The organism is Fusibacter tunisiensis (assembly GCF_016908355.1).
Lineage (GTDB): Bacteria > Bacillota > Clostridia > Peptostreptococcales > Acidaminobacteraceae > Fusibacter_D > Fusibacter_D tunisiensis.
This window is the reverse complement of sequence record NZ_JAFBDT010000001.1, coordinates 115,344-173,014: the sequence shown is the minus strand read 5'-3', so window position 1 is coordinate 173,014 and position 57,671 is coordinate 115,344. Positions and strand designations below refer to the sequence as shown.

General features: G+C 36.3%; 53 protein-coding genes and 1 pseudogene (2 of these 54 cut by a window edge). 17 read left to right on the top strand and 37 right to left on the bottom strand.

What is annotated here, in order from left to right; all coding sequences use genetic code 11:
* The 16 genes and pseudogenes from JOC49_RS00885 to JOC49_RS00810 all read left to right on the top strand — a co-directional run.
* Positions 1-532: the end of an oxaloacetate decarboxylase subunit alpha gene (locus JOC49_RS00885; protein ID WP_204661232.1), read on the top strand. 866 nt of this gene lie to the left of the window's left edge; 532 of the gene's 1,398 nt are visible here — the last part of the coding sequence; its start codon lies beyond the left edge, outside the window; its stop codon occupies positions 530-532.
* Positions 533-540: 8 nt separating this feature from the next.
* On the top strand, positions 541-858 hold the full coding sequence (locus JOC49_RS00880; RefSeq protein WP_204661231.1) for a hypothetical protein: 318 nt from the start codon (positions 541-543) through the stop codon (positions 856-858).
* A 99-nt stretch (positions 859-957) separates the two neighbouring features.
* Positions 958-1,728: a hypothetical protein gene (locus tag JOC49_RS00875; RefSeq protein ID WP_204661229.1), complete on the top strand. Its 771-nt coding sequence runs from the start codon at positions 958-960 to the stop codon at positions 1,726-1,728.
* Positions 1,677-2,843, top strand: a complete 1,167-nt coding sequence (locus JOC49_RS00870) for a CpaF family protein (protein WP_204661227.1) — start codon at positions 1,677-1,679, stop codon at positions 2,841-2,843. The genes JOC49_RS00875 and JOC49_RS00870 overlap by 52 nt, the downstream gene beginning before the upstream one ends.
* Complete coding sequence (locus tag JOC49_RS00865; RefSeq protein WP_204661224.1) at positions 2,833-3,543, top strand: type II secretion system F family protein; 711 nt, start codon at positions 2,833-2,835, stop codon at positions 3,541-3,543. The genes JOC49_RS00870 and JOC49_RS00865 overlap by 11 nt, the downstream gene beginning before the upstream one ends.
* Before the next feature lie 2 nt (positions 3,544-3,545).
* Positions 3,546-4,037, top strand: coding sequence for a hypothetical protein (locus tag JOC49_RS00860; RefSeq protein ID WP_204661222.1), 492 nt, complete (start codon positions 3,546-3,548; stop codon positions 4,035-4,037).
* 10 nt (positions 4,038-4,047) lie between these two features.
* Positions 4,048-4,236 (top strand): Flp1 family type IVb pilin, encoded by a 189-nt coding sequence (locus tag JOC49_RS00855; RefSeq protein WP_204661221.1) that lies wholly within the window; start codon positions 4,048-4,050, stop codon positions 4,234-4,236.
* Positions 4,233-5,084, top strand: a complete 852-nt coding sequence (locus JOC49_RS00850) for an FHA domain-containing protein (protein WP_204661219.1) — start codon at positions 4,233-4,235, stop codon at positions 5,082-5,084. The genes JOC49_RS00855 and JOC49_RS00850 overlap by 4 nt, the downstream gene beginning before the upstream one ends.
* A 54-nt stretch (positions 5,085-5,138) precedes the next feature.
* Entirely contained in the window at positions 5,139-5,678 is a 540-nt protein-coding gene (gene hpt / locus JOC49_RS00845) for a hypoxanthine phosphoribosyltransferase (RefSeq protein WP_204661217.1), read from the top strand.
* Between the two features lie 86 nt (positions 5,679-5,764).
* Complete coding sequence (gene deoC / locus JOC49_RS00840) at positions 5,765-6,433, top strand: deoxyribose-phosphate aldolase (protein ID WP_204661215.1); 669 nt, start codon at positions 5,765-5,767, stop codon at positions 6,431-6,433.
* Between the two features lie 104 nt (positions 6,434-6,537).
* Positions 6,538-7,668: an AI-2E family transporter gene (locus tag JOC49_RS00835; protein WP_204661213.1), complete on the top strand. Its 1,131-nt coding sequence runs from the start codon at positions 6,538-6,540 to the stop codon at positions 7,666-7,668.
* 14 nt (positions 7,669-7,682) lie between these two features.
* The gene (locus JOC49_RS00830; protein ID WP_204661211.1) at positions 7,683-8,501 is read left to right on the top strand and encodes a response regulator; all 819 of its coding nucleotides are present in this window, start codon (positions 7,683-7,685) and stop codon (positions 8,499-8,501) included.
* Positions 8,502-8,607: 106 nt separating this feature from the next.
* A pseudogene (locus JOC49_RS00825) lies at positions 8,608-12,827 on the top strand (acyl-CoA dehydratase activase-related protein).
* Positions 12,828-12,926: 99 nt separating this feature from the next.
* Positions 12,927-14,552 carry a putative manganese-dependent inorganic diphosphatase gene (locus JOC49_RS00820; RefSeq protein ID WP_204661209.1) on the top strand — a complete coding sequence of 542 codons (1,626 nt, stop codon included), beginning with the start codon at positions 12,927-12,929 and terminating at the stop codon, positions 14,550-14,552.
* 8 nt (positions 14,553-14,560) lie between these two features.
* Positions 14,561-15,862, top strand: coding sequence for a methionine gamma-lyase family protein (locus JOC49_RS00815; RefSeq protein ID WP_204661207.1), 1,302 nt, complete (start codon positions 14,561-14,563; stop codon positions 15,860-15,862).
* A complete protein-coding gene (locus tag JOC49_RS00810; RefSeq protein WP_204661205.1) occupies positions 15,852-17,024 on the top strand; it encodes an NAD(P)-dependent malic enzyme in 1,173 nt (390 codons plus the stop codon). Before JOC49_RS00815 ends, JOC49_RS00810 begins: the two co-directional genes overlap by 11 nt.
* Positions 17,025-17,073: 49 nt before the next feature.
* On the opposite strand, the gene gdhA is transcribed toward JOC49_RS00810, so the two are convergent.
* The gene (gene gdhA, locus JOC49_RS00805; protein ID WP_204661203.1) at positions 17,074-18,411 is read right to left on the bottom strand and encodes an NADP-specific glutamate dehydrogenase; all 1,338 of its coding nucleotides are present in this window, start codon (positions 18,409-18,411) and stop codon (positions 17,074-17,076) included.
* Between the two features lie 117 nt (positions 18,412-18,528).
* Positions 18,529-19,158: a transcriptional repressor LexA gene (gene lexA / locus JOC49_RS00800; RefSeq protein WP_204661200.1), complete on the bottom strand. Its 630-nt coding sequence runs from the start codon at positions 19,156-19,158 to the stop codon at positions 18,529-18,531.
* Positions 19,159-19,304: 146 nt separating this feature from the next.
* Between lexA and yneA the strand changes: the two genes are divergently transcribed.
* The gene (gene yneA / locus JOC49_RS00795; protein ID WP_204661198.1) at positions 19,305-19,634 is read left to right on the top strand and encodes a cell division suppressor protein YneA; all 330 of its coding nucleotides are present in this window, start codon (positions 19,305-19,307) and stop codon (positions 19,632-19,634) included.
* On the opposite strand, the gene JOC49_RS00790 is transcribed toward yneA, so the two are convergent.
* The 35 genes from JOC49_RS00790 to rpsB all read right to left on the bottom strand — a co-directional run.
* Positions 19,635-20,786 carry a tyrosine-type recombinase/integrase gene (locus JOC49_RS00790; protein ID WP_341534635.1) on the bottom strand — a complete coding sequence of 384 codons (1,152 nt, stop codon included), beginning with the start codon at positions 20,784-20,786 and terminating at the stop codon, positions 19,635-19,637.
* 158 nt (positions 20,787-20,944) lie between these two features.
* Positions 20,945-21,421 carry a QueT transporter family protein gene (locus JOC49_RS00785; protein ID WP_204661197.1) on the bottom strand — a complete coding sequence of 159 codons (477 nt, stop codon included), beginning with the start codon at positions 21,419-21,421 and terminating at the stop codon, positions 20,945-20,947.
* Positions 21,422-21,607: 186 nt separating this feature from the next.
* Positions 21,608-22,510 (bottom strand): hypothetical protein, encoded by a 903-nt coding sequence (locus JOC49_RS00780; protein WP_204661195.1) that lies wholly within the window; start codon positions 22,508-22,510, stop codon positions 21,608-21,610.
* Between the two features lie 94 nt (positions 22,511-22,604).
* Positions 22,605-24,032 (bottom strand): adenylosuccinate lyase, encoded by a 1,428-nt coding sequence (gene purB / locus JOC49_RS00775; RefSeq protein WP_204661193.1) that lies wholly within the window; start codon positions 24,030-24,032, stop codon positions 22,605-22,607.
* A 133-nt stretch (positions 24,033-24,165) separates the two neighbouring features.
* Entirely contained in the window at positions 24,166-24,426 is a 261-nt protein-coding gene (locus JOC49_RS00770) for a stage V sporulation protein S (RefSeq protein ID WP_204661191.1), read from the bottom strand.
* A gap of 11 nt (positions 24,427-24,437) precedes the next feature.
* Positions 24,438-24,707, bottom strand: coding sequence for a stage V sporulation protein S (locus tag JOC49_RS00765; RefSeq protein ID WP_204661189.1), 270 nt, complete (start codon positions 24,705-24,707; stop codon positions 24,438-24,440).
* A 153-nt stretch (positions 24,708-24,860) separates the two neighbouring features.
* Positions 24,861-26,417 (bottom strand): ribonuclease Y, encoded by a 1,557-nt coding sequence (rny, locus tag JOC49_RS00760; protein WP_423875041.1) that lies wholly within the window; start codon positions 26,415-26,417, stop codon positions 24,861-24,863.
* A 141-nt stretch (positions 26,418-26,558) separates the two neighbouring features.
* Complete coding sequence (gene recA, locus JOC49_RS00755) at positions 26,559-27,587, bottom strand: recombinase RecA (protein WP_204661187.1); 1,029 nt, start codon at positions 27,585-27,587, stop codon at positions 26,559-26,561.
* A 105-nt stretch (positions 27,588-27,692) separates the two neighbouring features.
* Positions 27,693-28,928 (bottom strand): competence/damage-inducible protein A, encoded by a 1,236-nt coding sequence (locus JOC49_RS00750; RefSeq protein ID WP_204661186.1) that lies wholly within the window; start codon positions 28,926-28,928, stop codon positions 27,693-27,695.
* 50 nt (positions 28,929-28,978) lie between these two features.
* Complete coding sequence (gene pgsA, locus JOC49_RS00745) at positions 28,979-29,506, bottom strand: CDP-diacylglycerol--glycerol-3-phosphate 3-phosphatidyltransferase (protein ID WP_204661524.1); 528 nt, start codon at positions 29,504-29,506, stop codon at positions 28,979-28,981.
* 2 nt (positions 29,507-29,508) lie between these two features.
* Positions 29,509-30,837 carry a 30S ribosomal protein S12 methylthiotransferase RimO gene (gene rimO / locus JOC49_RS00740; protein WP_204661185.1) on the bottom strand — a complete coding sequence of 443 codons (1,329 nt, stop codon included), beginning with the start codon at positions 30,835-30,837 and terminating at the stop codon, positions 29,509-29,511.
* An 11-nt stretch (positions 30,838-30,848) separates the two neighbouring features.
* Entirely contained in the window at positions 30,849-33,287 is a 2,439-nt protein-coding gene (locus JOC49_RS13320; RefSeq protein ID WP_279381178.1) for an FtsK/SpoIIIE family DNA translocase, read from the bottom strand.
* 15 nt (positions 33,288-33,302) lie between these two features.
* Positions 33,303-33,734, bottom strand: coding sequence for a dUTP diphosphatase (gene dut, locus JOC49_RS00730; RefSeq protein WP_204661184.1), 432 nt, complete (start codon positions 33,732-33,734; stop codon positions 33,303-33,305).
* 13 nt (positions 33,735-33,747) lie between these two features.
* On the bottom strand, positions 33,748-35,025 hold the full coding sequence (locus JOC49_RS00725; RefSeq protein WP_204661183.1) for a M16 family metallopeptidase: 1,278 nt from the start codon (positions 35,023-35,025) through the stop codon (positions 33,748-33,750).
* Positions 35,026-35,115: 90 nt separating this feature from the next.
* Complete coding sequence (gene pnp / locus JOC49_RS00720) at positions 35,116-37,251, bottom strand: polyribonucleotide nucleotidyltransferase (protein ID WP_204661182.1); 2,136 nt, start codon at positions 37,249-37,251, stop codon at positions 35,116-35,118.
* A 233-nt stretch (positions 37,252-37,484) separates the two neighbouring features.
* Positions 37,485-37,751: a 30S ribosomal protein S15 gene (rpsO, locus tag JOC49_RS00715; RefSeq protein WP_204661181.1), complete on the bottom strand. Its 267-nt coding sequence runs from the start codon at positions 37,749-37,751 to the stop codon at positions 37,485-37,487.
* 108 nt (positions 37,752-37,859) lie between these two features.
* On the bottom strand, positions 37,860-38,789 hold the full coding sequence (locus tag JOC49_RS00710) for a bifunctional riboflavin kinase/FAD synthetase (protein ID WP_204661180.1): 930 nt from the start codon (positions 38,787-38,789) through the stop codon (positions 37,860-37,862).
* Between the two features lie 4 nt (positions 38,790-38,793).
* Entirely contained in the window at positions 38,794-39,681 is an 888-nt protein-coding gene (truB, locus tag JOC49_RS00705; protein ID WP_204661179.1) for a tRNA pseudouridine(55) synthase TruB, read from the bottom strand.
* The gene (locus JOC49_RS00700) at positions 39,668-40,651 is read right to left on the bottom strand and encodes a DHH family phosphoesterase (protein WP_204661178.1); all 984 of its coding nucleotides are present in this window, start codon (positions 40,649-40,651) and stop codon (positions 39,668-39,670) included. Before JOC49_RS00700 ends, truB begins: the two co-directional genes overlap by 14 nt.
* 1 nt (position 40,652) lies before the next feature.
* Entirely contained in the window at positions 40,653-41,036 is a 384-nt protein-coding gene (rbfA, locus tag JOC49_RS00695; protein WP_204661177.1) for a 30S ribosome-binding factor RbfA, read from the bottom strand.
* Between the two features lie 30 nt (positions 41,037-41,066).
* Positions 41,067-43,754 (bottom strand): translation initiation factor IF-2, encoded by a 2,688-nt coding sequence (gene infB / locus JOC49_RS00690; RefSeq protein ID WP_204661176.1) that lies wholly within the window; start codon positions 43,752-43,754, stop codon positions 41,067-41,069.
* A 15-nt stretch (positions 43,755-43,769) separates the two neighbouring features.
* Positions 43,770-44,081: a ribosomal L7Ae/L30e/S12e/Gadd45 family protein gene (locus JOC49_RS00685; protein WP_204661175.1), complete on the bottom strand. Its 312-nt coding sequence runs from the start codon at positions 44,079-44,081 to the stop codon at positions 43,770-43,772.
* A complete protein-coding gene (gene rnpM, locus JOC49_RS00680; RefSeq protein WP_341534639.1) occupies positions 44,074-44,343 on the bottom strand; it encodes an RNase P modulator RnpM in 270 nt (89 codons plus the stop codon). The genes JOC49_RS00685 and rnpM overlap by 8 nt, the downstream gene beginning before the upstream one ends.
* The gene (gene nusA, locus JOC49_RS00675; protein WP_204661173.1) at positions 44,343-45,422 is read right to left on the bottom strand and encodes a transcription termination factor NusA; all 1,080 of its coding nucleotides are present in this window, start codon (positions 45,420-45,422) and stop codon (positions 44,343-44,345) included. The genes rnpM and nusA overlap by 1 nt, the downstream gene beginning before the upstream one ends.
* 1 nt (position 45,423) lies before the next feature.
* A complete protein-coding gene (locus JOC49_RS00670; RefSeq protein WP_204661172.1) occupies positions 45,424-45,915 on the bottom strand; it encodes a ribosome maturation factor RimP in 492 nt (163 codons plus the stop codon).
* 115 nt (positions 45,916-46,030) lie between these two features.
* The gene (locus JOC49_RS00665) at positions 46,031-50,284 is read right to left on the bottom strand and encodes a PolC-type DNA polymerase III (RefSeq protein WP_204661171.1); all 4,254 of its coding nucleotides are present in this window, start codon (positions 50,282-50,284) and stop codon (positions 46,031-46,033) included.
* A 13-nt stretch (positions 50,285-50,297) separates the two neighbouring features.
* Positions 50,298-51,341 (bottom strand): flavodoxin-dependent (E)-4-hydroxy-3-methylbut-2-enyl-diphosphate synthase, encoded by a 1,044-nt coding sequence (ispG, locus tag JOC49_RS00660; RefSeq protein ID WP_204661169.1) that lies wholly within the window; start codon positions 51,339-51,341, stop codon positions 50,298-50,300.
* Between the two features lie 10 nt (positions 51,342-51,351).
* Complete coding sequence (rseP, locus tag JOC49_RS00655; RefSeq protein ID WP_204661168.1) at positions 51,352-52,350, bottom strand: RIP metalloprotease RseP; 999 nt, start codon at positions 52,348-52,350, stop codon at positions 51,352-51,354.
* 11 nt (positions 52,351-52,361) lie between these two features.
* Positions 52,362-53,519 carry a 1-deoxy-D-xylulose-5-phosphate reductoisomerase gene (gene dxr, locus JOC49_RS00650; RefSeq protein ID WP_204661167.1) on the bottom strand — a complete coding sequence of 386 codons (1,158 nt, stop codon included), beginning with the start codon at positions 53,517-53,519 and terminating at the stop codon, positions 52,362-52,364.
* A 12-nt stretch (positions 53,520-53,531) separates the two neighbouring features.
* On the bottom strand, positions 53,532-54,311 hold the full coding sequence (locus JOC49_RS00645; RefSeq protein WP_204661166.1) for a phosphatidate cytidylyltransferase: 780 nt from the start codon (positions 54,309-54,311) through the stop codon (positions 53,532-53,534).
* A 10-nt stretch (positions 54,312-54,321) separates the two neighbouring features.
* Entirely contained in the window at positions 54,322-55,053 is a 732-nt protein-coding gene (locus JOC49_RS00640; RefSeq protein WP_204661165.1) for an isoprenyl transferase, read from the bottom strand.
* A gap of 44 nt (positions 55,054-55,097) precedes the next feature.
* On the bottom strand, positions 55,098-55,655 hold the full coding sequence (gene frr, locus JOC49_RS00635; protein ID WP_204661164.1) for a ribosome recycling factor: 558 nt from the start codon (positions 55,653-55,655) through the stop codon (positions 55,098-55,100).
* Positions 55,636-56,367: a UMP kinase gene (pyrH, locus tag JOC49_RS00630; protein ID WP_423875034.1), complete on the bottom strand. Its 732-nt coding sequence runs from the start codon at positions 56,365-56,367 to the stop codon at positions 55,636-55,638. Before pyrH ends, frr begins: the two co-directional genes overlap by 20 nt.
* Before the next feature lie 111 nt (positions 56,368-56,478).
* The gene (tsf, locus tag JOC49_RS00625) at positions 56,479-57,126 is read right to left on the bottom strand and encodes a translation elongation factor Ts (protein ID WP_204661162.1); all 648 of its coding nucleotides are present in this window, start codon (positions 57,124-57,126) and stop codon (positions 56,479-56,481) included.
* An 81-nt stretch (positions 57,127-57,207) separates the two neighbouring features.
* Positions 57,208-57,671: the 3' portion of a 30S ribosomal protein S2 gene (rpsB, locus tag JOC49_RS00620; protein WP_204661160.1), read on the bottom strand. It continues 265 nt past the right edge of the window; the window shows 464 of its 729 coding nt (coding positions 266-729); the start codon falls outside the window, past its right edge; it ends in the stop codon at positions 57,208-57,210.

The window sequence follows — 57,671 nt, the reverse complement described above, 5'->3', positions numbered from 1 at the left end:
CGTGGACATTAACACACTTGTTTATCAAGTCCCTGGTGGCATGCTTTCTAATTTGGTGTCACAACTCAAAGCACAAAACGCGCTTGATAAATATGAAGAGGTTCTGAAAGAAGTTCCTCGCGTCAGAAAGGATCTTGGCTATCCGCCACTTGTAACGCCTACAAGTCAAATGGTTGGAACACAGGCTGTTTTAAATGTAGTCATGGGGGAACGCTATAAAATGGTTCCAAAAGAAATCAAAGAATACGTTAAAGGGATGTATGGTAAACCGACAGTTGATATCAGTCCAGAAATCATAAAAAAAATAATTGGGGATCAAGAAGTCATTACGTGTCGTCCTGCAGATTTGATTAAACCTCAATTGGCTATTGAAAAAGAAAAAATTAAAGAGTACATTGAAGAAGCAGAAGATGTTCTTTCTTATGTGCTGTTTCCAAGCGTTGCTATGGATTATTTTAAATTTAGACAGGCAGAAAAATATAAAATAGATAGTGATCTCGTAGATCTTGACGAAAAAACACATCCAGTTTAGGCGGTTATATGCGTAAAAAATCAGAACGTCAAAAAGAATACGAAACAGATATTTTTAACAACTGGCAAATTAAAAGAGACCGAGGTAAACGGCATTTTATTATCCGTTTTGGAATTTTCACATGGGGCGTAAGTACTTTTGCAGTTTATTGGGTTTTAATTCTAATTTTCGGAAAAATAACAGGAGATATGAACCTTGTAAATTGGGGACAAATGCTCTTTACGCTTTTGTTTTTCGCAGCATTTGGCGCAATATATGGCGCTTTACTCTGGAAACGTAATGAGAAAATTTTTAAGAAAAAATTTCCTTATGGTCGAAAAAAATAACATGAAATGGCATACGAATTCACGTATGTCATTTTTTATGTCTTGATTTTTCCATAATTTGGTATATAATTTAATTATATCCATATTTTAGGAGGTTTTGTGAACTATATTTACGCTTCTGAATACTGCTTCAAACTTTATGAAGCTGCAATTAAAGAGGGCTATACTGTCCGTTATCTCAATAAAAATCAAACCATTGTTTTTAATCCAGATGATCGCCTTCTAATTGAACAGGATTGTGGTCCAGAAATTAATACAAAGACGCTCAAACACATTTATTATCTAACTGAAATCGAACCCGATCCATTGGAAACACACATGATTTTTAAATACCAATCTATACAAGGGATTATCAATCGCATCTTTATAAAAACAAATCAAGTGGTTGTGTTTTTAGGACAGGAGGCTGCGCTTGAGAGTTTCTTGAGAACGCATGATTTTCCACTTATCATAGACATGCGTTATATGCCTGAGTCAGAAACGAATCTCAAAGCATTAACACTTCTTTTATCAACAAGCACCACCATTAAAGGGTGGTTTGCGCCTATGAATACGTTTATGGATTTTTTAAAACCGCCTGAAACAATTTTAAATGATTTTATAAATCTTTTAAAACATGCTTCAAACACATTGATTTATCTAGATTCAATAAAGGGAAATGGGGACGCATTACTCCTTGAAAAAGCAAATAAACTTATTTTATCCAACACAGTAACCTATATGAATGAAACAACCTTAGCTTTAAGTCAAATTTATCCAACACTTAAAATTGAAACCTATCAAAACCACACTTTAATCCAACAGGAGACTTCAAAAAAATGGCCTTATTTACGAACGAAGTTATTGAAAAAATTAAATCAGAAATTTTAAGCAATATGACTCATTTTGACTCAAAATCTGTTGAAAAAGCAATTCGGACTGCTGTCGATAGAAGACAAGACTTTAATTCAGAAGAAAAGATTCTGCTTGAAGAAAATTTAACCAATTCAATTCTGAAATATGACATTATTCAGCCACTTTTAAATCAAGAAAATATTTCGGAAATAATGATTAATGGTCTGGATTCAATTTTCATCGAAGAAAATGGACAAATTAAACAGACTGAAATCCAATTTAGTTCACAAAATCACTTAGATCAACTTATTCAAAAAATTGCAACTGAAGTTGGCCGGGAAGTCAATATAAACACGCCAATTATGGATGCGAGATTAAAAGATGGGTCACGTGTGAACGTCATCCTAAATCCAATTGCGCTAAATGGACCAATCATTACCATACGAAAGTTTAACCAACTCTTTAATGAACCACATGAGTTGATTCACATTGGTATGTTTCCAGATTTTGTTGGCTCTTTTTTACAAAAGTGCATCGAATCCAAATACAATCTTTTTATTTGTGGTGGTACGGGGAGTGGTAAAACAACACTTCTTAATTGTTTGACATCATACATCTCTGAAAATGAGCGAATTGTCATCATTGAAGATGCATCAGAAATAAAAACCCCACATATTTCAAACAGCATCAGCCTTGAAACCAGAACACATGCAAACATCACAACGCCAATCACCATGTCCACACTTATAAAGAATGCACTCAGAATGCGACCTGATCGAATTATAGTTGGCGAGGTGCGGGGGAGTGAAGTGATTGACATGCTACAGGCTATGAATACAGGACATGATGGCTCCATTTCAACAGGCCATAGCAATTCTGCTTATGATATGCTCACGCGTCTTGAAGTTATAGCAAGTACACACAGTGACGTCAACCATTTGCTATTGAGACGGCAAATCATTTCCGCAATTGATTTACTCGTTTTTGTTTCTCGTACTTCAAATGGCGCAAGACAAATTTCAGAAATATGTGAACTAAAAAAGCACAAAGATGATTATGATTTAAATACACTCTACAAATCCGGAGATACAAACACAAGGTTAACAGATCGACTCATTCATAAGGAGAAGCTGATTCAGCATGAAATTTAAAAATACAAATTATAAAAATGTGATTATAGATGCAATTTTTTATGGGTTTGGAAGTTATCTTTTTTTTGACAGTCTCTTATTAGGTGTACTTGTGTTGATTCCCATCGGTTTACTGATTTACTATAAAAAAGCTTACCAATCAGATTTGTATTACAAAAATTTTAGTGGTTTTATAGAATTTCTAAATCACATTAATGCACACTTATCTGTTGGATTAACCTTTAAAAATAGCATTATAAATTTCAATGCCTCTAAAGATCAATCTCGACAGTTAGCTGAAATTATGCATGCGCTTCACAGAATCATGAACGTAAATGGAACAACCGGTTCACTCATGAAAGAAATTGAAACCGCATACCCCATTGAAGAAGCAAAAATATTTACAAATTTAATGGGAACGGCAATCACTTCAAATGTACAATCAGCTTATATTGTAAATAAAACGTTAGACATCTTATATTTAAAAAAAGAGACTTACCAAGAAGTTGAACTTATTCTTTTTCAAAAGAAAATGGAGCAAGCCATACTGTGTATGGCACCACTTGCAATAATTGCTTTCATTAGAACAAGTGCATCCGAATATTTAGAGATACTTTATACAACCCTGCAAGGAAGAGGCATTATGACTTTTGCATTTGTGCTTTTAATCCTAATGAAACTTATATCTGACTATATTGTTAAAATCAAATTGGAGTCCTAAAAATGAAGCAACTTGAAAAATACAACCACTGGATTGATTCAAAGTTAATTCAATGGCATGTTAAAAAGCATCCAAAATCAGATTTCGAAAAAGAATTTATTGACTTCCTACAACTTCTGCTCATGAATATTAACGGTGGTATGATTCTTGAAGATGCCCTCATGTTATCCATCAAAACAATAAAATCAGCACATGAACTCAATCAGCAAGCGTTGCGGCATCAAAGTGCCATCAAAGGACTAAACTTTTATGCCAATACACTAAACAACGAGCATGTGTGGCGACTCACTCGATTGGTCAATCAAGCCCATAAAACAGGAAGTGACCATTTGGAACAAGCTCTAGAAAAAATGTACGCAAATCTTTGGACAGAGAAAACAGCCAATTTCAAAAAAAAATCTGAACAAGTCTCTGTTGGACTAACTTTTATATTAATGTTATCCCTTATAAGCGTTATCGTTGTTGTTATATCACCCATATTATTAATATTTTAAAGGAGTCATTATGAAAGCATTTATGAAGACATTTATTAAATCAGAAAAAGGGATGGGGACAATTGAAATTGTAATTATCATTGCTGTTCTAATTGGTTTGGCATTTTTATTTAAAACTTTCGCAACAGATTTTTTTACCAGTATTACTGAAGGCATTAAATCTAACAATCAAATTGACACCCTATTTAAACAGCCATGATTTATCATCAAGTTGAAGCCCAACATACCAATAAGACAGAAATAAATATGCTCAAATATGCTCAAATACCGAATCTATTAACGCCACATTCAATAAGCAAAACAACTGTCGACCATATTTGTGTTGAGTATTTTTCTCAAGATGCCTGCGTTTCGATATTTGATTATACCCAATCAAATAGAATTCAGATTAATTTTATAATGGATTTTTTGGACGCACTTTATGAGGTCAAAAGGCAAATGCAATTCCATTTATTAAATACAGAATCGCTTCATTTTAATTTAGAGATGATATTTTATGAAAAAAATCTCCATCGTTTTTATTTCACATACGGTTTTAAAGCAAACAAGACGATTATAGACGAACTCACATGTATGCGACACCTCATTAGTGAATCAAACTTAAGTGCAAAGCAAAAGCAATTTATAGGGGAGAACGCACTTACTTTATCCACTTATCATTTAGACTGTTTTTATGATTCTTTGAAAAAAATATATGAAGCAAAGAGGCCAAAACATTTTCCTGTATTCATAAAAAAAAGTAGGATGATGATACCACCTAATACTTCAGCTTGTTTAATTTCAAAAGTTTCGCCTTATACCGTTTACACGATACGTTCACAAAACACATCAATTGGAAGCTCTGAAAAAAATGACATTCAAATTTTATCAGATGGTATTGAGAGCATGCATGCAGAAATAAAATTTATTCACCAACAGTTTTGGATCAGCCGTAAATCTAAAAATAATAAACTCATGTTAAATCAGAAGATAATTTCTAAAAAATCCAAACTTCAAAATGGGGATCTTCTTTCATTTGGTAATAAAGATTACGTGTTTATCCTCTGATTTTTGTGATATCATATAGACGTAGATTGAAGCACAAAAAATAAGGAGATCAGAATGAAAAAAGACGTTAAAGATGTTTTGTTTAGTGAAGCAGATATTGAAAACCGTGTAAGAGAATTGGCAGAGAAAATTAATGATGACTATAAAGGACATGACCTTTTAATTATCGGTGTTTTAAAAGGGGCTAATGTTTTTATGTGTGATTTGATGCGAAAAATAACATTGCCAGTTCAAATTGATTTTATTGCCGCTTCAAGTTATGGTCATTCCACAGAAAGTTCAGGCGTCGTCAAAATACTCAAAGATTTAGATTACAGCATTGAAGACCGTCATGTTTTAATTGTTGAAGATATTATAGACACAGGATTAACACTGAAATATTTAATCGAAAATTTCAAATCAAGAAGCCCTAAAACCATTGAAATTTGCACATTATTAGATAAACCAGAGCGCCGAATTGCACCATTGGATGTTAAATATATTGGTTTTAAAATCCCCGATGAATTTATTGTTGGCTATGGAATTGATTATGCTGAACGGTATAGAAATCTGCCTTATATTGCAACGTTAAAGCCTGTTGTTTATATGGATTGATTGTATAATATTCATAAAAAAATAGTTTTTGATTTGACGGTAATAGACTTATCTTATATGATTTAATGAAAAAGGAGGTGTTCTATATGAACCTTGGAAAATATATTGATCATACGATCCTCAAACCGGATACACAGGAAGCTGATGTTATCAAAGTGTGCACTGAAGCTAAAGCGCATAATTTCTTTTCAGTCTGTGTAAATCCATACTTTGTCTCACTTGTAGCTGACCAGCTAAAGGGGACTGAAGTTAAAGTCACTTCAGTTATTGGCTTTCCTCTAGGTGCCAGCACATCAGAAATCAAAGCACTTGAAGCAAAGAAGGCAATTCAAGATGGTGCAAATGAAATTGACATGGTTATTAATGTTTCTGCACTAAAAGACGGTAAATATGACTATGTTCTCAATGACATCAAGGCAGTGGTCGATGCTATTGCTGGAAAAGCACTTTTGAAAGTTATTATTGAAACTTGTTTACTTACTGAAACAGAAAAAATCAAAGCTTGTGAATTATCAAAAGAGGCAGGTGCTCAGTTCGTCAAAACTTCTACTGGTTTCAGCACAGGTGGTGCTACTGAGGCTGATGTAAAACTCATGAAATCTGTCGTTGGTGATGCTCTTGAAGTAAAAGCGTCTGGTGCCGTTAGAGATCGTGAAACTGCTGAAAAAATGATTGCAGCAGGTGCAACACGAATTGGTGCGTCTTCATCCGTATCCATTGTAAAAGGTGAAAAATCAAATAACGACACCTACTAGAAGGTTAGAGTTTACATAATGTAATTATGTAAACTCTTTTTTTAGTTTTTTATTCTGATAGAATCATGTATAATATGAGTATATACGCATGAAAGAGGTCACCTATGAATTTAAAAGAAATTAAACTTGCTCCTTTTATTAAATTAATTTTTATAATCGCTATAATTGCATATGTGGTTTTAAACACAGATATAATGGGGTTTGTTTCAAAAGGTATATCACCAGTTCTTACAGCCTTTATCATTGCATATATTTTAGATTATGTCGTCCGATTTTTTGAGTTGAAAATGAAAGTGCCGAGATCTTTATCGATTTTAATTTCGATTTTATTGTTTCTTCTCATATTAACAACCATTGGGCTTTTTATTGTTCCAAGAGTGGTTGGCGCAGTTTCTTCGTTAATTAAGGCGATTGGAAATTTTGAATTCGATATCAATGCCCTGAGTCAATTGGATTTTGACAATTTTTATTTGAATGAAATTCAACAGGCAATTGTAGATACTGTAACGCCCTTAATTCAAAAACTTACAAACGCAACTGGGACGGCTGTCTTGATCGTTGTGAATGAAGTTCAAAAAATTACGTCTGGACTTATTTCTCTTGTGATCTCATTTGCAATTTCAATTTATATGCTGGGCGAAAAACGAGATTTACTTGCTCGAATTAAAAGAACACTTTTTGCTTATTTGAGTGATCAAACCGCAAATCAAGTTCTTTATGCGTCTCGCATGGCCAACAAAATATTTAAAGCTTTTTTCTTAGGAAAATTACTAGACTCAACAATAATCGGTGTTTTGGCTTATTTAGTCTTTACAATTTTTAATTTTGAATATGCGCTTTTGATTGCACTTATAATTGGACTTACCAATATGATCCCTTATTTTGGTCCATTTATAGGTGCCGTCCCAGCAGCTGTTATAACACTAATTGCAAATCCATCATCACCAATTGATGTGGTTTGGATTTTAATCTGTATATTGGCAATTCAACAGCTAGATAGTCTGGTTATTGGGCCTTTTATACTTGGCGATTCAGTTGGTGTGAGTGCATTTTGGATAATTGTAGCTGTTACAGTAGGAGGGGCCACTTTTGGAATTGTTGGCATGTTTATGGGCGTTCCAGTTTTGGTTTTATTGAAGACATTAATAGAAGAAGATGTGGAAAAAAGACTGGCCTTCCAAGGCTATGAAGGATTTCAAAGTAATGATATAAAAAATAAAAAAAGCAGAAAATAAGATAGGAGTTTAGGATGACCAATATACTTGTCGTTGATGTCAATGCCACAACCTCATATCGTATTCGAAAACTTTTAGAACCTCAACAGATTGAAATTCATTCGGCTACAACATTTAATGAAGGCATCAATCGCCTTACAAATCCAAGTTATGAAATAGATATGGTTCTAATTGATGTCAAATTGGGTCCTGAAAATGGATTTGATTTAATTCAAAAGTTTAGAGAAATCAATGAAAATGTTTTGGTTGTTATTGTAACCAGTTTGAACACACGTCAATCTTTTGTTCAAGGCATTAAAGTGGGGGCTGTAGATTATATTTTAAAACCTTATGATGAAGCGTATCTAAAATCAAAATTATTAGGGCATATATGTGCAATTGAAAAATCAAAATCATTACCGGAAGTTTCCCCTCAATTGGTTGACCAGATGATTTATTCCGCGATTCGTAAGGCCATTCGTGAAGAATATGAAGTTCTTATTGGCCTTATGATTATCTACCATAAAACTGAATCCGGCAATGAAGGTGTAAACATAAGGGATATGGCAATTCTAAAAACCCTATTAAATGAGGTCAAAGAGAGTGTAGGCACAGATGATGTCCTTCTGACACAAGGGGCAAATGGCATCATTGTGATCTTGCCTAGAAAAAATTTGCAACTTAAAGAAAGTATATCTTCATATTATCGAAAACTTTGTGATGATTTTCTTTTAAGTCGAAATTTATCAGAAACAAGTATTGCGCTGGATTTCATAAACCTTCCAAACGAAGTAGATCCTTCTCAGAACGCACTTTCAGTTCTAGCACACCGTATTGAAAAAATATTGCTGTAGCCTTCTTGTTGCAGCTTTTTAAATGTAAATTTATGATTAAATTTCTTCTATTTTTTTAAAAAAGGATTATAATAGATTATAGTTTAAAAAATCGAGGTAACGCTTTATGAATGCAGTAAAACTAAATGTAGGACTAGACGTAGGCTCTACGACAGTTAAGATGATTGTTTTAGATGAACAAGAAAATATTATTTTTAAAGATTACAGACGTCATTTTTCAGATATTAAAAATACTGTGACACAGTTGCTTGAGGAAGTAAAATCTGTTCTCGGTGATGCCAAATTAAAATTTATGGTTACAGGATCTGCTGGGTTAAGCCTTGCGGAAAGCTTAGGTGTTACTTTTATTCAAGAAGTAGTTGCCTGTACAAAAGCAATCAAAAAATACGCGCCAGAAACAGATGTTGCAATAGAACTCGGTGGAGAAGACGCTAAAATCATGTACTTTGGAACAACAGTAGAACAACGAATGAACGGTACCTGTGCCGGTGGTACAGGCTCTTTTATTGATCAAATGTCATCTCTTTTACGAACTGATGCTCTGGGGCTTAATCTATTGGCCCAATCCCACAAGGAAATCTACCCAATAGCGTCTCGATGTGGTGTTTTTGCCAAAACTGATGTTCAACCTTTATTAAATGAAGGTGCATCTAAGGCAGATATTGCAGCTTCAGTATTTCAAGCAGTTGTAAATCAAACCATCAGTGGACTTGCTGCTGGTAAACCTATAAGGGGTAAAGTGGCTTTTTTAGGTGCCCTTTGTCTTTTTTACCTGAACTTAAAAAACGTTTTGTTGTTACCCTAAATTTGTTGGACAAAGACATTGTTAACTTGGAGCATTCTCAGTATTTTGTTGCACTTGGGGCGGCGTTATCCTCTGTAGATCAAGAAGAATTAGAACCCAAATGTCTTTATGACAGAGTTCCATCTATCTATTGTGAAACGCGAAATTCAGAAGATAGCGTAGAACCTCTATTTAAATCGCAAGAGGATTATGATGCCTTTGTTTTGAGGCATAGTGCACATAAAGTAGAAAGAGGTATTCTGAGCGAAACACAGGGTCCTGTTTTTTTAGGAATTGATGCCGGTTCGACCACGACCAAAATTACTTTAACAGACATGGAAAATCGACTCTTATTTGAACATTACGGTTCCAATGAGGGCGATCCTTTACGAACCACAATTCTTGCTCTAAAAAAAATGTTTGCACAAATGAATTCTGAAACTTATATAGGCTATGCCACAGTAACAGGGTACGGTGAAAATTTAATTAAAGCTGCTTTGAATTTAGATCATGGTGAGATTGAAACTGTTGCACATTATAAAGCTGCCGATCATTTTTTGCCAGGTGTTGATTTTATACTCGACATAGGTGGCCAAGACATGAAAAGCTTAAAAGTCCATGATGGCATTATTGACTCAATTATGTTAAATGAGGCATGTTCATCAGGATGTGGTTCTTTTATAGAAACCTTTGCAAACTCGGTGAATCTTCCTGTACAGACTTTCGCAGAAAAGGGGTATTTTTCTGTAAATCCAGTGGATTTAGGAACACGTTGTACTGTTTTTATGAATTCAAGAGTGAAACAAGCCCAAAAAGAAGGGGCAACAGTTGGTGATATCGCAGCTGGAATCTCACTCTCTGTAATCAAAAATGCTTTGTTTAAAGTTATCCGCATGCGCTCAAAAGATGATTTAGGCGATAAAATTGTTGTACAAGGGGGCACTTTTTATAACAACGCTGTGTTAAGATCTTTGGAACAAATCGCTGAAAAAGAGGTTATCCGACCTGATATTGCAGGCTTAATGGGCGCGTATGGGTGTTCTATTATTTCAAGAGAGCGTTATGTACTTGGAGAAAAAAGTTCAATGATAGATCGAACTTTTATTGATGATTTTTCAACCAGTACATCTGCCAAACGGTGTGATCTTTGCGGAAACCATTGCCATTTAACTGTTAATACCTTCTCAGATGGTAGACAATACATTACAGGAAATCGTTGTGAACGTGGCGCTGGTCTTGAGAGAAAAACAGTCTCTCTCCCTAATCTTTATGACTATAAACTCAAACGCGTGTTCAGTTATCCCTCTTTACCAAAAAAAGAAGCAAAAGGGGTCATTGGTATTCCAAGAGTTTTAAACATATATGAAGATTATCCATTTTGGGCTGTATTTTTTCATCAATTGGGCTATCGCGTAGAACTTTCGGCACGGTCTTCAAAAAAAATATATGAAATGGGCATGGAAACCATTCCATCTGAAAGTGTCTGCTATCCTGCAAAACTTGTACATGGTCATATTGAGGAATTGTTAAAACGCAATGTGGATACTATTTTTTATCCAAGTATTCCATATAATATAAAAGAAGATGATGGTGCAAATAATCATTATAATTGTCCAGTTGTAACATCCTATCCTGAAACAATCCATGCAAATGTTGATACTATCAAATTGGCTTCCATAGAATACCTACATCCATTCTTGCCACTGGATCATCCAGAACGCATGAAAAAGAGGTTGTATGAAACGTTAAAGCATTGGAAAGTGTCAAAAAAAGAAATTGATGCTGCTACTGAAGCTGGCTATAAGGCTTTAGAAGCGTATAAAGAGGACATTAGACGAAAGGGAGAAGAGACCCTAGCGTACATGAAGGACAATAACAAAAAAGGAATTGTACTTTCTGGTAGACCCTATCATATTGACTCAGAAATTAATCATGGTATTCCCGAACTTATTGAATCCTACGGTTTTTGTGTTCTATCTGAAGATTCAATTGCGCATTTGGCAGATATTGATCGTCCCTTAAGAGTTGTTGACCAGTGGATGTACCACACACGTCTTTATGCAGCTGCAAAATTTGTCGCCCAGCACAAGGATTTGGAATTCGTACAATTGAACTCATTTGGTTGCGGCCTCGATGCGGTTACCTCTGATCAAGCAAAGGAAATTTTAGACCGCGCGGGTAAACTCAGTACCCTTATTAAAATTGATGAAATCAATAATTTAGGCGCCATTCGAATTCGAATAAGGTCTTTACTTGCAGCAATTAATGAACGTGATAAAAAATGTGTTTCAAGTGAACTTTTACCAGTGCTTGAAGAACGCGTTAAATTTACAGAAGAAATGCGAAAAACTTATAAAATACTTGTGCCGCAGATGTCACCTATACATTTTCAGTTTATTGAAGCTGCAGTTAAACCAGCAGGATATGATATGGAAGTTTTACCTTCAATAGACAAAGGCTCCATTGATGAAGGGCTTAAGTATGTCAATAATGATGCGTGTTATCCTTCTATATTAGTTGTGGGGCAAATGATGAAAGCCTTAAATTCAGGCAAATATGACCTTGATAAAACGGCACTTATCATCACTCAAACTGGAGGTGGCTGTAGAGCAACCAATTACATTGCCTTTATACGACAAGCTTTAAAAAGTGCTAATATGTCACACATCCCTGTTATTAGCTTGAATGCTTTGGGACTTGAAGACAATCCAGGATTTAAGTTGTCCAAATCATTATTGGAAAAATTGATACAAAGCATGCTCTATGGGGATCTTTTTATGCGTGTGCTTTACAAAACACGACCCTATGAAGCAATTCCAGGTAGTGCAAATGCCCTTTATGAAAAATGGGTAGAAAAATGCAAAGCGGATCTTCAAACTTCAGGTAGAAAAGTTTTTGTTCAAAATGTTAAGGCCATTGTTAATGATTTTGATGACCTCCCACTTAAAGACATAAAGAAACCTAGAGTTGGACTTGTTGGCGAAATTCTTGTGAAGTTTCATCCAACTGCGAACAACAACATCGTTGAGCTTTTAGAAAAAGAAGGCGCTGAGGCTGTAATGCCAGACTTAATTGATTTTTTTGCCTATACCGCCTACAACAGCGTCATTAAGCATAAATATCTGTCTGGATCACTTAAAAGGCGATGGACAAGTGAAGCGGTTATTGCTTTTCTAGAGTATTACAGAAAACCTATGGTTGAAGCACTTAAAAAGAGTAAGCGTTTCGATTCACCAAAGCATATTAAAGATCTAGGGGATCTCGCAAGCCCACATTTATCTCTTTGTAATCAAACTGGAGAAGGGTGGTTCTTGACTGCTGAAATGATTGAACTGATTCATACAGGCGTTGATAATATTGTCTGTATGCAACCTTTTGCGTGTCTGCCGAATCATATAACAGGTAAGGGCATGATAAAAGAACTTAAAACAGAGTATCCAAAATCCAATATTGTTGCAATTGACTATGATCCTGGGGCTAGCGAAGTCAATCAACTTAATCGGATTAAACTTATGTTGGCCTCAGCATTTGATAATTTATAAGAAACTTTTAATCCCAGTTTGTCTGGTACGGCGGCGAACTGGGATTTATCACGTTCTGTGTGATATAATAAATTGACTAAACTGAATTGGAGTGAAAATATGAATGATGAGCTATTAATTTTCGGACACAAAAATCCCGATACCGACAGTGTCACTTCAGCCATTTCACTGGCATATCTCAAAACAGAACTTGGTTATAAAGCGACACCGTATGTTTTAGGTGAATTGTCGAAAGAAACAGAATTTGCACTTTCTTATTTTGACATGGCCTCACCTAAACACCTGAAAAATGTAAAAATTCAGATGAAAGATCTAAACTATGACCGTGTGGAACCTGTAAGTCCTGAAAATTCAATCTTAACTGCCTATAATCACATGAATAAAAACAAGATCAGAACTTTACCTGTGGTTGATGATCACAATCACCTTATTGGGATTGTTACAATGAAAGACATTGCAATGAACGCAATTAATGGCAATATTAATACCATTAATACAACGTTTGATAACATTAGAAATGACTTAAATGCCATTTCACTCAGTTATGCAAATTCCAGTATAAATGGCAGTATAATTGTAACTTCTTTTCATGATTCAACAATTATAGAAAATGATGTTCTCAGACGTACATCAGTTGTTATAACAGGCGACCGTTATGATGTTATTGACTATGCTATCCAACGTAAAGTTCAACTTATTATCGTCACTGGCGGTCATCGGATTCCAGATGTACTTATTGAAAAAGCTGCTGTTTCCAGAGTAAACATGCTGGTTACACCATTTGACACTTACTATACAAGTAAATTAATCAATCAAACCAATTTCATCAGTTCAATAATGATGTCTGATAGGTTAATTCGTTTTAAAGAAGATGAATACATGGAAAACTGTAAAGATATTGTTCAGTCTTCCAAACACTCAAAGTTTCCTGTAATTGACTCGCAAAATCGGTACTTAGGAATTGTAGGTCGGACGCACTTTTTATACCCAACAAAGAAAAAGGTGATTTTAGTTGACCACAATGAATACGCGCAATCTGCCGATGGCCTAAATGAAGCAGATGTTCTAGAAATCATAGACCATCATAAACTAGGAGATATTTCGACTGCACTCCCAATAGTCATTCGAAGTATGCCAGTTGGGAGTACAAATACAATCCTTTGTAAATTGTATAAAGAATCAAATGTTCCAATCCCCAAAAACATGGCAGGTATAATGTTGTCAGGTATTATTTCAGACACACTTTATTTAAAATCACCAACAACAACGCCCGATGATATTGAATCTGTAAAATACCTTTCGGATTTAGCAGGCATTGAAACATCAAAATTCGCAATGGAACTTTTTAAAAGTGGAACGTCACTGGTTGGCAGAACTGTAGAAGAAATATTTCATAACGATTTTAAGTCCTTTATTATCGAAGGGTATAAAATTGGAATTTCTCAAGTTTTCACTTTAAATTTTAGTGAGATTCTAGATGATCAAACCACATTTCTTAATTATATTAAAGGGGTTCAAAAAAATAGTGACTACTATATAACACTAATGCTGGTCACCGATATTATTAAGGAAGGCTCTTATGTTATGTTTTCATCAGCACACGATAAACTCTTGTCCGTTGCATTTAATCAAACAATTGAACAAGGTACTTTTATTCCCAATTGTGTTTCACGAAAAAAACAAATTATCCCAAAATTGATACAGGCAATAAAACTACTCAAATAGGAGGTCCAATGTCTGATTTAAATACGTATTACGCGAAATTGGGCGTCTCGAATGCAGCAATAGAAAAAATAAAAACAGCAGAATCTGAAATTTCAGATCAATTTAAAGCAATTGACGCCATCTATGAATTCAATCAACTTAAAGTACTTAGTGCCTTTCAACAAAATCGCATTTCTGATATTCATTTCCAGTGGAATACAGGTTATGGTTATGATGATTTGGGTAGAGATGGGGTAGAAAATGTTTATAAAACCGTCTTCAATACCGAAGATGCCATTGTACGCCCAATTATAGTTTCTGGAACGCATGCTTTAACCTTAATGCTATCGGGTGTTTTAAGACCAGGGGATACACTTTTAAGCATAACTGGAAGACCTTATGACACACTGGAACAAGTTATAGGCCTTGTGCCTTCAAAAGGCTTAAGTCTCATAGATATTGGTGTTCACTATAATGAAATCAATCTCACTTCAACAGGTGCATTCAATTATAGCGCAATTGAAGAGGCGCTTAAATCGTATCCACGTGTCATTTATATTCAGCGTTCAGCTGGCTATTCATGGCGAAGTGGGCTTAGCATTGATGAAATCTCTAAAGTAATTGCGTTTTCAAAAGAAAGACATCCAAATGTAATTGTTATGGTTGACAATTGTTATGGTGAATTTCTTGAACCTTTAGAGCCTACAGATGTTGGCGCTGATATTATGGCTGGTAGTCTCATAAAAAATCCAGGCGGTGGCTTGGCACTAAGCGGCGGTTATATTGTTGGTAAACAAGACTTGATAGAGGCAGTTGCAGAACGTATGACTTCTCCAGGAATTGGAAAGGAATGCGGCTTGACATTTGGACAAACCAGGACGATTCTTCAAGGCTTTTTCATGGCACCACAAGTTGTATCTGGCGCTTTAAAAGGGGCGATTCTCTGCGCAAAAGTGTTTGAATCAGAAGGTTACGCGGTTAATCCAAGCCCAAGAGACCAAAGGTCAGACATCATACAATCTATTAAATTAGAGTCGCCTGAAAAGGTAATTGCATTTTGTAAGGGCATTCAATCGGCATCACCTATTGACAGTTTTGTTTCTCCAGAACCTTGGGCAATGCCTGGATATACAAGTGATGTCATTATGGCTGCCGGAGCATTTGTTCAAGGCTCTTCTATTGAATTAAGCGCCGACGCACCAATTAGGCCACCTTTTATTGCCTATTTTCAAGGGGGCTTAACGTACGCACATTCAAAATTTGGTGTTATGAAAGCATTAGATGCTGTCATAAAGTTAAAAAATAGGGAAGGGGACACAGATGAATTATAATGAAAAAGCACTAGAACTGCACAAGACCCACAAAGGAAAAATTGAAATAACCAGTAAAGTTCCTTTAGAAAATTCAAACGATTTGTCCACCGCCTATACCCCTGGCGTTGCAGAACCATGTCGTGCGATCCATTCGAATAAAGATGCTGTTTACACTTATACTGCAAAAGGCAATTTGGTAGCTGTTGTATCAGACGGATCGGCCGTACTTGGGCTTGGAAATATTGGGCCAGAAGCAGCGATTCCGGTTATGGAAGGCAAATCAATTCTATTTAAAGCTTTTGCCAACGTAGATGCATTCCCGATTTGCTTAAAATCACAGGATATCGATCAAATAGTTGATACCATAGAACAGATATCGCCGGTGTTTGGTGGCATCAACCTGGAAGATATTGCTTCACCTAGATGTGTTGAAATTGAACGAAAATTGAAAGAACGCTTAGATATTCCTGTGTTTCATGACGATCAGCACGGCACAGCAATAGTCGTTTCTGCAGCCCTTATTAACGCTTTAAAACTTGTTAACAAAACCATAGATACGGTTCATATTGTTGTAAATGGTGCGGGTTCAGCTGGAAATGCAATTGTTAGAATGCTTATTGAACTCGGTGCTAAAGAGATTACTGCCTGTGATCGAAGGGGAATTATATCAAGAGATGTACCTCAAAACAACTGGGTAAAAGATGAAATTGCCCAACTCACAAATGTAAAACGCTTAAAAGGAACTTTGGCTCATGCTATGAAAGGTGCGGATGTTTTTATTGGTGTCTCTTCTAAAGATGTTGTTTCAAGCGACATGATTTCCAGTATGGCCAATGATGCAATCTGTTTTGCCATGGCCAATCCTGATCCTGAAATTATGCCAGATAAAGCGCTTAAAGCAGGTGCGAGAATTGTTGGAACGGGTCGGTCTGATTTCCCGAATCAAATCAATAATGTTCTAGCTTTTCCTGGTGTTTTTAGAGGCGCACTTGATGCCAGAGCATCTGATATCAATGGCCCTATGAAAATTGCAGCGGTACATGCCATAGCAGGTTTAGTTGGGAAAAATGATTTGCGAGATGACTATATTATTCCCTCTGCTCTAGACCATTCAATCGCGCGCGCAGTCTCGAAGGCTGTTTACCAAGCCGCAATTGATTCAGGCGTTGCTCAAATTTAAAACAAAAATGCGCCAATGAAATTACATTCCATTGGCGCATTTTTTAAGCTTAAAAATTACCTTGTGCCATCATAGCATCAGCCACTTTTAAAAAGCCAGCTATGTTTGCACCTGCAACCAAATCATATCCAAGTCCATATTGATTTGAAGCTTCGTAAGCCGATCTATGAATTTTTTTCATGATTTCTTGCAATTTTATGTCGACCTCTTCAAAGGTCCAAACATACCGAATTGTATTTTGTGACATTTCAAGTGCTGAAGTTGCAACACCACCTGCGTTTGCTGCTTTTGCAGGGGCTATGAGTATCCCATGTAATTTTAAATAATCAATTGCTTCATTTGTTGTTGGCATATTAGCACCCTCAACCAAAGCTACTAGTCCATTATCAACAAGCATCTTAGCATGTTCTAAGTGGATGTCGTTTTGTGTGGCACATGGCAAAGCAAAGTCACATGGTATTGACCAAACACAGCCTTTGCCTTTCATATATTTGGCATTGGGGTTATAACGGGTATAGCCTTCAATTGATTCCCGCTTTATATGCTTAATCTCTTTGATATAGGCTAAATCAATTCCTTCAGAATCGTATATGCAGCCTTCCGAGTCAGACATCGCCAAAACTTTAACGCCAAAAGAAATGAGCTTTTCCGCTGCATAATAGGCGACGTTTCCTGAGCCCGATATAACTGCAGTTTTATCTATGAAGGTCATTTTATGGTGATAAAGTATTTCTCTAAGAAAATAAACAAGTCCATAGCCTGTTGCTTCAGTTCGTACGAGTGACCCTCCATATGTGAGTCCTTTTCCAGTGAGCACACCATTGTTAAAGCCGCCATTCAGTCTGCGGTATTGGCCAAATAAATAGCCAATTTCACGACCACCAACGCCTATATCACCAGCAGGCACATCAACATCTGGACCAATATGGCGATACAACTCAGTCATAAAACTTTGGCAAAATCTCATAATTTCAGAATCACTTTTGCCTCTGGGATCAAAATCTGAACCACCTTTTCCACCACCAATTGGGAGTCCTGTCAAAGCATTTTTAAAAATTTGCTCAAATCCTAGAAATTTTACAATGCCTATATAAACACTGGGATGAAATCTTAATCCACCCTTATAAGGGCCTAATGACCCATTAAATTGAATTCTAAAGCCTCTGTTTACATGTACTTTACCAGTATCATCAACCCAAGGAACTCTAAAGACAATTTGCCGTTCTGGTTCTACAAGACGTTCTAATAAATACTTCTTTTCAAACTCAGGATTTTTTTCAAATACAGGTTTCAAAGATTGAAAAACCTCATAAACAGCCTGTAAAAATTCTGGTTCTGCTGAATTTTTTTCTTTTATCATTTCATATACAGAATCCACATAATTCAATCACATCACTCCTTTTTGTCTATATAAGTTATCCATACCAAATGCCCCAAAATTTAATCACAAAAAAAGAAACTTTCACCAACACTAGAAATGAAAGTTTCTTAAAACTGACTTAATTTACATTTTTCGAAAAACACCTTTAACTTTCCCTAAGATTTGGACATCATCAAGATAAATAGGGGACATAGATGTATTTTCTGGTTGTAAACGAATTCGATTTTCTTCTTTGTAAAATGTTTTTACCGTTGCACTTTCATCAATCAATGCAACTACAATATCGCCACTATTGGCTTGATTCTGTTGTCTTACCAAAACCAAATCCCGATCAAATATACCGGCTTCAACCATACTTTCACCCTTAATTTTAAGCATAAAATAGTCGCCGTCATCTATATAGTCAGAAGGGAGTGGAAACGTTTCATCAAATGATTCCACAGCTAAAATTGGTTCTCCAGCTGTAATTTCACCAATAATAGGAACAAATTGAGTATCCCGTGCCATATTTATCACATTGGAAACTGGCGCTGGTTCCAGACCTAGAATTTCTATTGCCCTTGGTTTAGTAGGATCTCTACGAATATAGCCTAATGTTTCAAGCTTCGTTAAATGCGCATGAACAGTTGAAGTCGATTTAAGACCTACCGCTGTACAAACCTCTCTAACTGATGGGGGATAACCTTTTTTTGAAACCTCATCTTTAAGGTAATCGAGAATCATTTGTTGTTTTTTTGATATTTTTTCAGCCATATGAACGCCCCTTTGACCCTTATTTTAATAGAAGTATAGCATATTTGACAAAAAAAATCAAACATAAGTTCTGTTTTTGCTTTACAAAGAACACCCGTTCGTATATAATGAAAATATAGAACAAACGTTTGGAGTAGGAGGGTGTTATGAAAGGTAATAAAAAAACAAATCGTCGAAAAAAATTAATAGTTGTCAACCAAACACGTTTTATCATTGCATCTCTATTAACGCTCATTATTTTAAGTGGTCTCATTTCATTATTTACAAATTCCATTATTTCTGAAGCCAAATCTACAATTGATTCAATTGAACTCACTGTTAATCGTGGGGATACGCTTTGGGAAATTGCATCAGAATATAACTATTATAATGAAGATCTGCGTGAAGTTGTCTACCGCATCAAACAGTACAATAATCTTGATGATTCTAGAATATTCGTAGGTCAAACACTGGAAATACCAGTCTCTAATAAATAATCAAATCTTATTTTTTTTCACTTTTTCATCTAGATCTTCTAAGAGTTCGTAATTTGAAACAACATCGCGCTTTGCATTTTTTCTATGTGCAGCATATAGTTGAGTTGTTGTGACATTTTCATGATCCAAGAGATTTTGAACATCATAAATTGAAAATCCATATTGGATTAATGATGATGCAGCAGTCGCTCTTAATTTATGAGGACTATAACCTTTACTTCTTGGTGCATCTAATGCAATAGACGTATACTTTTTAACCAAGTCACGTATGGTGCGAACCGTCATACGTTTTCCTTGCAAAGATAAAAATAAAGGATCATCTTCATCTTTACATATTGGTCTTTCTAATTCTATATATTCTTTAATCACAGTAATTGCAGATTTATTTAATGGCATATTTGTTTCTTTTCCACGTTTTCTATATATTTTAAATTCTTCACGCGTATAATTAAAAGAACTTAAATTTAACTGTTGCATTTCACTGACTCTAAGTCCATATGTTGTAAAGAGAACAAGTATGGCTTTGTCACGTCGTTTTGTTTTTTTCCAGTACTGTAATTCCTTATCAGATAATCCTGTGCCGTCTGTGACAGCGTCTAACATTTTTGCCACTTCTTGGATTTCTAGTCGCTTGATTGCATCTGGCTGTGGCTTGGGCAATTTAATTGGATTAAATCCTTCTGTAATGTTAATTTTCATTTGTCCATTTCGATACAAGTATTTAAAGAGGACGCTCAATGAAGAACGTTTACGAGCAAGGGCTCTTGTGTGATTTTCAACAACATATTGTGTTGTTTCAGTTTCCATAATATAATGGCTACAGTAATCTAAAAAATAATTGATATCACGTGCAGTCAAGTTACAAAATTCATTTTCCGATATATGGAATGGATTTTTTGATTGTATTTGTGTTGTCTGATCAACAAGATAATTGCAAAAGAAAAGTAGGTCATTTAAATACGCCAACCTGGAACTTATAGCAACCGAATTCTTTAAATATAAAAAATAGTCATATAGAAAATTTGGTAATACAGATTCAATTTCTTGGCATTTAGTCAACATATCATTTTGTTTTTGAATGATATGATCTGGAATATCTGATTTATTGTATAATTTTTTTTTCTTTTTAGGGGACGATATATTTTGATTCACTGCAAATACCTCCAAATTCAGAATCTAACTATTCCCTAAATATACATTTGAGGAATAGTTAACTTATTCTTATTATATCATTTTCCTTTAATGCTTGCCACCTATTTCCATATAAAATCAAAAAAAAGAATCTCTAATTTAAGAGATTCTTTTCAATGCTAATCTTGAATAAATTTAGAAAAAGGTTTTAAAGCTTTGATTAAAATTAAACCAATTCCAAATGCAGATACCATCTGTCCTAAAAACACACCACTCATTAATGCCAAAAGACCCTCTGGAAACCCATAAGCTACCTTCAACAGTATTCCAACGACGATAGTATTGATAATTACTGGCGGTACGGGTACCAAATACTCGAATTTCCGAAGCTTATATGACAGATAAGCCGCTAATAGCGTTGCCAAACTTCCAAAAATTATGTCCCCAATAACAGCACCACCAATAATATTGGCAATGAGACAGCCTACAAATAAGCCTGGTATTGCAGCAGATGTAAAGTATGGGAGTATTGTCAATGCTTCTGCGATTCTAAATTGAATAGGTCCAAAGCTTGAAAAACTAAATACTGCAACCAAAACAACATAAAGTGCTCCAATTACCCCTGCTTTTACGAGATACGTTACATTTCGATTCATTTATTAACCTCCTAGTTTTGTTTTATGACAGGATGGTTTCGAACTGTCATTTATTGCAACAAAAAATCCCCTTGTAACAAGAGGATTGAAATACAAACAATCCCTTGATTTTTAAAGTGGGTGCCAAGGAAACACTTTTATTGCCTTATAAAGTATACCACAATTCTATAGTTTGTAAAGTGATTCTTACTCAAGCCGATTGAAGCGTTTGAGAATTAATAAGTGATCTAGCGTTAATTTCCCCTTCCACTCTCTTTCAGCAATTTGCCACTCATCTGTATACTGATTCCATTTCCAAGTTGGCGAAAGTACACCCGCTTCCTCCATATGCTCAACAATATAGTCTAAATTCGTATTTAAATCTTCATTTGTTACTGGAAAAATTGATTTTTCAGTGATGCTTATAAATTTTAAGGGATATGGCACATAAGACGTCCAGTCTGAAACATTTGTATTCACCAACTTATGATAGCCCTCAATTAATGATGATGTCATTTGATTATTGAGGTTATTTGGTAAGACATCATACATTTTTGTGTAACAAATTAATTCGTGTTCTTCGAAAGTCTTTATTTTTTTCAATCGGTCTAAATAATATGTAACAATCTGGTTGATATCCAATTTTGTTACATCCTCTTTGAGAACATATAAATAGCCTGCCAGCTCAGCAGAGGGATTGCCATCTACCTCCCCTTCTACTTTCTCTTGATGCCACCACGGAGCATGTGGGTATAAATTAACATGTTGTGGTACAGGTATCCACCCTTTGTAAGCATCATTATATGTGTCACACAAATATGCGATCGCTTTTTCCACTTGTGGATTTTTTTTATTAAGTGCGTTTATATCTTTAAGAATACCAAGTGCAATGGCTGTTGCCACAGCAGAAGAAAACGGCATTCGAAAATCAGGCTCCAAACCATTACCATACCCGCCATCTTTGTTTTGATACATCTCTAAGGCTTTACTGATTTTAGAAGGACAAGGTTCATAAAACCAATGTTCTAGCAATAATTTTTCAATATAACGTCCATTATTGACAATATATGTTTCTGCTTTTTCTTGCGCTTGTTTACTCAGTATTTTCATGATATCCTCCTTTTTCTTACTATTTCCTTACTACCCTTTTTAGCAAAATAAAAACCGAAAGCGTATACATTCACTTTCGGTTTAAATTAATGCTTTATACTTTCAAATCTACCATTTCACCAAGTGATTCCCTGTGATTTGCTCGAATGGGTTCTACCTGTGATTCAAGGAATTCATTAACTTGTTCAATACTACGTCCAATATAGTCTTTGGGATTCATTAATGCTTTTACATCATCTAAAGACAGATGGAATATAGGGTCATTTACAATTCGATCTATTAAATCATTTTCAAGCCCTTCTAATTTTACCTTTTTCCCAGCTTCCATAGAATGAACACGAATAGATTCGTGCAATTCTTGTCTGTCACCACCCTTTTTTACAGCTTCCATGATTATATTTTCTGTCATCATAAAAGGCAATTCAGCATAAACGTGTTTTTCAATCACTTTTTCATACACCACAAGACCAGTTGCAATATTATTGCTTATATCCAGACAAGCATCTATTGCTAAGAATGCTTCAGAAATTGACAAACGTTTATTTGCACTGTCATCCAGAGTGCGTTCAAACCATTGAGTAGCTGCAACATATTGAGGACTTGTAGACAAAGACATCACATATTTGCATAGTGATGCAACCCGCTCACTTCGCATAGGGTTACGTTTATAAGCCATTGCAGAAGACCCTATTTGATTTTTTTCAAAAGGTTCTTCAACCTCTTTTAATGATTGAAGCATACGAATATCATTTGTCATCTTATGCAGAGACAGAGCTACACCATTTAGTACATTGGCAACTTTAGCATCATATTTACGTGTATATGTCTGTCCAGTAACAGCTAGAGATTCCTTAAATCCCATTTTATTGGCTACCATACGATCTAAAGCAATTACTTTTTCATGGTTGCCATCAAATAGACTTAAAAACGAAGCCTGAGTTCCAGTTGTTCCTTTCACGCCCCTCATTTTTATTTGATCAATTAATACAGACACATCTTCATAATCCATCACCAGATCCAAAAGCCACAAACTCGCACGTTTTCCAACAGTGGTTAACTGAGCTGGCTGGAAATGCGTATAACCAAGTGTTGGTATATGCTTGGTTTCATTTGCAAAAGCAGCCAATTTATCTATTAAAATTGCAAGTTTTTTTTGTGTAAGCATCAAGGCTTCACGCATAACAATTAAATCTGTATTGTCACCAACATAAGCACTTGTTGCGCCTAGATGTATTATTGGCTTGGCATTCGGACATTGATCTCCAAAAGTATGCACATGGGCCATAACATCATGTCTAAATTTTTTTTCGTAACTTGCAGCCTTTATAAAATCAATATCATATATATGCTGTTTCATCTCATCAATTTGTAAATCACTTATGTTAAGGCCCAATGCCTTTTCTGACTCCGCAAGTGCAATCCATAGTTTTCGCCAATTAGAAAATTTGTTATATGGCGAAAATATTTTTAGCATCTTTTCACTAGAATATCTTTCAATTAAGGGATTTAAGTACTGTTCCATTGTATTTTGCCTCCTATTTCCGAACATTTTTAACATTATTCGATTTATTATACACCTTCTGTATCATTATAATCTATTTTTATAAAAATAACAATTAAAAAAGAGCCCTTAGGCTCTTATATTTGTAGGCAAACTATCTTGGTTGTACAATTAATTTAATTGCAGTTCGCTCTTCACCATCAATCAATATGTCAGAGAAAGCCGGTATGCAAACCAAATCTATACCTGAGGGTGAAACGAATCCTCTAGCAATTGCAATGGCTTTAACAGATTGATTAATTGCGCCTGCACCTACAGCCTGAATTTCAGCACTTCCGTGTTCCCTAATCACACCAGCTAAAGCCCCTGCGACAGAATTTGGGTTAGATTTTGATGAAACTTTTAAAACTTCCATTTTTACGCCTCCTATTTTAATTGACTTCTTTGAACAATGAGTTTGATTGCAGTTCGTACTTCGCCATTAATTTCAACTTCAGTAAAGGCAGGAATAAAAACTAAATCAATACCACTTGGTGCCACGTACCCTCGTGCAATTGCAATGGCTTTTATAGATTGGTTTAATGCCCCAGCACCAACTGCCTGTATTTCTAAAATTCCTGACTCGCGTATGATGCCAACTAAAGCCCCTGCAACAGAATTTGGATTAGATTTGGTTGCCACTTTTAGTACTTCCATAATTAGAATCCTCCTTAGTGCATTTTAAACCATTACACTATGAAATATACCCCTAGTGCGAATTGTTAAACATCTGTAAAATTTATTTTATTCTAATTAAAAAGAAGAATTCAAAATGAATTCTTCTTATTTTCTTAATAGCTCTATAGTCAACTACTTAGCAAAATCAGTTACCCTTGACTCTCGAATAACATGTACTTTAATTTGTCCTGGATAATCTAAATCTGCTTCAATCTTCTTGCTAATTTCTCGAGCAAGCATAAACATATCATCGTCGTTTATCTTTTCTGGAATAACAACAACTCGTACTTCTCGTCCCGCTTGAATTGCAAATGACTTATCAACACCATCATAGCTGTTAGCAATACCTTCCAAAGATTCAAGACGCTTAATATATGTGTCTAGCGTTTCACGTCTTGCGCCTGGTCTTGCAGCAGAAAGTGCATCTGCCGCAGTTACAAGAACTGCTTCAACTGTTTCTGGTTCATAGTCACCGTGATGTGTACTCATTGCGTGAATTACAGCTTTTGATTCCCGATACTTTTTAAGAATCTGCATACCAAGTTCAATATGTGTTCCTTCTAAATCATGATCTACAGCTTTACCAATATCATGCAATAAACCTGCGCGTTTTGCAATTTTCACATCTGCGCCAATTTCAGCTGCCATAAGTCCAGCTAAATGCGCAACTTCAATAGAATGCTTCAAAACGTTTTGACCATAACTTGTACGGTACTTTAAACGACCAACAAGTTTAATCAATTCTGGGTGAAGGTTGTGAATACCAACTTCAAAAGTTGCATTTTCACCTTCTGTCTTAATTAACTGATCAATTTCTTTTTTAGATTTCTCTACCATCTCTTCAATTCGAGCTGGATGAATTCTACCATCAATAATCAGTTTTTCAAGTGCAACACGTGCAATTTCTCTTCTAATTGGATCAAATGAAGATAAAATAACAGCTTCTGGTGTATCATCAATAATCAAGTCTACGCCCGTTAAAGTTTCAAGCGCTCTAATATTACGACCTTCTCTACCAATAATTCGCCCCTTCATTTCATCGTTTGGAAGATTAACCAAGGAAACAGTTGTTTCTGCAACATAATCTGCCGCACACTTTTGAATTGCATGTGCCAACACATCTTTTGCTTTCTTTGTTGCTTCCTCTTTTGCTTTTCCTTCAATGTCTTTCATTAAAAGAACCGCATCATGTTTTACCTCTTTTTCAATGTCTGCAAGCAATTGAGACTTCGCTTCTTCAATTGTTAACTCTGAAATACGTTCCAACTCACTAATTTGTTTTTCATATAGAGCATCAACTTCGGACTCTTTGTTCTCTATGCTTCTTAGCTTGGCTGCCATCTTTTCTTCTTTGACTTCCAAGTTGGCTGATTTTCGATCCAGTGCTTCTTCCTTTTGAAGATTTCTACGTTCAAGTTTTTGCATCTCAGCACGTCGATCTTTAGTCTCACGATCAATTTCTTTACGAATTTGATGTGCTTCATCTTTCGCTTCCAAAACTTTTTCTTTTTTTAATGACTCCGCGTTTTTAGCTGCTTCAGCTAAAATTTCTTTGGCCTTAAATTCAGCACTTAAAATCAATTTTTCAGCTGTACTCTTTCTCAGCATGTAACCAATTCCAACACCAATGAAAGCCAATACACCGCCAATAATAACTACTAAATATACTGGTACGTTTATGTCGTTCACCCCCTTGCATAAATGTTAAGACCAGTGAACTGGTCTTAACTAAATTTTAATGGTATTAAAATATATACCTATCCATTTAATTTTATATGCTTTTATGCAAACTGTCAAGAGCAGTGAACCATCTCAAACATAGACAAACTCTTATTCTGAGTCTGCTTTTGCAGCTGTCTTGTCAACGTCGGCTGCTAAGTTGTAAAATGCCCTAACTTTTTGTTCAATTTCATCACAGATTTCTGGATTTTGAATTAAATATTCTTTGACATTTTCACGGCCTTGACCTACTTTATTGCCGTCATAGCTGTACCATGAACCTGATTTTTGGATAATATCTGCACCTGCAGCGACATCGAGAATGCTGCCTTCCTTTGAAATTCCAACGCCGTACATAATATCAAATTCTGCTTGTTTAAAGGGAGGTGCTACCTTGTTTTTTACTACTTTAACACGCGTCCTATTGCCTATTATTTCAGAATCTTTTTTAATTGAGTCAATTCGTCTGACATCCAATCGAATTGACGCATAGAATTTAAGTGCATTTCCACCAGTTGTTGTTTCAGGATTTCCAAACATGACGCCAATTTTCATACGCAATTGATTAATGAAAACAACCGTACAATGTGATTTGTTAATTATAGCGGTTAACTTTCTAAGGGCTTGAGACATCAACCGTGCTTGTAAGCCCATATGAGAATCGCCCATTTCTCCCGTTATTTCTGCTTTTGGCGTTAAGGCTGCAACTGAATCTATTACCACTATATCTATAGCACCACTTCTAACCAGTGCATCTACAATTTCAAGTGCTTGTTCACCAGTGTCAGGTTGAGAAACAATCAACTCGTCAATATTAACACCAATATTTTTTGCATAGGCAGGATCTAGAGCATGTTCTGCATCTATAAATGCTGCAACACCACCACGTTTTTGAGCTTCAGCAATCATATGCAGTGTGACAGTTGTCTTTCCTGAAGATTCTGGTCCATAAATTTCAACGATTCTCCCTTTTGGAATACCACCTATACCCAATGCAATATCTAAGTCAATGGATCCTGTAGGGATACTCTCTACATTTATTTTTGCAGATTCATCTCCCAATTTCATTATAGACCCTTTACCAAACTGTTTTTCTATTTGTCCCAATACGTTATCAAGCGCTTTTTGTCTTTCACTCATACATACACCCACCTTTTATTTTAGAACACTTGTTCTATTTGATTATAACATACCACACATAAACTGCAACCATTAAATTAAGTTTATCGTAATTTCCATTATTTGTCAATTCATTAAGTCATAAGCAAGCTTTAAGGCTTTATTTACCGTTCTTCTTTGTATGCTCTCACGATCCCCAGTAAATTTGTTTTCAACCGTCATGATTTCACCATTATAATATATTCCAATATAAACCAGGCCAACTGGTTTTTCACTCGAACCACCGCCTGGGCCTGCAATTCCAGTTGTGCTAATTGCAATTTCAGCACCAGAACTCTCTGCAACTCCTTTGACCATTTCGTAGCAAGTTTGATGGCTTACTGCCCCATAATTTGTAAGTGTATCTGTTTTTACACCCAAATAAGTTGATTTCGATAAATTGCTATAAGTAACCAAAGACGTCGCAACGACATCTGAAGCGCCAGGATGTCTAATAAAGGTATAACTCAACAAACCACCTGTACACGATTCAGCAAATGCAATTTTAATGCCTCTGGCCAACAATTGATTCATTACAACCACTTCTAGGTCCTCTCCATTTTCAGATACAATGTAATCGCCGATACGACTCTTGATCTGTTCGCAGAGCCTCTCAACTGCATGCTTATCTGAATGGTCTCCTAAACCTGAAGATGTAATTCTTAATAAAACCTTTCCATCGCCTGCATATGTTGCCAAAGTAGGATTTGATTGACCTTGAATCAAGTCCATTAATTGATCTTCAACAGCGGATTCTCCTAAATCATAAATACTTAAATATTTAGACGTCATACTGTTCAATGCCTTGTTTTTTAAGTATGCAGCTATGTGAGATTCAAATATATGTTTTAATTCTTTAGGTGGCCCAGGCATGACCAAAATCCCTGTATTATACTCTTTTGCCTCAATTATACAAGCAGGTGCCGTTCCTTGCTCGTTATCTAAAATAATAGCGCCTTCAGGAAAATACGCTTGGCGCGTGTTAGATTCAGGCATTTCTCTATTAAACATTTTAAATCTTGTTTTAATGCGCTCTAAACTATGAGGATCCAAAACCATATCAAGGCCCAATACATCTGCTATTATCTCTTTGGTGATATCATCTAAAGTTGGTCCTAAACCACCTGTTGTAAAAACAAGATCACACATCTCCATAAGTTGTTTAAAGTGTTTCGCAATTCTTTCAGGATTATCCCCTACAGTATAATGATAATACACACTGATCCCTAATTTATGAAGTTCCTGACTCAGATAGGTTGCATTGGTATTTACAGTTTTGCCCATCAACAATTCAGTCCCAATTGCTAATATTCCAGCTTTCATATTGCCTCCATCAAAATAGGTTGACATAATTAAATTATGTCAACCTAAGATTATTCTTTCAACACTTGCTTGTTTTTAACAATATAATCATAACCTGATATAACGGTTAACACGGTGGCCAAATAAATCAAAATTTGATCCATTGGAAAATTTAACAGGCTGAAAGGATAATTACCCATTAATAAAACAATAATCATAATCATTTGAGAAATGGTTTTAGCTTTTCCCCACCAACTCGCAGCAATAACAATGCCATCTGCTGCTGCGATTGCTCTAAAAATACTCACAATAAACTCACGAGACAGGATAATAATCACAACCCAGGCCTTTAGTTCACCAAGTTCTACAAATCCGATTAATGCAGATGTAACAAGCAACTTATCTGCTAAGGGATCCATAAATTTCCCGAAGTTCGTCACCAAATGATACTTCCTTGCCAAATAGCCGTCTAAAAAATCTGTAAACGAAGCCGTGGCAAAAAAAATCAAAGCAAGAATCGATTGCCCGGTCAATAGAAAGAATATAAAAAATGGAATCATTAAAATTCTAAGAATCGTTAATTGATTTGCGACATTCATTTTCATTCTACAAGTCCTCCAATTAAGTCATATTCCATAGCGTCAGTAATTTTCACAGAAACAAAATCCCCAATTTCTAAATCACGATCTGTATGAATGTAAACAACACCATCTACATCTGGTGAATCAAACTGACTCCTGGCAACGTATATTTTTGAAGGTTCTGCAACTTCTTCAACAACTGCCTCAACCACATCACCTAGACGTTTATATAAGACCTCTTCCGAAATAACCATCTGCATAGACATAAGTATATCACGTCTTTCATCCATTATTTCTTGAGGCACATGATTCGGCAGATTATAGGCAGCTGTATCTTCTTCATTCGAATAGGTAAACGCACCCAACCGATCAAATTTCATTTTTTTTGCAAAAGATACCAATTCTTCAAAATCAGATTCTGTTTCACCTGGAAATCCTACAATAACAGTTGTTCTTATAACCGCTTTCGGATCACGTTTTCTAATTTTTTCTATTAATGTCTCAATATCTTCTTTTGAAGTTGCCCGATTCATAAGTTTCAAAATGCGATTGCTTGCATGCTGAATCGGGATATCAAAATAAGAAATCACTTTATCATTTCTAAAAAATCCATCTAATAGTGCATCGTCCAAAATGTCCGGGTAAGCGTAATGAACTCTAATCCATTGAATTCCTTCAATCGAATTAAGAGCATCTAATAATTTATCAAGACTAGGTCTATCATAAAGATCTATCCCATATCGCGAAGTGTCTTGTGCAATGAGAATCAGTTCCTTTATGCCCATTGACGCTAGATCACGCGCTTCTTCCACGACATCCTCAATGGTTCTTGACCGAAATTTTCCCCTTAATTTTGGAATGATACAATACGTACAAAAATTATCACACCCTTCCGCAATCTTCAGATAGGCATAATGTCCAGGTGTTGTAAGGACACGCGGTAAATCTTCTGGAATCATTAAATCCACAGATTCTAAAAATATTTTTTGACTTGTGCCCTTTATCAATTGATCAATCACTTCAGAAATCTTAAAGAAATTACCAGTTCCCACAACTGCATCAACTTCTGGAATTTCATCAATTAAAGCTTCTGGGTATCTTTGAGACAAGCATCCGGTCACAATTAAATATTTTAATTTACCTAAAGTTTTAAGGCTTGCAATGTCTAAAATTGCTTTTATAGATTCCTCTCTGGCATCATGAATAAAAGAACATGTATTGACAATTACAATTGTAGCATCTTCAATTGTCTCACTAAGTTCAAATGTATCATCCAATAGGCCTAGCATCTGCTCTGAATCAACTAAATTTTTAGAGCAGCCCAATGTTTCTATATAAACTGTCTTCATAACGACCTCTTTCATTCATCTTGTGCATCTGTTTCTACTTCAACTCTACTTGCACTTTCGAGTTCTGACTTTGAAACAAGCACTTCTCGTGGCTTACTTCCTCTTGAGGGTCCCACAATCCCACGTTCTTCCATAGAATCAATCAGCCTTGCAGCACGATTATAACCCACTCTAAAGCGTCTTTGAAGTAACGACGCAGAAGCCTGTTCCGAATCCACTACAAATGCTATAGCATCTTCCAAATAATCATCGACTTCTTCATCTGAAGGTGTAAAATTTTGAACTTCATCTAAAATTTCTTCATTATATTCGACTTCCACACTTTGATTTTTAATGAAATTTACCAAAGATTCCACTTCTTCGTCTGACATAAAGGCGCCCTGTGCCCTTTTCGGCTTTGATGCACCAACAGGATAATATAGCATATCCCCTTTTCCTAACAACTTCTCAGCACCCCCCATATCAATAATGGTTCTTGAATCAATTGCAGATGATACGGAAAATGCAATTCTAGAAGGTATATTGGCCTTGATAAGACCTGTAATAACATCAACCGAAGGTCTTTGTGTTGCAACAATCAAATGGATTCCTGCGGCACGTGCCATCTGTGCCAGCCTACAAATAGCATCTTCCACTTGATTGGGCGCTACCATCATTAGATCCGCCAACTCATCGATAATCACAACAATTTGTGGAAGCTTTTCCAAAGCCAAAACCTCTGCTTTTTTATTATAACTTTTCATATCGCGTACCACTTGCTCAGCAAAAAGTTTATAACGTCTTGTCATTTCATTAACTGCCCAATTAAGTGCAACAGATGCTTTTTTAGGATCTGTAACAACTGGTAAAATCAAGTGTGGTATGCCATTATAATTGCTTAATTCCACAACCTTAGGATCAATCATAAGAAACTTAACTTCATCTGGTTTTGCGTTAAATAAAATACTGGATATAATTGTGTTGACACAAACTGATTTACCAGAACCCGTTGCACCAGCAATCAACAAATGAGGCATACTGGACAAATCTCCAATAATTGGATTTCCTGAAATATCCTTACCCAATCCAACAGAAAGTTTTGATGATGTTTTAGAAAATTCAGGCGATGAAATGACTTCTCGCAAAGTTACCATAGATGTGGATTTATTAGGCACTTCTATTCCAATTGCGGCCTTGCCCGGTATTGGGGCAATACGTACATGACTGGTTGCTAAATTTAGTGCAATATCGTCACTAAGGCCTACGATTTTGCTTACTTTAACGCCTGGACTTGGTTGAACTTCAAACATTGTAATTGAAGGCCCTCTCTTAACGGACACAACTTTTGCATCAACATTAAAATTTCCCAAAGTGTCTTCAAGAAGACGTGCCATTTCAATGTACTCAGACTTATCGTCCGTACGATTCGCTGTTTTCACCTCTTTAAGCAACTCAATAGATGGCATTTTATATGCTGCAACTGTCTTTTGTACATTTTGTTGAATTTCATCTGTAACTTGTTCAGTTGTCTTAGCGTCAATATCTTGATTTTTAAGCTTCACAGGTGGTTTCTCAATAGGTTTATCCACTTGATCCACTGACTTATTTTGATCGTGATCAAAAAATGAAATCGTTTCAGACGCAACAGGTTCAGCTTCTTGTTTTTCATAAGAGTCATAATCAAAAGGTTCAATTTCTTTTTTACGTTTTACTTTTCGCAAAGTTTCAAGTTGCGTTAAAAATTCAGGTGATTGTGATTGTGACTTAATTTTTTGTTTTTGACGGTTTACAGGGGTCTCTTGTGTAACCAACGTTTCAAGAGCCTCTGCCTCAAGTTTCTTAGCCTCTCTACGTGCTTTTAATTTTAATTTATAGGCTTCATACAATTCCTGTAGAGAAACCCTAGTAAATACAACAAATCCAGTAATAAAAACACCCATTATCAAAATAAGAGTTCCAACACTACCGATTGCTTTTACCGAACTGCGTGTTAGAAGTTCCCCAAAAATACCACCACTCGCTAACTTTTGACCCGAACTATAATATGATTTAAACGTATTGACATCAAATGAGAGGTCCATATTTTTTAGATCAAAGTAAGCGTCAGAAGCATGTACAATCAATGTCGATGACAAAATAAGCCCAATTGTAATAAATGCCAAAGATATTGAAACACGTTTCTTAGCAAGTTTAAAATTAGGATTCAGGTTGACAAAAATTATGCAAAAAATCAGCAATGGCATCAAATAACCAACATATGAAAAGAGCCCAAGAACAAAACCTGTAATCCATTCACCAACAACTCCAACAGCTTTAGTGTATAGGCTAATCATGGCAAATAAAGTAACAGAAAAAAGCGCAATCATTTTAAGTTCATATTTAATTTTATAGTGTTTCATCTGTTCAGCTTTTGTCAAACGAGTTGTTTTCTTTTTTGTAGGTCTTGATTTTGTTTGTTTCTTTGTAGCCAAAATATCACCTCTTTATTATACACCTGTAGAACCAAATCCACCGTGTCCACGATCGGTTTCATCCACTGAATCGGAATCTTCCCAGATAACTTGTTCGTATTTTGTTACAATCAATTGAGCAATACGATCGCCTCTTTTTATGGTGAAATCTTCATGCCCCAAATTGATAACCGGAACTTTTAATTCGCCCCTGTAATCACTGTCAATTGTGCCAACTGCATTTACAAGGGTTATACCATTTTTAATTGAAAGGCCACTTCGCGCCCGAACTTGACCTTCATAACCATTCGGAATTTCTACAAACAAACCCGTTGGAACTAACGTACGCTCCATAGGTTTTAAAATAATCTCTGCTTCATTATTTGAAAGCAAGTCCATCCCCGCCGAACCTTTTGTCTTATACTCAGGTAAAGGGTTGGTTGATTTATTAAGAATTCTAATTTTCATAAGAAAAATCCCCCTAATCTAATGCTGTTTTCATTTTATTATAATAGGTCTTAACTTCTGATTCCGTTACATCTCCAACAAAAGCCATGGCAAAATTCCCAGTTGAAAAACAATGTTCTATTAATTTTTTCATTCCAATTAAAGACGTTTCTTCAATTTTAGCGAGCATTTCATCCATATTTTTTTCTTTATGGGCAAACAGTTCAATCCGACCTATAAAATCCATGTATTGATCAGAGCCTTCCATGCCCAGTACAAAACTACCCTTTAAATGGTTCTTGCCATGTTCAATCTCTTGATCTGTAAAAATTCTAGACTTTAATTCTAGTATTACAGAAATTATGGCACTCAATGTTTCTGACATTTTTTCCTTTGATACGCCAAAAGAAATTTCTAGCATCCCTATTTCATCATAAAAAGTCGGTTCACTAAAGATAGAGTACGTCAGTCCCAAATTTTCTCTAACTTCTTGAAAAAGCATGGAACTGTTTGATCCCCCTAAAAATTGATTGAGCAAAGACATGTTGTATGACATCTTATGATCAAACGGAATGCCTGGAAAAGCAATAACCACCTGAACCTGTTCAAAGTCTTTTTGCTTGAATCCATATGTCCAATTTTGAGTTGGACTGGGTATAGTCTTTAGCGATAAATCCAATTTTTCAGGTATTCGTTCAAAGTACTTGGTCACTTGAGATTCAATTTGTTCTGGATCAAAATCCCCTGCTATCGAAAGAACCATATTATTCGCCCTATAAAATCGATTAAAAAAATCAAACACGCTAACTTGGTTAAATTTTGAGACACTTTCTTTTGTTCCAAGAACTGGTAGAGACAATGGATGATCGCCATATAAAACTTCATGAATCAAGTCATTTGCAATTTCTTCGGATGCATCCTCATACATATTAATTTCATCTTGAATAACAGTTTTTTCAAGTTCAATATGATCTGGATCAAAAGTAGGATTTAGCATCATATCCGATAACAAATCCAAGGCCAAATCCAAGTCACCACTCAAGGTCTTTGTATAAAAGCAGGTACATTCTTTGGCTGTAAACGCATTCATTTCGCCACCTACAGCATCAATTTCAATCGCAATTTGAGCGGCACTTCTATTTCGGGTGCCTTTGAAAACCATATGTTCTATAAAATGTGCCATACCATTATCTGACTGAGATTCAAATGATGAGCCTGCCTTAACCCAAACCCCAACACTAACTGACTTATAGCCCTTTAAACGTTGGGTTACAACTGTTAAACCATTTTGTAATACAATTTTTTTTACCAACGATCCACCTCAGTCACATCCTTATAACATAAGGGAGATAATATCTGCCTTGCAAATATTATCTCCGCTATTGATTATCGTCTTATTATATTAAGCGTTTTTGTTCTGGTCTTCCAATAAGACTTTTCTTGAGAGATTGATGCGCCCTTGATCATCGATTTCAATAATCTTAACAACGACTTCATCACCAATATTTAAAACATCTTCTACTTTTGCAATGCGTTTTGTATCGATTTGCGAAATATGGCAGAGACCTTCCTTACCATGTCCCAAGTCAACAAAAGCACCAAATTTAAGAATTCGACTTACTTTTCCTGTAAACACTTGTCCAACTTCAGGATCAGTTACAATGCCTTCAATTTCACGTTTAGCACCTTCTCCGCCAATACCATCGTTAGCTGTTATCAGAACCGTTCCATCATCATCAATGTCAATTTTAACATCGTATTGTGACGTGATGCGGGTAATAACTTTTCCCCCTGGTCCAATGACATCTCTAATTTTATCAGGATTAATTTTAAGTTGGAATACGCGCGGTGCGTATGGTGACATTTCAGGTCTTGGTTCACTTATAACCTCACTCATTTTTCCAAGTATAAAGAGTCGACCTATTCTTGCCTGCTCTAAAGCATTTTCTAAAAGTTCACGGCTGAGGCCATCCACTTTTATATCCATTTGAAGTGCTGTAATCCCGTTTTTAGTACCTGCAACTTTAAAGTCCATATCCCCCAAAGCATCTTCCATGCCTTGAATATCACTTAATATAGAAATTTTGCCTTCTTCTTGAATTAATCCCATTGCAATTCCAGCTACTGAATCTTTAATTGGAACACCTGCATCTAAAAGTGATAAGGTACTTCCACAAATACTAGCTTGGGAACTGGAACCGTTACATGTTACAACTTCAGAAACCAATCGAATGGTATACGGGAAATCTTCTTCAGAAGGAATAACTGGAAGAAGAGCTCTTTCACCCAAAGCACCATGGCCAATGGCACGTCTATTAACACGGCTCATGCCAACTTCACCAACTGAAAATGGTGGGAAATTATAATGGTGCATATACCTTTTAGTATCTTCAAGATCTAAACCATCAATCCTTTGTGATTCACCAAGTGCACCAAGCGTTGTAATTGTTAGCGCTTGTGTTAACCCGCGCGTAAATAAGCCCGAACCATGTGTTCTCGGAAGTAAAGCTACCTCACACGAAACAGGTCGAATGTCTTTTACACCTCTCCCATCAGGTCGAAGGCCTTCGTTGATTATCATCTTGCGCACGATTTTCTTCTCATTTGCCTTAAATTGATCCTTTAAAAAATCTTCTTGATCTGGATGTGATTCAGCAAAATGTGTCAACAAATCATCTTTTAAATCATCAAGCGCAGCATTACGATCATGTTTGTCATGAATTCTTACGGATGCATTCATACGATCAGATAAGAACGCCTCAATTTCACTAACGAAATCATGGTCCACTTCAGGTAACTGAATTTCAAATTTTTCTTTGCCAAGTTCAGATTGAATTTCTTCAATGAAAGCACAAATGTCTTGAATAACTTCATGTCCTCTCATAATTCCGCCTAAAACAACGTCTTCTGGTAAAATATCTGCACCAGCTTCAACCATAACAACCGCTTCTTTTGTACCAGCAACAACAAGGTTTAAAGAAGACATTTCTTTTTGTTCAATCGTTGGATTAATGATATACGTACCATTTGTATAACCAACTGTTACAGCTGCTACAGGTCCTTCAAAAGGAATATCCGATATACCAAGTGCAATTGAAGCCCCATTCATCGCCACTGTATCAGGTGTACAATCTTGATCCACTGACATAACAGTTGCAACCACTTGAACTTCGTTTTTCATACCATCTGGGAACAAAGGCCTAATAGGTCTATCAATTAATCGCGCTGTAAGCGTTGCGCGTTCAGAAGGTCTGCCTTCTCTTTTAATGAAGCCACCCGGTATTTTTCCAACGGAATATAATTTTTCTTCAAATTCAACAGTAAGTGGGAAAAAATCAATCCCTGGTTTTGGTTTTCTTGATGCAACAGCTGTGACAAGTACAACTGTCTCTCCATAATGTATTAAAGCTGAACCATTGGCTAAATTTGCCATCTTTCCAATTTCAACTTTAAACGGTCTGCCGGCAATCTCTTTTTCAAAGACCCGTACAACATTCTTATTGTCAGCACCAACTGCTTGACATCCAACATTTTCCATTCTATTGCCTCCTAATTCTCTTCTGATACTCGAAATTTATCCTACTTATTTCAAGTCAACGCTGATACACAGACTGATAAACCAGCATTCACTTCAAATAAGTAGGATATTAAGATAAATTTCAGTACCGTTAAGTTCCACTACTTCATTATACTAAAATAACGTCAAAATAGAAAGTCTTTTAGCATAAAACAAGACCTGACATTACCATGCCAGGCCTTAAATTTTTTTGATTATTTTCTAAGTCCAAGATCTGCAATAAGTTCTCTGTACTTTTCAAGATTGTTGTTCTTAAGATAGTTCAAAAGACTTCTTCTCTTACCAACCATTTTAAGAAGACCTCTTCTTGAGTGATGGTCTTTCTTGTGCGTTTGTAAGTGCTCGTTAAGCTCGTTAATTCTTTGAGTCAATATCGCAATCTGAACCTCAGGTGACCCTGTATCCGTTGCATGCACTTTGTACTTTTCAATAATATTGGTTTTCGTTTCTTTAGAAATCATGTGATTTCCTCCTTTTCAATTAATTTTGCCACAAGCCTAGTTCAACGTCGGAGCGTCGATGAACAAAGCCTGAAGTCTACAACAGTCATATTATACCATTACACATAATCAGAGTAAAGAAAAATATGCTTTCATATTTTGAATATCTCCATTCATGGCTTGAATCAACTCATTTTCCGAAGAAAATTTAACCTCATCACGAATTCTTTTTAGAAAATGTACTTCTATAAGTTCATCGTACATGGGGTGATCAATCCCAAGAATATAAGTTTCCATGTGAATGCCTGTTTGATTATAAGTGGGATTAAACCCAACGTTCGTAGCACTTGGATATACAAAACCTCGCCAATGCGTCTCTGTTATATAAACGCCTGGTTTAATGGTGCTGACATTTTCTTTAATTCTTAAGTTAGCCGTTGGAAACCCTAAAGCCTTGCCTCTTCCTTTTCCTTTAACCACTGTCCCTTTAATAAAATGATTTCGCCCAAGATATTTGTTGGCTTCTTCTATATTGCCCTCCGCTAAAAGGCTACGTATAAGGGAAGACGAAACGCGAATGCCTTGTCTTAAAACAGGTTGTATGATGTCATACGTATATCTGTATTGACTTGCATATTTTTTTAAAGTCTCTACATCACCCTTTGCACCAGCACCAAATTTATAGTCATATCCAACTGTCAAATGCTTCATATTCAAAGTATCCACTAAAATTTCTTTTATAAATCTTTCTGGAGAAAGTTCAAATTGACGTTGATCAAATTTTAAAAGAGCTAGATAGTCAATTGTGTTTCTTGTGAATATTTGCACCTTCTCATCAATATCCATAATCTTAGAAGGCACATCATCAGGATTCAAAATTTCTTTGGGATGATTGGAGAAGGTATAAACAAAAGATTTTAAGTTTCGCTCGGCTGCAACTTGTTTCATATGATTAATAATTTCCATATGCCCGATGTGAAGGCCATCAAAAGTTCCAAGCGCAACAGAAGTAAACGCCAACTGCGGATCTATATTCTCCAATTCAAAATAGATTTTCATACACTCACCCTATAATCAATTTCTTCATTACTAGTTTATTATGTGTTTTCATGGCAATGCCATAAAATGAATCGCCAATATAACACCGTTGGTAAACAGCATCAGAACTGGAATATGAAGTCAAATCCAGTTTTACACCATTTGAAATTTTTTGAACCATATCTTCAGTATCTGGAAGAATAAGTTTTGGCATCCATGAAACAGCAGCATCAATGGGTTTTAAATACTGGTCAATCGTTTCAATTGATATATGTTCTAGTGAACTTGCATCGGCAATTTCAAAAGGTTCAGAATAAATGCGTTTGAGTTCTGTCATGTGTGCATAACATCCCAACTTCTCTCCAATATCATTGCAAAGTGTTCTAATATAAGTTCCCTTTGAACAAAAGACATCAAAAGAAACATACGCTCCATCCAGTCCAATGGACTCTATGCTATAGATAATTCGTTTGCGCGGTTGACGTTTAATTTCTATCCCTTGACGGGCCAAATCCACAAGTTTTTGACCGCCAACCTTGACCGCACTGTACATGGGTGGAATTTGGTCAATTTCACCGACAAAAGAATTTATAACATCTATTATTGTTGTTTCAGATATGTGGTCTAAACTGCCTGTCTTACATGTGGTTCCCCACTGATCTTGTGTGTCTGTTGAAGACCCTAATTTCATTTTACAAGCATAGCCTTTTCGCCCATCCGTTAAGAAGTCCACCACCTTAGTTGCCCTACCGATACATACAGGTAAAACACCTGTAGCCATAGGATCCAGGGTTCCAGTATGACCAATTTTTTTCATCTTTAATTTTTTTCTCAAAATAGCAACCACGTCATGGGAAGTCATATTTTGTGGTTTGTGAATCACTAGTATACCATTAAAATCATGACTCAACATGGAACGCTCCTTCAACCGCCTTCTTTAACGCTTCAATTAGTGCTTCCAATGATAGGTCACTCTTAAAACCAGCCGCTTTTCGATGACCACCACCTGAAAATGCCAAAGCAATCTTACTAACATCAAATTCATTTTTTGAACGCATGGAGACCTTATGGGAGCCATGCCCCATGTATCGAATAAAAACAACAACTTCAACGCCTTCAATGTCTCTAACAAACTCTACAATTCCATCTGTGTCATAGGTTGCATAATTCAGCCTATCCATCATTGATTCACTTAACACCACAAGCGCTGCTTTGCCATTTAAAAACAAATCCAGCGTCGCAAAAACTTCATTTAACAATTTAACTTTTTCGAATGGTTTGTTTTGAAAGATTTCTACGTTTAAGCGGTTAAAATCAAACCCTGAAGCAACAAGTTCAGAACAAGCTGCAAACGTATCAGGATTTGTATTGGAATATCTAAATCCACCCGTATCAGTTGTAATTGCAGCATATAAAGCTTCAGCTGTAACAGAATCAATTTCAACATCGAATTCTTTGTACATGCGATAAATCAATTCACCTGTAGAAGATGCCTTAGAATCCACTATATTAATCTCAGCATACATAGAATTGGTCAAATGATGATCAATACTAATTGTATGCTTTGTACTTTTAAACAACGGATATCGATCTTCAAAAAGTTTTACTTCGCCACAGTCTACTGCAATTCCAATTGCTGGTGTATCCATTGTAACTTCATCCGAACGTTTCCAAATTAAAGGATCTTTTAAAAACAATAAATTTGAGGGTATATCGTCATTTAAGACAATATACCCTTCTTTACCAAATCCTTTTATTAAACGGTGGATGCCAATAGCAGAACCAATTGTATCGCCATCAGGCATAACATGTGGAAACACAAGAAAAGTCTCCAAATTGGAATCTGCCAATATTTCTTTTATCTTTGCCACCATCTGTTTCATACTACGCCTCATCCTCTTCGTCATCTTCGTCATCATCATGTTTGATATCCAAAGTCCCAAGGATCTCATTTATATGCATCCCATGTTCAACTGAATGATCGGGCTTGAAAATCGGTTCAGGTGTATAATGCAACTTGATTTTCTTGCCAATTTCCTTTCGGATAAAACCTTTTGCACTATTCAAACCTTCTATGGTCAGACTAACGTCATGCTTGGGATCAAATGAACTGATATATAAAGTTACATATCTAAAATCATTTGTGACTTCCACATGATTAACTGATGAAAGTTTTGAAATGCGTGGATCTTTAATACCAGCAAGAATCAATTCGCCAACGACTTTTTTGATTTCTTCTGAGACTTTACGCGTTCTTGAGTTGGCCATGAGAACACCTTCTTTCTTATAATAATCTACCTATACGCGTTTCACTTCTTCATTGATGTAAGCTTCTATTTCATCATTTTCCTTGATGTCATTGAATCTATCAATACCTATACCACATTCGTAACCTTGAGCAACTTCCTTGGCATCGTCTTTAAAACGCTTCAATGATGAAATTTTACCATCATGAATTACAATACCATCGCGGATGACACGGACATTTGCGTTTCGAGCTACTTTTCCACTTGTTACATAACCCCCTGCAATAACACCGCCAGGAATTTTAAATGTTGCACGAACTTGTATACGTCCAAGTACAACTTCTTTGAACTCAGGATCAAGCATGCCCTTCATTGCAGTTTCAACATCATTGATTGCATCATAGATAATTCGATACGTTCGAATATCCACACCTTCCTGTTCAGCTACGGACGTTACATTTGTGGAAGGTCTCACATTAAACCCAATAATAATTGCATTAGAAGCTGATGCCAAAGTAACATCTGATTCTGAAATTGCACCAACATTGGCATGGATTATGTTCACACGCACCTCATCGTTTGTAAGTTTCAATAGAGATTGCTTAATTGCTTCTACGGATCCATGAACGTCTGCTTTAACAATAATATTGAGGTCTTTAATAACACCTTCTTGAATCTTTGAGAATAACTCTTCAAGCGTAACACTTGTGTTTTTATTAAGTGTTTTCATTCTGTAGTCTTCCGCTTGTTTGTCTGCTATATAGCGGGCAATTTTTTCATCAGGTGTTACATATATTTTTTCGCCTGCCTGAGGAATATCATTTAATCCGTCAATTTCCACTGAAGTTGATGGTCCAATCGTTTTAACGCGTTTTCCTTTATCATTATACATGGCTTTTACTTTACCATGGGTAACGCCGGCTACAATTGGCTCTCCAACAGACATTGTACCTTTTTCAAGAATAATTGTACAAACAGTTCCTCTTCCTTTTACGACCTTAGCTTCTATCACTGTACCAATTCCCAATCGATCAGGATTAGCCTTAAGTTCAAGCATTTCGGAAACCAAAAGAACCATTTCAAGAAGTGTTTCAAGTCCTTCTCCCGTTTTAGCTGATACTGGAACTGCAATTACGTCACCGCCCCATTCTTCAATGAGTACGCCTCTATCAGAGAGTTCTTGTTTAACACGATCCGGATTGGCGTCAGGTTTATCAATTTTATTGATAGCGACGATAATCGGTACACCTGCAGCTTTACTATGGTCTATTGCTTCAATGGTTTGTGGCATAACACCATCATCTGCAGCAACAACTAAGATTGCAATATCTGTTATTTTTGCACCTCTTGCCCTTAAAGAAGTAAAGGCCTCATGTCCAGGTGTGTCTAAAAACACTATTTTTTCATTTCTATGCATGATTTCTGAAGCGCCAATGTGCTGTGTAATGCCACCCGCTTCACCATCTGCAACACCTGTATTTCGAATTGCATCAAGAAGAGATGTTTTACCATGATCAACGTGTCCCATAACCGTTACAACAGGTGCACGTTTTTTAAGATCCTTTGGCTCATCCTCAAAATCTAGTTCGAATGCCTCAACATGATTTTCTTCCACAACTTCTTCTTGCGCAAGGGTAATATCATATTCAAGCGCAACAAGAGCAGCGGTATCGAAATCTATATCTTGATTGAGTGTGGCCATTATACCAAGGCCCATTAACTTCATGATGATTTCATTGCTTGGTTTATGAATCACATCTGCAAATTCACCAATTGTCATCTCAGCAGGCACATAGATCGTTTCACGCGTAAGCTTTTCTTCAATTTTTTCAGTTTTTTCCTTTTCACTCTTTTCTTTATACTTACCACTTTTTTGTTTGGTTTTCTTACCAAAGTCAAAGTCTTTTTTGCCTTCTCTTTCTTTAAGAGCCAGCTCTTCTTTAAGTAATTTTTTTGCTTTTTTTGATTTTTTTTCTAACTTGTCCGTATCAAATGTCATTACAATTTTATCTTTTTTTACATGCTTCTTTTTGCTTGGCGTTTTTTCTTGAATCTCTGAAGCAATAATTTCATCTATACTTTTTTCTGGTTTTTTACTTCCAGATTGATCGCGGCGTTTATAAGGTGGCTTACTGCCTGAATCTTTATCCTTGTTAAATCCGCCTTGCGGTTTTGAACGGTCATAAGGCTTACGATCCCCTTGAGGCTTATTTTTATCATAGGGCTTGCGATCGCCTTGTGGTCTATTGGGGTCATAAGGTTTACGCTCACCTTGCGGTCTGTTTGGATCATAAGGTTTACGCTCACCCTGCGGCCTATTCTTATCATATGGTTTTCGTTCACCTTGTGGTTTGTTTGAGTCATAAGGTTTACGATTATCATTAGATCGAACATCATTTTTTTTCTGAACTGAAGGCTTCATATCCGGTCTCTGATTTTCTGGCTTTCGATAATCTTTCTTTTGCCCTCCTGCACTATAGGCACGACTTCGTCCACGCTCTTCAGCCTTAACCTCTTTCGTTCGATCATATATGATTTTATTGTGTTTCTTTTCAGGCGACGCATTTGTAGACGCTGTATTATTTTTGGTATAACGGCTTTTAAGCTTTGTGACTTCAGTGTCTTCAAGCGTACTCATGTGATTCTTAACTTCAATACCCAACTTTGAAGCAGATTCGATTAATTCTTTACTTTGTACATTTAATTCTTTTGCCAATTCATGGATTCGGGTTTTTGACATTGCTTCACCTCCGAATTATAGAGCTTCCATTTTATCGATGATTGCTCTAGAAAATTTTTTGTTTGTCACGCCGAACAGTCCATAATTTTCCTTTCCAACCGCATGTGATAAATCGGCTTTATTGGAAAATATTCTATACTCAACACCTTCAGTTTCGCACAACTGTGACATTTTATACCGCGTTGTTTCATTCAAATCACCAGCAATAATCAGTAAAGACACTTTTTTTGACTTAACACCTTCAATACAAAGCGTCTGACCTGTTATAATATTGCCTGCTCTTCTGGCCAAACCTAATAGTGATAGCACATGATTACTGTTATTCACTTTCTTCCAACCTTTCTTTCAAAGCTTCGAATATAGAATCATCTATTTTACATTCGAGAGCCCTATTAAAGGCGTTTTTCTTAATGGCCAAATCAAAACATTTTCTGTCTTTACAAATGTAAGTCCCTCTTCCATTTGCTTTACCTGTAAGGTCTAGAAAAATTTCGCCATCTTTGTTTTTTACAACTCGAATCAGTTCTCTTTTTGGTTTTTGATCACCACACCCGATACATTTTCTCATAGGGATTTTTTTCATCTTAATCAATCTCCATAAACTTCTTCGTACTCGCCAATTTCTTTTAAGTAGTCAATATATTGAGTCTCACTTTTGATATCAATTTTCCAGCCTGTCAATTTAGCTGCCAATCGGGCATTTTGTCCTTCTTTACCAATGGCAAGCGACAACTGATAATCTGGTACAACGACTAGGGCTGAATTGTCATCTGCATCCACTTCAACTCTCATAACTTTTGAAGGACTTAATGCATTTGATATGAGAATTGCTGGATTTTCATTCCATTCGATAATATCAATTTTTTCACCTTGAAGCTCGTCTACAATACTTTGAACACGTTGCCCTTTAGGACCAACACATGCACCCACAGGGTCTAAGTCAGGATTTTGTGCATAAACAGCAATTTTCGTTCTTGACCCTGGTTCTCTCGAAATATTTTTAATTTCAACTTCACCATCATATATTTCAGGAACCTCTAGCTCAAATAACCGTTTTACAAGTCCAGGATGTGTCCTAGACACATAAATTTGAGGTCCTTTTGTAGAATTTTTAACTTCTGTAATAACACTTTTAATGCGCTCACCTTGAATATAAGATTCATCTGGAATCTGCTCGTTGGTAGGCATAATTGCTTCAGTTCGCCCCAAAGTAATATAAACAATACCCTTGGAAACCCTATGAATCACGCCATTGACAATTTCGCTTTCACGGCTGCTAAATTCTTCGTAAATCACACCACGTTCTGCCTCACGAATTTTTTGAACAACCACTTGCTTAGCAGATTGAGCTGCAATTCGTCCAAAGTCTTTTGGTGTTACCTTTTCTTTAAGAACATCTCCCGGTTCAAAGTCAGGATTCACTTCCTTAGCTTCTTCTAAAGAGATTTGAGTTGCATCATCAATAACTTCTTCAACAACGATCCGTACGGAATAGACACTGATTTCACCTGTCTCGCGATTCAATTCAACTTCCACATTATGTGTGGCGCCAAAATTGTTTTTATAGGCCTTAACCATTGCATCTTCAATTACATCGAACAGCATATCCAGTGAAAGACCCTTCTCTTTTTCCAACTGTTCAAGTGCCAGCAACAATTCTGTCTTCACGTTATACCTCCTCATCCTCTCCCAGATCTTCAAAATCGACCATTAGTTTTGTAACAGAAACCTTATCCTGTGGGATATCAATTTTAACACCAATTTCGTTCTCAATAACAATACTGCCATCGATTAAACCAAGTAAATTTCCAGTTAACATTTTTTGCCCTTCATAAGGTTGAAACAACTTTAACTGCACCTTGTGACCCTTAAACTTCTCAAACTCACTTGGCTTTTTCAACACGCGTTCAACACCTGGTGAAGTGACTTCCAAAAAATACTGTTCTTCAATTGGATCCACCTGATCCAATTTTTTGTTCAAGTACTGACTGACCCATTGGCAGTCATCAAGTGTAACTGAATCTTCTTTGTCAATTGTTACGCGTAAGTACCTATAAGGTCCTTCTTTAACAAATTCAACATCTACAAGTTCCAAGTTTTTCTGTCCAATATATGGAATCAGAATGTCTGCAACGACATCAACCACTCTCTTTTTCTTCATGATTACCACCTGCTTTCTTACAAATCGTTCTATTCAATAACAAAGAGTGGGACAAAACCCCACTCTTGTTGTCATTTCACTATTCATCAGAACAATTATAACATATCTGACCACTTTATGCAAACGAGAATAGGGAGAGTTGATTGTCTTCAGGAAGTGCTTCAAAACAGCCATGATTTTTCATTGCCTCTATTACAGTTTTTGAAACTTTTGTCTGCCTTTGAAAATCTTCAATTGATAAAAAATCCTTTTCTACGTCACGAGTTTGCGCAATACTCTCTGCTGCAGAAGCACCTACACCTTGGAGTGCCATAAAAGGTGGTACCAATTTACCATTTTTTATAATAAACTGAGAAGCTTCAGAGTCTTCTAAACTGACCTTTGCAAAAGAAAGTCCCCTTGCATACATTTCATCTGCGATTTCCAATATCCCAATAAAATCCTGTTCTTTTTTTGTAGGACTCTCCATTTGTTCAATTTCTTTCATTTTAGCACGTATAACTTCACTGCCTTTACAGATTAAGTCCGCATCAAAATCATCAACCTTTGTTGAAAAATAGGTTGCATAAAAAGCCAAAGGATAGTGCACTTTAAAATAAGCAATTCTTACTGACATCATCACATAAGCAACAGCGTGTGCTTTTGGAAACATATACTGAATGGTTTGACAAGAACCAATGTACCAATCCGGAACATTATGTGATTTCATCATTGCAATTTCTTCTGGTTTTAACCCTTTTCCTTTACGCACATTTTCCATGATTTTAAACGCACTTAAAGGTTCTAAATCCATTTGCAATAAATAGTTCATAATGTCATCTCTTGTTGCAATAACATCTTTAATCGTTACAATATTATTTCGCACGAGATCCTGCGCATTGTTAAGCCACACATCTGTCCCATGAGACAAGCCAGATATACGGACCAAATCCGAAAAAGTTTTAGGATCTGTATCTTTAAGCATTTGTCTAACAAATTTAGTGCCAAACTCAGGGATACCCAAGCTTCCAATATCCAGTCCATAAGTTGTATCTTGAATGCCTAAAGATTCAGTAGATGTAAACAGCTTCATCGTTTCAGAATCGTCTAAAGGTATTTCAAAGACATTTACGCCTGTCAATGCTTCAAGATATTTAATAATCGTGGGCACATCATGTCCAAGTATATCTAACTTCAATAATCTTCCGCTAATAGAATGATAATCAAAGTGTGTTGTAACAACACCTGAATTCACGTCATTTGCTGGGTATTGGACTGGGCAAAATTCGTGGATATCATTTGTAGCAGGGACAACCATAATTCCCCCTGGATGTTGACCTGATGTTCTCTTAACACCAGTTAGTCCTTGGGCCAATCTTTCAACTTCATAACGATGGACTTGAATTTCACGTTCTTCAAAATATTTTTTTACATAGCCATACGCTGTTTTGTCCGCAATGGTTCCAATTGTACCTGCTTTAAACGTTTTGCCTTTTCCAAAAAGTACTTCACAGTATTTATGGGCATTCGCTTGGTATATACCCGCAAAGTTCAGGTCAATATCGGGTTCTTTATCCCCATCAAAACCAAGAAATGTTTCAAATGGGATATCATGACCTTCTTTAATTAAGGGGTTGCCACACTTAGGGCAAACTTGATCAGGCATGTCAACACCCGCACCATAAGATCCATCTGTAATAAACTCAGAATATTGACATTCTGAACACAAATAATGTGGCGGCAGTGGATTTACTTCTGTTATATCACTCATAGTTGCCGCGAACGAAGAGCCAACAGACCCTCGCGAGCCCACGAGAAATCCATCTTCAAGGGATTTTGCAACTAATTTTTGAGCAATGATATACATAACCGCATAGCCATTTCCAATAATAGAGGTCAACTCACGCTCTAACCTTTTTTCAACGATTTCAGGCAGTGGATTTCCATACATGCGCCTTGCTTTAGTGAGACACATGTTACGAAACTCTTCGTCTGCACCTTCAATTACAGGTGGAAACGTTCCCTTGGGCACCGGAATCACAGACTCACACATTTGTGCAATTCGATTTGGATTTTCAATGACAAGCTCTTTGGCACGTTCTCCCAAATAGGAAAATTCTTCAAGCATATCCTCTGTTGTTCTAAAATACAGTGGTGCCTGATTGTCTGCATCAGAAAACCCATTTCCCGCCATTAAAATACGACGATACACTTCGTCTTCTGGTTCAAGGAAATGCACATCCCCGGTCGCAACAGCCATTTTCCCCAGTTCATCAGCTATCCCAACAATTCGCTTGTTAATACTCTGGAGTTCTTCAATATTTTTAACGCGTCCATTAGCCAACATAAACGCATTGTTTCCAACGGGTTGAATTTCTAAATAATCATAGAAATTAGCCAATTTTACAATTGATTCTTCAGGCAAATTGTTCATAATGCCCTTGTAAACTTCACCAGCTTCACAAGCACTCCCAATGAGTAACCCTTCTCTTTTTTCCATCAAAAGGCTCTTAGGGATTCTAGGTTTCCTATAAAATGTATTTAAGTTGGAATGTGAAACAATCTCATAAAGATTTCTCAACCCCTTTTGAGTCTGAGTCAGTAAAATCACATGAAAGGTTTCCCGCATACTGTAGTTGAAATTCAACCTAGCATACTCATTTATTTGCTCTAATGTTACGACATTCTCATCTTTTAAACGTTCAAATAATTTAATCAAAACACGACTGGTAGCTTCCGCATCCGCAACTGCCCTATGATGATCGCTCAGTGGAATTTTCAGATGCTTTGTAACTGCTTTTAAGTTGTGTTTTTTTATACCGGTTAAAATCATACGACTTAAGGCAAGTGTGTCTAAAATTAATGACTCAAATTTTAAGCCAAGCCGATTGGAATAATAACGTATAAATGAACAATCGAAAACAGCGTTGTGGGCAACTACTGGCACACCATTCACAAAGTCCAGAAAAGCAGGAAGCACTGTATCAAGCGTCGGCATATCTCGAACCATTTCATCTGAAATTCCAGTTAGTTCTGTAATGAAAGCTGGAATATTACACCCAGGATTAATCAACTGGCTAAATCTTTCAACAACTTCCCCATTCCGAATTTTAACAGCGCCAATTTCAATAATTGTATGATTGTTGTAAGAAAAACCTGTGGTTTCGATATCAAAGACAACATAAACATCATCTAAACTATAATCCGTCGCATTTTGAATCAAATCACTTAAATCATCAATTAAATACCCTTCAAGTCCATAGATTACTTTTATCTTATCTCCAGCAGCAGAAGCAGCGTCAGGAAATGCTTGAAGGACGCCATGATCCGTTATGGCAATTGCTGGATGGCCCCAATCTATTGCAGTTTGTATCAGTTTTTTTACAGGCGTTATCCCATCCATCTCACTCATATTCGTATGCAAATGCAGCTCTACACGCTTTTCTTCTGACAAATCTACGCGCTTTTCTTCAGTTTTACCTTTGTTAATCGATACGATATTAAGCACTTGTTCCTTATCAAACGTATCAAATCGATTTATACCTTCAACAATATACCAATTGCCTTTAATTAAATCCCCTTCGAGCTTTTCATAATCTTTTTTCTTCATAAAAGCCTTACAAGCAATTGCATTTGTTAGGTCAGACAAATACAGCTTAACAATATATTTTCCGCCCTTAATCTCTCTAGAATCAAAAGCAATCAATTTACCTTCAATTGCATATGTCTCTTCTTCCATGTCAATGTCTTGAATTTTAGACACAGCACGCTTCACCTTAGAACGGTAAAGCACATCCTCGTTTTTAATTCGCGACGCTTTGGCTTCTGTAATCTTTGATGTATTAAAAGCCTGTGTCTGTGTGGAAACAATCTCAGCAACTGCCTCTTCTTGAGCCTTTTCAAACGCTTCAAGCCCTTCGTCCATTTCTTTATTTGATAAAGTAATAATTTCAAACGTCTGATTGAGGTTTTTTTGACAAATTTTTTGAATCATTGCGTCCACTTCGTACTGATAAAACGTATTTTCAAGCCCCTTATCTTCAAATTCAATTTGAATATTGCCATCAGGAAAGGAAACTTTTGAACGCTTTAATATGCTTGCAACAGCAGGATTTTTGCGTTTGACTACCATAAGTATGTTTTCCCAGTGTACACTGACATCTTGAGTTTGTGGCTTAAAATCAACTGATATATCAAAAGACTCTATAAAGTTCAAATGGTCTTTTAGTACTGATTTCAATCCGTTAATAGCCTCTTTAGAAACAACCTCTTCAGCTTCAATGTCAATGTTCAGCAAAGCATCATTTTTTACATATTCAATTTTTTTAACCTCAATTTTATCCGTTCTCAAAGAGTGTTGAATCAATTGATTGAATGGAATTCGATTCATAACAGGCCTTTCTTTACATAGTTTCTAATGCATGAATAACAGCATCAATAATTTCGTCCTCATTGTACTTGGCAACAACAATTCCTTTTTTAAACATCAAGAACTCACCCTTTCCACCTGCAATCCCAAGGTCTGCTTCTTTGGCTTCACCTGGGCCGTTAACTGCACATCCCATAACCGCAAGTGTCAAAGGCTTATCTATATGCTTCACCCGTTCTTCAATTAAACTGGCAATGCGAACTAAATCCACTTCAGTTCTTCCACAAGTTGGGCACGAAATGACTTTTATACCAAAAGACCTTAAATCTAAAGATTCAAGTATCTTTTGAGCAACTTTAATTTCATCCTCTGGTGGTCCAGTAACAGACACTCTAATGGTACTGCCAATCCCCTCATAAAGCAGCATGCCAATTCCAAGTGCAGATTTAACCGTACTGGACAGAAGGGTGCCTGCTTCCGTTATTCCCAAGTGTAAAGGATAATCCACCTTTTCACTCAAAAGACGATAGGCTTCGACAGTTAATCTCACATCAGAAGCTTTAATTGAAATAATGCTGTCTTTAAAATGCAGAGACTCAAGAATTTCAACATGACTGAGTGCGCTTTCAACTAAGGCTTCTGGCGTAACACCACCATACTTTTTGTGGATGTGAGGTTCTAAGGAGCCGCCATTCACACCAATTCGAATTGGAATACCTCTTTCCCCAGCTGCTTGTACAACTGCTTCAATCCTATCCTTTGACCCAATATTACCTGGGTTCAAGCGAATTTTATCAACACCGCGTTTTATAGATTCTATCGCCAATTTGTAATCAAAATGAATGTCTGCTACCAATGGAATATGGATTTGCTCTTTAATTTCTGAAATTGCGTGCGCTGCAACCATATTTGGAACTGCCACACGTACAATTTCACACCCTGCTTTTTCAAGACGCAAAATTTGTTCTACCGTCGCCCGAACATCTTCCGTTTTTGTATTGGTCATGGATTGTATCCGTACTGGAAACCCACCACCTAGAGATAGATTGCCTACTTTTACGACTCGCGTCCGTTTCATAATTCTGCTCCTATAAGTTCTGAATGTCTCTAAAAACTAAAAACACCATTAATCCCATGAGTATTACTATCCCAATAAAGTGAACATAGCCTTCCTTTTCACGGTTAACAGGGCGGCCCATAATCATTTCAATAATAACAAATACAATTCGGCCACCATCTAAGGCTGGAAAAGGCAATAAATTTACAATACCAAGATTGATTGATATATAGGCAGCAATAAACAACAAATTCCATATGCCCTGTTGAGAAGCCTCTCCAATTATGCCAACAATACCAACAGGTCCAACGATTTCTCCTTGAACATCTCGGGAGCCAAGCTGTGAAAAGAATTTAAATATGTCTGTAAAGAACATAACAAACTGTTCCCCTGCTCTTGATATGGATTGGTTCACACTTTTTTCAAGCATGGTTTGAATGCCCACTTTATATGTGCCATCCGCACCTATTTCCGGTAGAATTTCTAAAGAGATACGTTCACTTTCATTTCTCTCAACGATAACCTGTAAAGGGTCACCATCACTTGCATTGATGCCTTCTATGACGGCTTCCCATGAATCGATTGAAGTGCCATCAATTTCAACAATTCTATCACCTGGTAGCATACCCGCAACTTCGGCAGGCATACCTTCTTGAACCGCTTCAATTTTATTGGACGTTGAACCCATTCCAAACAAAATTATAACGAGCAAGACATATGCCAATAGGAAGTTCATTAGGGCTCCAGCTGCAAGTATAAGCAATCTCTGTATGGGTTTTTTAGCCGAAAAACTTCTTGGATCATCTGAAGACTCATCTTCACCTTCCATTTTAACAAACCCACCAATCGGAAGGGCTCTTAATGAGTATAAAGTTTCAGTCCCTTTTTTCTTTAAAATAACTGGGCCCATACCAATTGAAAATTCATGGACCTTAACACCATTTAATTTTGCAGTTGCAAAATGACCAAATTCATGTGCCATTACAATAATACCAAAAACAAAAATAAAACTAATAATTGTTAACCACATTGTGATTACCTCTACTTTCTATGTCTAATACGGTCTTCGACCCACAAGCGCGTCTCATGGTCAACGGCTAAAATATCTTCTAACGATGGTGACAGAATCGTTTCAAAGTTTTGAATACTCTCTTGAATAATTTCCGAAATATCATAAAATCCAATTTTATCATTTAAATAGGCCGCCACTAAAACTTCATTTGCTGCATTCATGACAGTTGGAACAGTTCCACCCACTTGGCATGCGTTTATGGCAATTTCAAGACACGGAAAACGATCCAAATCTGGCTGACCAAACGACAATGATTTTAACTTTGAAAAATCGAGAGATTCAACTGAGTTTTCATGACGTTCAGGATAATCCAATGCGTAAATAATAGGAACTCGCATATCAGCCACGCCCATTTGGGCAATTATGGAATGGTCCTTGAACTCTACCATTGAGTGAATAATACTTTCGGGATGAACCACAACTTCAATTTGAGAAGGTGGTACATCAAACAACCAATGCGCTTCTATAAGTTCAAGTCCTTTATTCATTAAGGTTGCTGAATCAATGGTTATTTTTTTCCCCATAGACCAATTCGGATGTTTTAAAGCCTCAACAGCCTTCTTGTTTTTTATGGTTTCTTTGTCAAAATTTCTAAATGCGCCCCCAGAAGCGGTTAATAAAATACGCTTTATTTTAGCCTGAGATTCGCCTTGCAAACTCTGAAAAATTGCACTGTGTTCACTGTCTACTGGTAGAATAGGAACATTCATTTGTCTAGCAAGTGGCATTATAAGACTGCCAGACGTTACCAAAGTTTCTTTGTTTGCCAAAGCTATCGTTTTCCCTGCTTTTATGGCTTCAAGTGTTGGGATAAGTCCTATATTTCCAACCACCGAAGTCAATACAATGTCTACCTCAGAATCCGTAACCATTTCAATAAGTCCTGACATGCCAGAAAGGACCTTAACATTTGTATGCGCAAGTGCTCTTTTCAGGGCGCTATACTTTTTTATATCATACACAGTTACAAATTTCGGATTATACAGTTCCACTTGATTAATAAGCGTCTCAACACCTGAATTACAGCTTAACCCCAAAACCCTAAAACGGTCTTTGCTTTCATTAATACTATCCAAAGCTTGTGTTCCAATTGATCCAGTTGATCCAAGAATCACAATATTTTTCATACATCCTCCATGCTATAGTAATTGATACAGCATCATAAAATAATACACCAATGGCATGGTTACAATGATGCTATCAAATCGATCCAATACACCGCCATGGCCTGGCATAATTTTCCCAAAATCTTTAATTTTAAAAATGCGTTTTATTCTTGATGCAATCAGATCTCCAATTTGTGATAAAATGGCGCCAATTACACCCAAAAATAATGCAAAGGCAAAAAATCCCGGGTTGAACAAATAGGCGTAAATGCCACTTGCAACGACACAAGCCAACACACCACCTACTGACCCTTCAACCGTTTTATTGGGACTTACAGATGGAATTAAAGGGGTTTTTCCAATCATTTTTCCTGTGAAATACGCAAATGTATCCGTTATAAATGCAATGATAAAGGGATACCAAATAAAAAATTGCGCATCTAACTTTGCAATCATAACCAAATGCGAAAATGCAAAAGGAATATAAAAAAAGGCAAGTATCGAAAGTGCTGCATCTGTTAAAGAATGGTCAGAAAATACAACAACAGACAATACAGTAAATACCAAAATTGCAATCATAAAATTATAATAGTATGTTGGAATGTCTATATAAAGTCCTGCAAACCAAATAAAGGTCAGCACATATACAATCCCTTTTAGAGGCTTATACTCTATTGAAATGGGCTTAAAAAATTCATTAAGCCCGATTATGCTCAAAATTAAAGTAGCCGCATACAGTAAAGGTCCTTTAAAAAAAAGAACAACAAATAAGAGCGGCAAGGCAATTAAGGCTGAAATAATTCTAGTTTTCATAACGACTCCTTTAGAGCGACCCAAAACGTCGATTTCTTTGTTGGTAGGATATAATTGCATTTTTATATATTTCTTCAGTGAAATCTGGCCAATAACAAGATTCAAAAATAAATTCTGCATACGCCAATTGCCAGAGCAAAAAATTACTTAACCGCTGTTCGCCACTGGTTCTTATCATTAAATCAGGATCAGGCATCCCTTTCGTATAAAGATAAGCTGAAAACAGGTCAGAATCAATATCCTCTACTTTTAGCGATCCTTCAGATACTGCTGTAGAAATGCGTTTTACCGCTTGAATTATTTCATCTCTTCCACCATAATTCAAAGCAATGTTAAAGTTCATTCCCGTGTTGTGCTGAGTCTTTTCAAGGGCATAAGTTACTTCTTTTCTCGCATATTCTGGCAAGGATTTAATATCACCCAAAACATTAATCTTAATATTGTTTGAATGAATCTCATTAATCTCACTTCGAATATACTTGACCAATAGTTTCATCAATCCAGAAACTTCATCATTTGGTCGCTTCCAATTCTCTGTTGAAAAAGCATAGAAAGAAACATATGAAACACCAAATTTTTGACTGATTTTCACAATGTTTTTTAACGTTTCGGTCCCTGCATTGTGTCCTGAAAGTCGTGGAAGGCTTCTTTTTTTTGCCCATCGACCATTACCGTCCATAATAAAAGCAACATGTTTAGGCATTTGGTCAAGCTTCATTTCAATTTTATCGGTTGATCTCATAAGTGCACCTCAAATTGAAGCCCTCCACAGGGAGGGCATCATACTTAAACTTCCATTATTTCATCACTTTTTTTAGCAACCAATTGATCTACTTTGCTAACATATTCATCAATTTGCTTTTGGACTTCTTTTTCACCAGAAACCAATTCGTCTTCAGTAATCTCTTTGCTTTTTTCCATTTTCTTTAAATGGTCTATGGCATCACGTCTTTCATTACGTAAAGCAATCTTAGAATCTTCTCCCATTTTCTTAACGTCTTTTACCAATTCTTTACGGCGTTCTTCTGTAAGCATTGGAATTGTTAAGCGAATCACCTTGCCATCATTGTTTGGATTAATCCCCAAATCAGCAATTTGAATGGCCTTTTCAATATCCTTAAGAATAGAACCATCATAAGGTTGAATTTGAATTATTCTCGGTTCAGGTACAGATATACTTGCAAGTTGCTTTAGAGGTGTTTCAGAGCCATAGTATTCTACCTTTACCTTATCTAAAATTAAAGGATTTGCACGTCCTGCACGAATATGATTGAGTTCATCTTTGAAGACACTTAATGTTTTTTCCATTTTTTCCTGCAATTGTTTATGAACCTGATTTCTCATCATTTACCTCCTCTATTAGGGTGCCCACGTTTAGCCCCATACATGTTTTAATTATATTTTCTGGTTGATTTAAATCAAATACTGCAATTGGAATACTGTTGTCCATACACAAAGTAATTGCTGTAAAATCCATTACGCCCAGACGTTGATTCAGCACCTGTGAGTACGTTAATCGGTCATACTTTTTAGCATCAGGATTCAACATTGGGTCACTGTCATAGACACCATCCACACGCTTAGCAAGTAAAATGAGTTCTGCATCGATTTCAGCTGCCCTTAAAGCCGCAGTTGTATCCGTTGAGAAAAAAGGACTTCCTGTCCCTGCTGCAAAGATAACAACAGAGCCATTTTCTATGTAGGATACGGCTTTTTCACGATTATAATTCTCTGCAAGTTGTGTCATAGAGATAGAGGACATCATATGGTTTTTGACACCTAAGAATTTTAAAGCATCTGCCATTGCAAGGGAATTCATAACAGTACCCATCATCCCCATGTAATCTGCAGTGGTTCGCTCCATTCTTTTGCTGCTGCGTCCTCTCCAAAAGTTTCCTGCACCAATCACAACACCAACTTGAAGTCCTTCTTGAACCATTTCACGTATGGTTTTAGCAACCGTCAACACAACTTCATCATCAATCCCGAAACCTTTTTTACCAGCCAACACTTCCCCACTGAGTTTTAAAATCACTCTTTTAAATTTCAAGTCCAATTCAGCAACCTCCATTTAAGTCTATTCTACCGTAATTTGTACATCCATTCAATTATTTTTCCCGAAAAAAGAGAACACTTCCGTGTTCTCCTGATAAAATCATATAATCACTTACCCTTGAAGTTGTTTTGCAACCTCTTCAGCAAAGTTTTCTTCTTTTTTCTCTAAGCCTTCACCAACTTCAAATCTTGAGAAACGACGAATTGATAAATTTTCTCCAATTTTCGCAATTTTCTCTTTAAGAAGTTGATCAACTGTTTTGTCTGGGTCTTTAATAAAAGGCTGCTCTAATAAACAAACTTCTTTATAGTATTTAGCAATTCGACCTTCAACCATTTTTTCAATGATTTTTTCTGGTTTACCTTCATTTAAGGCTTGATTTCTTAAAATAACTTTTTCAGCTTCAATAGCCTCTTGTGGAACATCTTCAATTCTTACATATGTTGGGTTTGAAGCCGCAACTTGCATCGCAATATCTCTACCGAATTCTTGGAATTCAGAATTCTTAGCAACGAAATCTGTTTCACTGTTGATTTCTACTATAACGCCAATTCTTCCGCCGTGGATATATGACGCGATGATACCTTCTGAAGCGATGCGATCCATTTTCTTCGCTGCTTTAGCGATTCCTTTTTCTCTTAAATATTTAATTGCTTCTTCAATGTTTCCGTCTTTTTCCACAAGTGCTTTTTTACAATCCATCATTCCTGCCCCAGTTGCCTCACGCAACTCTTTTACCATAGCAGCCGTTATAGACATAATTGTTCCTCCTTATTTTGTCTTAAAAAAAGGTAAGAACGGATTCTTACCTCTTGTGATTAATATTTGACTCTAAACTCATTAAGCTTCAACTGATTCCTCTACTGGTTCAACGTCAGTCAATTGCTCACCTTGACGACCTTCAATAATAGCATCTGCCATTTTTCCAGAAATCAACTTAACCGCACGAATTGCGTCATCGTTACCTGGAATAACATAATCCACTTCATCTGGGTCACAGTTCGTATCTACAATAGCAACCACAGGGATTCCCAAAGTCTTTGCTTCTTTAATTGCAATTCTTTCTTTCTTAGGGTCGACAACAAAAATTGCACTTGGCAATTTAGGCATTTCTTTAATGCCACCCAAGAATTTTTCTAGTTTCTCTTTATCTGCTCTCAACTTAAGAACTTCTTTTTTAGGCAAAGCTTCAAAAGTTCCATCTGTTTCCATTTTTTCAAGTTTGAACAATAAATCAATTCTTTTCTTAATTGTTTTGTAGTTTGTAAGCATACCACCAAGCCATCTTTGATTAACAAAGTACA

What these genes read in the sequence shown, in the direction of transcription:
- frr (WP_204661164.1), bottom strand. Translation starts at nt 55,655, where the DNA reads ATGAGAAATCAGGTTCATAAACAATTGCAGGAAAAAATGGAAAAAACA.
- JOC49_RS00770 (WP_204661191.1), bottom strand. Translation starts at nt 24,426, where the DNA reads ATGGAAGTTTTAAAAGTTTCATCAAAATCTAACCCAAATTCTGTCGCA.
- rimO (WP_204661185.1), bottom strand. Translation starts at nt 30,837, where the DNA reads ATGAAGACAGTTTATATAGAAACATTGGGCTGCTCTAAAAATTTAGTT.
- deoC (WP_204661215.1), top strand. Translation starts at nt 5,765, where the DNA reads ATGAACCTTGGAAAATATATTGATCATACGATCCTCAAACCGGATACA.
- JOC49_RS00700 (WP_204661178.1), bottom strand. Translation starts at nt 40,651, where the DNA reads ATGAAACAGATGGTGGCAAAGATAAAAGAAATATTGGCAGATTCCAAT.
- dut (WP_204661184.1), bottom strand. Translation starts at nt 33,734, where the DNA reads ATGAAAATTAGAATTCTTAATAAATCAACCAACCCTTTACCTGAGTAT.
- JOC49_RS00710 (WP_204661180.1), bottom strand. Translation starts at nt 38,789, where the DNA reads ATGAAAATCTATTTTGAATTGGAGAATATAGATCCGCAGTTGGCGTTT.
- rbfA (WP_204661177.1), bottom strand. Translation starts at nt 41,036, where the DNA reads ATGGCCAACTCAAGAACGCGTAAAGTCTCAGAAGAAATCAAAAAAGTC.
- infB (WP_204661176.1), bottom strand. Translation starts at nt 43,754, where the DNA reads ATGTCAAAAACCCGAATCCATGAATTGGCAAAAGAATTAAATGTACAA.
- JOC49_RS00750 (WP_204661186.1), bottom strand. Translation starts at nt 28,928, where the DNA reads ATGAAAGCTGGAATATTAGCAATTGGGACTGAATTGTTGATGGGCAAA.
- ispG (WP_204661169.1), bottom strand. Translation starts at nt 51,341, where the DNA reads ATGAAACGGACGCGAGTCGTAAAAGTAGGCAATCTATCTCTAGGTGGT.
- hpt (WP_204661217.1), top strand. Translation starts at nt 5,139, where the DNA reads ATGAAAAAAGACGTTAAAGATGTTTTGTTTAGTGAAGCAGATATTGAA.
- JOC49_RS00765 (WP_204661189.1), bottom strand. Translation starts at nt 24,707, where the DNA reads ATGGAAGTACTAAAAGTGGCAACCAAATCTAATCCAAATTCTGTTGCA.
- JOC49_RS00880 (WP_204661231.1), top strand. Translation starts at nt 541, where the DNA reads ATGCGTAAAAAATCAGAACGTCAAAAAGAATACGAAACAGATATTTTT.
- JOC49_RS00780 (WP_204661195.1), bottom strand. Translation starts at nt 22,510, where the DNA reads ATGAAAATACTGAGTAAACAAGCGCAAGAAAAAGCAGAAACATATATT.
- yneA (WP_204661198.1), top strand. Translation starts at nt 19,305, where the DNA reads ATGAAAGGTAATAAAAAAACAAATCGTCGAAAAAAATTAATAGTTGTC.
- JOC49_RS00645 (WP_204661166.1), bottom strand. Translation starts at nt 54,311, where the DNA reads ATGAAAACTAGAATTATTTCAGCCTTAATTGCCTTGCCGCTCTTATTT.
- purB (WP_204661193.1), bottom strand. Translation starts at nt 24,032, where the DNA reads ATGGAACAGTACTTAAATCCCTTAATTGAAAGATATTCTAGTGAAAAG.
- rseP (WP_204661168.1), bottom strand. Translation starts at nt 52,350, where the DNA reads ATGTGGTTAACAATTATTAGTTTTATTTTTGTTTTTGGTATTATTGTA.
- recA (WP_204661187.1), bottom strand. Translation starts at nt 27,587, where the DNA reads ATGAGTGAAAGACAAAAAGCGCTTGATAACGTATTGGGACAAATAGAA.
- JOC49_RS00860 (WP_204661222.1), top strand. Translation starts at nt 3,546, where the DNA reads ATGAAGCAACTTGAAAAATACAACCACTGGATTGATTCAAAGTTAATT.
- JOC49_RS00855 (WP_204661221.1), top strand. Translation starts at nt 4,048, where the DNA reads ATGAAAGCATTTATGAAGACATTTATTAAATCAGAAAAAGGGATGGGG.
- JOC49_RS00670 (WP_204661172.1), bottom strand. Translation starts at nt 45,915, where the DNA reads ATGAAGAAAAAGAGAGTGGTTGATGTCGTTGCAGACATTCTGATTCCA.
- truB (WP_204661179.1), bottom strand. Translation starts at nt 39,681, where the DNA reads ATGTTGAGTCATGATTTTAATGGTATACTAGTGATTCACAAACCACAA.
- JOC49_RS00640 (WP_204661165.1), bottom strand. Translation starts at nt 55,053, where the DNA reads ATGAGATCAACCGATAAAATTGAAATGAAGCTTGACCAAATGCCTAAA.
- JOC49_RS00865 (WP_204661224.1), top strand. Translation starts at nt 2,833, where the DNA reads ATGAAATTTAAAAATACAAATTATAAAAATGTGATTATAGATGCAATT.
- pnp (WP_204661182.1), bottom strand. Translation starts at nt 37,251, where the DNA reads ATGGAAAATGTTGGATGTCAAGCAGTTGGTGCTGACAATAAGAATGTT.
- JOC49_RS00810 (WP_204661205.1), top strand. Translation starts at nt 15,852, where the DNA reads ATGAATTATAATGAAAAAGCACTAGAACTGCACAAGACCCACAAAGGA.
- JOC49_RS00815 (WP_204661207.1), top strand. Translation starts at nt 14,561, where the DNA reads ATGTCTGATTTAAATACGTATTACGCGAAATTGGGCGTCTCGAATGCA.
- pgsA (WP_204661524.1), bottom strand. Translation starts at nt 29,506, where the DNA reads ATGAATGTCGCAAATCAATTAACGATTCTTAGAATTTTAATGATTCCA.
- JOC49_RS00830 (WP_204661211.1), top strand. Translation starts at nt 7,683, where the DNA reads ATGACCAATATACTTGTCGTTGATGTCAATGCCACAACCTCATATCGT.
- JOC49_RS00785 (WP_204661197.1), bottom strand. Translation starts at nt 21,421, where the DNA reads ATGAATCGAAATGTAACGTATCTCGTAAAAGCAGGGGTAATTGGAGCA.
- JOC49_RS00820 (WP_204661209.1), top strand. Translation starts at nt 12,927, where the DNA reads ATGAATGATGAGCTATTAATTTTCGGACACAAAAATCCCGATACCGAC.
- rpsO (WP_204661181.1), bottom strand. Translation starts at nt 37,751, where the DNA reads ATGATTTCTAAAGAAACGAAAACCAATATTATTGAAAAGTACAAAGTG.
- JOC49_RS00850 (WP_204661219.1), top strand. Translation starts at nt 4,233, where the DNA reads ATGATTTATCATCAAGTTGAAGCCCAACATACCAATAAGACAGAAATA.
- JOC49_RS00835 (WP_204661213.1), top strand. Translation starts at nt 6,538, where the DNA reads ATGAATTTAAAAGAAATTAAACTTGCTCCTTTTATTAAATTAATTTTT.
- lexA (WP_204661200.1), bottom strand. Translation starts at nt 19,158, where the DNA reads ATGGCTGAAAAAATATCAAAAAAACAACAAATGATTCTCGATTACCTT.
- dxr (WP_204661167.1), bottom strand. Translation starts at nt 53,519, where the DNA reads ATGAAAAATATTGTGATTCTTGGATCAACTGGATCAATTGGAACACAA.
- tsf (WP_204661162.1), bottom strand. Translation starts at nt 57,126, where the DNA reads ATGTCTATAACGGCTGCTATGGTAAAAGAGTTGCGTGAGGCAACTGGG.
- JOC49_RS00665 (WP_204661171.1), bottom strand. Translation starts at nt 50,284, where the DNA reads ATGAATCGAATTCCATTCAATCAATTGATTCAACACTCTTTGAGAACG.
- JOC49_RS00870 (WP_204661227.1), top strand. Translation starts at nt 1,677, where the DNA reads ATGGCCTTATTTACGAACGAAGTTATTGAAAAAATTAAATCAGAAATT.